The sequence below is a fragment of the Microbacterium sp. NPDC089987 genome (genome assembly GCF_044748505.1).
In the GTDB taxonomy this organism is placed as follows: domain Bacteria; phylum Actinomycetota; class Actinomycetes; order Actinomycetales; family Microbacteriaceae; genus Microbacterium.
The window spans coordinates 112,951-169,173 of sequence record NZ_JBIVGE010000001.1 but is presented as its reverse complement, the minus strand read 5'-3'; the positions used below and the strand labels follow the sequence as shown (position 1 = coordinate 169,173).

52 protein-coding genes and 3 tRNA genes (1 of these 55 only partly in view) are annotated in these 56,223 nt (G+C 69.7%); 17 read left to right on the top strand and 38 right to left on the bottom strand.

The window, feature by feature from the left end:
- The first annotated feature begins 46 nt into the window (after positions 1 to 46).
- A complete protein-coding gene (locus ACIPV2_RS00845; protein WP_400837194.1) occupies positions 47 to 376 on the top strand; it encodes a hypothetical protein in 330 nt (109 codons plus the stop codon).
- Here the strand turns inward: ACIPV2_RS00845 and ACIPV2_RS00840 are convergent.
- Positions 373 to 648: a hypothetical protein gene (locus ACIPV2_RS00840; protein ID WP_400837191.1), complete on the bottom strand. Its 276-nt coding sequence runs from the start codon at positions 646 to 648 to the stop codon at positions 373 to 375. The two genes, ACIPV2_RS00845 and ACIPV2_RS00840, sit on opposite strands and share 4 nt — an antisense overlap.
- Positions 649 to 702: 54 nt before the next feature.
- Positions 703 to 2,133: a M20/M25/M40 family metallo-hydrolase gene (locus ACIPV2_RS00835; RefSeq protein ID WP_400837188.1), complete on the bottom strand. Its 1,431-nt coding sequence runs from the start codon at positions 2,131 to 2,133 to the stop codon at positions 703 to 705.
- 187 nt (positions 2,134 to 2,320) lie between these two features.
- Here ACIPV2_RS00835 and ACIPV2_RS00830 point away from each other — a divergent pair, with 187 nt between their 5' ends.
- Both ACIPV2_RS00830 and ACIPV2_RS00825 read left to right on the top strand, forming a co-directional pair.
- A complete protein-coding gene (locus tag ACIPV2_RS00830; protein ID WP_400837185.1) occupies positions 2,321 to 3,202 on the top strand; it encodes a manganese catalase family protein in 882 nt (293 codons plus the stop codon).
- 15 nt (positions 3,203 to 3,217) lie between these two features.
- On the top strand, positions 3,218 to 4,348 hold the full coding sequence (locus tag ACIPV2_RS00825) for an FUSC family protein (RefSeq protein ID WP_400837183.1): 1,131 nt from the start codon (positions 3,218 to 3,220) through the stop codon (positions 4,346 to 4,348).
- Here the strand turns inward: ACIPV2_RS00825 and ACIPV2_RS00820 are convergent.
- The 4 genes from ACIPV2_RS00820 to folE are packed head-to-tail and all read right to left on the bottom strand — an operon-like array spanning position 4,333 to position 7,836.
- Positions 4,333 to 5,082 (bottom strand): dihydrofolate reductase family protein, encoded by a 750-nt coding sequence (locus ACIPV2_RS00820; RefSeq protein WP_400837180.1) that lies wholly within the window; start codon positions 5,080 to 5,082, stop codon positions 4,333 to 4,335. The two genes, ACIPV2_RS00825 and ACIPV2_RS00820, sit on opposite strands and share 16 nt — an antisense overlap.
- Before the next feature lie 16 nt (positions 5,083 to 5,098).
- A complete protein-coding gene (gene folP, locus ACIPV2_RS00815) occupies positions 5,099 to 5,977 on the bottom strand; it encodes a dihydropteroate synthase (RefSeq protein WP_400837178.1) in 879 nt (292 codons plus the stop codon).
- Between the two features lie 35 nt (positions 5,978 to 6,012).
- A complete protein-coding gene (locus ACIPV2_RS00810; protein WP_400837176.1) occupies positions 6,013 to 7,152 on the bottom strand; it encodes an NAD(P)/FAD-dependent oxidoreductase in 1,140 nt (379 codons plus the stop codon).
- 30 nt (positions 7,153 to 7,182) lie between these two features.
- Positions 7,183 to 7,836 (bottom strand): GTP cyclohydrolase I, encoded by a 654-nt coding sequence (folE, locus tag ACIPV2_RS00805; protein ID WP_400837174.1) that lies wholly within the window; start codon positions 7,834 to 7,836, stop codon positions 7,183 to 7,185.
- Between the two features lie 209 nt (positions 7,837 to 8,045).
- Here folE and ACIPV2_RS00800 point away from each other — a divergent pair, with 209 nt between their 5' ends.
- Genes ACIPV2_RS00800 through treZ form a run of 4 tightly spaced genes read left to right on the top strand, consistent with a single transcriptional unit; the run spans position 8,046 to position 14,749 of the window.
- Complete coding sequence (locus ACIPV2_RS00800) at positions 8,046 to 8,420, top strand: hypothetical protein (protein ID WP_400837172.1); 375 nt, start codon at positions 8,046 to 8,048, stop codon at positions 8,418 to 8,420.
- On the top strand, positions 8,417 to 10,621 hold the full coding sequence (gene glgX, locus ACIPV2_RS00795) for a glycogen debranching protein GlgX (RefSeq protein WP_400837169.1): 2,205 nt from the start codon (positions 8,417 to 8,419) through the stop codon (positions 10,619 to 10,621). The genes ACIPV2_RS00800 and glgX overlap by 4 nt, the downstream gene beginning before the upstream one ends.
- Before the next feature lies 1 nt (position 10,622).
- Positions 10,623 to 12,971, top strand: coding sequence for a malto-oligosyltrehalose synthase (treY, locus tag ACIPV2_RS00790; protein ID WP_400837166.1), 2,349 nt, complete (start codon positions 10,623 to 10,625; stop codon positions 12,969 to 12,971).
- Positions 12,971 to 14,749 (top strand): malto-oligosyltrehalose trehalohydrolase, encoded by a 1,779-nt coding sequence (gene treZ, locus ACIPV2_RS00785; protein ID WP_400837164.1) that lies wholly within the window; start codon positions 12,971 to 12,973, stop codon positions 14,747 to 14,749. Before treY ends, treZ begins: the two co-directional genes overlap by 1 nt.
- 29 nt (positions 14,750 to 14,778) lie before the next feature.
- Here the strand turns inward: treZ and ACIPV2_RS00780 are convergent, their stop codons facing one another.
- Positions 14,779 to 15,126 (bottom strand): antitoxin, encoded by a 348-nt coding sequence (locus tag ACIPV2_RS00780; RefSeq protein ID WP_400837161.1) that lies wholly within the window; start codon positions 15,124 to 15,126, stop codon positions 14,779 to 14,781.
- Positions 15,127 to 15,182: 56 nt separating this feature from the next.
- Entirely contained in the window at positions 15,183 to 15,647 is a 465-nt protein-coding gene (locus ACIPV2_RS00775; protein WP_400837158.1) for a helix-turn-helix domain-containing protein, read from the bottom strand.
- Positions 15,648 to 15,836: 189 nt separating this feature from the next.
- Between ACIPV2_RS00775 and ACIPV2_RS00770 the strand changes: the two genes are divergently transcribed.
- Genes ACIPV2_RS00770 through ACIPV2_RS00755 form a run of 4 tightly spaced genes read left to right on the top strand, consistent with a single transcriptional unit; the run spans position 15,837 to position 19,544 of the window.
- On the top strand, positions 15,837 to 16,775 hold the full coding sequence (locus tag ACIPV2_RS00770) for an ABC transporter ATP-binding protein (protein WP_400837155.1): 939 nt from the start codon (positions 15,837 to 15,839) through the stop codon (positions 16,773 to 16,775).
- Positions 16,772 to 17,617, top strand: coding sequence for an ABC transporter permease subunit (locus ACIPV2_RS00765; protein WP_400837152.1), 846 nt, complete (start codon positions 16,772 to 16,774; stop codon positions 17,615 to 17,617). The genes ACIPV2_RS00770 and ACIPV2_RS00765 overlap by 4 nt, the downstream gene beginning before the upstream one ends.
- Positions 17,560 to 18,882 (top strand): sensor histidine kinase, encoded by a 1,323-nt coding sequence (locus ACIPV2_RS00760; protein ID WP_400837150.1) that lies wholly within the window; start codon positions 17,560 to 17,562, stop codon positions 18,880 to 18,882. The genes ACIPV2_RS00765 and ACIPV2_RS00760 overlap by 58 nt, the downstream gene beginning before the upstream one ends.
- Positions 18,879 to 19,544: a response regulator gene (locus ACIPV2_RS00755; RefSeq protein WP_400837147.1), complete on the top strand. Its 666-nt coding sequence runs from the start codon at positions 18,879 to 18,881 to the stop codon at positions 19,542 to 19,544. Before ACIPV2_RS00760 ends, ACIPV2_RS00755 begins: the two co-directional genes overlap by 4 nt.
- Before the next feature lie 96 nt (positions 19,545 to 19,640).
- On the opposite strand, the gene ACIPV2_RS00750 is transcribed toward ACIPV2_RS00755, so the two are convergent.
- The 6 genes from ACIPV2_RS00750 to ACIPV2_RS00725 all read right to left on the bottom strand — a co-directional run bounded on the left by ACIPV2_RS00750 (position 19,641) and on the right by ACIPV2_RS00725 (position 25,574).
- Positions 19,641 to 20,759: a xylanase gene (locus ACIPV2_RS00750; RefSeq protein WP_400837144.1), complete on the bottom strand. Its 1,119-nt coding sequence runs from the start codon at positions 20,757 to 20,759 to the stop codon at positions 19,641 to 19,643.
- Between the two features lie 54 nt (positions 20,760 to 20,813).
- On the bottom strand, positions 20,814 to 21,473 hold the full coding sequence (locus tag ACIPV2_RS00745) for a response regulator (protein WP_400837141.1): 660 nt from the start codon (positions 21,471 to 21,473) through the stop codon (positions 20,814 to 20,816).
- Positions 21,470 to 22,708 carry a sensor histidine kinase gene (locus ACIPV2_RS00740; protein WP_400837138.1) on the bottom strand — a complete coding sequence of 413 codons (1,239 nt, stop codon included), beginning with the start codon at positions 22,706 to 22,708 and terminating at the stop codon, positions 21,470 to 21,472. Before ACIPV2_RS00740 ends, ACIPV2_RS00745 begins: the two co-directional genes overlap by 4 nt.
- 68 nt (positions 22,709 to 22,776) lie before the next feature.
- A complete protein-coding gene (locus ACIPV2_RS00735) occupies positions 22,777 to 23,997 on the bottom strand; it encodes a serine hydrolase domain-containing protein (protein ID WP_400837135.1) in 1,221 nt (406 codons plus the stop codon).
- 24 nt (positions 23,998 to 24,021) lie between these two features.
- The gene (locus ACIPV2_RS00730; protein ID WP_400837132.1) at positions 24,022 to 24,843 is read right to left on the bottom strand and encodes a hypothetical protein; all 822 of its coding nucleotides are present in this window, start codon (positions 24,841 to 24,843) and stop codon (positions 24,022 to 24,024) included.
- Positions 24,843 to 25,574 (bottom strand): ABC transporter ATP-binding protein, encoded by a 732-nt coding sequence (locus tag ACIPV2_RS00725; RefSeq protein WP_400837129.1) that lies wholly within the window; start codon positions 25,572 to 25,574, stop codon positions 24,843 to 24,845. The genes ACIPV2_RS00730 and ACIPV2_RS00725 overlap by 1 nt, the downstream gene beginning before the upstream one ends.
- A 283-nt stretch (positions 25,575 to 25,857) precedes the next feature.
- Between ACIPV2_RS00725 and ACIPV2_RS00720 the strand changes: the two genes are divergently transcribed.
- The 3 genes from ACIPV2_RS00720 to hrpB all read left to right on the top strand — a co-directional run bounded on the left by ACIPV2_RS00720 (position 25,858) and on the right by hrpB (position 30,688).
- On the top strand, positions 25,858 to 26,286 hold the full coding sequence (locus ACIPV2_RS00720) for a MarR family winged helix-turn-helix transcriptional regulator (RefSeq protein WP_400837126.1): 429 nt from the start codon (positions 25,858 to 25,860) through the stop codon (positions 26,284 to 26,286).
- 56 nt (positions 26,287 to 26,342) lie between these two features.
- Complete coding sequence (locus tag ACIPV2_RS00715; RefSeq protein WP_400837123.1) at positions 26,343 to 27,962, top strand: SPFH domain-containing protein; 1,620 nt, start codon at positions 26,343 to 26,345, stop codon at positions 27,960 to 27,962.
- 170 nt (positions 27,963 to 28,132) lie between these two features.
- Entirely contained in the window at positions 28,133 to 30,688 is a 2,556-nt protein-coding gene (gene hrpB, locus ACIPV2_RS00710; protein WP_400837120.1) for an ATP-dependent helicase HrpB, read from the top strand.
- A 9-nt stretch (positions 30,689 to 30,697) separates the two neighbouring features.
- Here hrpB and ACIPV2_RS00705 read toward each other — a convergent pair whose 3' ends face one another.
- The 15 genes from ACIPV2_RS00705 to serS all read right to left on the bottom strand — a co-directional run bounded on the left by ACIPV2_RS00705 (position 30,698) and on the right by serS (position 43,584).
- The gene (locus ACIPV2_RS00705) at positions 30,698 to 32,227 is read right to left on the bottom strand and encodes an L-serine ammonia-lyase, iron-sulfur-dependent, subunit alpha (protein ID WP_400837117.1); all 1,530 of its coding nucleotides are present in this window, start codon (positions 32,225 to 32,227) and stop codon (positions 30,698 to 30,700) included.
- A 113-nt stretch (positions 32,228 to 32,340) separates the two neighbouring features.
- Positions 32,341 to 32,413: transfer RNA gene (locus ACIPV2_RS00700), tRNA-Arg, on the bottom strand.
- Between the two features lie 72 nt (positions 32,414 to 32,485).
- Positions 32,486 to 33,118: an asparagine synthase gene (locus ACIPV2_RS00695; RefSeq protein ID WP_400837114.1), complete on the bottom strand. Its 633-nt coding sequence runs from the start codon at positions 33,116 to 33,118 to the stop codon at positions 32,486 to 32,488.
- A gap of 54 nt (positions 33,119 to 33,172) precedes the next feature.
- Positions 33,173 to 33,832, bottom strand: a complete 660-nt coding sequence (locus ACIPV2_RS00690) for a GntR family transcriptional regulator (RefSeq protein WP_400837111.1) — start codon at positions 33,830 to 33,832, stop codon at positions 33,173 to 33,175.
- A 69-nt stretch (positions 33,833 to 33,901) separates the two neighbouring features.
- Positions 33,902 to 34,036, bottom strand: a complete 135-nt coding sequence (locus ACIPV2_RS00685) for a methionine/alanine import family NSS transporter small subunit (protein WP_400837108.1) — start codon at positions 34,034 to 34,036, stop codon at positions 33,902 to 33,904.
- Positions 34,033 to 35,652 carry a sodium-dependent transporter gene (locus ACIPV2_RS00680; RefSeq protein WP_400837105.1) on the bottom strand — a complete coding sequence of 540 codons (1,620 nt, stop codon included), beginning with the start codon at positions 35,650 to 35,652 and terminating at the stop codon, positions 34,033 to 34,035. Before ACIPV2_RS00680 ends, ACIPV2_RS00685 begins: the two co-directional genes overlap by 4 nt.
- Positions 35,653 to 35,705: 53 nt before the next feature.
- A complete protein-coding gene (locus ACIPV2_RS00675; protein ID WP_400837102.1) occupies positions 35,706 to 35,936 on the bottom strand; it encodes a multidrug transporter in 231 nt (76 codons plus the stop codon).
- A gap of 91 nt (positions 35,937 to 36,027) precedes the next feature.
- A complete protein-coding gene (locus tag ACIPV2_RS00670; RefSeq protein ID WP_400837100.1) occupies positions 36,028 to 37,014 on the bottom strand; it encodes an aldo/keto reductase in 987 nt (328 codons plus the stop codon).
- A 10-nt stretch (positions 37,015 to 37,024) separates the two neighbouring features.
- On the bottom strand, positions 37,025 to 38,035 hold the full coding sequence (locus ACIPV2_RS00665) for an SDR family oxidoreductase (RefSeq protein ID WP_400837097.1): 1,011 nt from the start codon (positions 38,033 to 38,035) through the stop codon (positions 37,025 to 37,027).
- 146 nt (positions 38,036 to 38,181) lie between these two features.
- Positions 38,182 to 38,273: transfer RNA gene (locus ACIPV2_RS00660), tRNA-Ser, on the bottom strand.
- Positions 38,274 to 38,350: 77 nt separating this feature from the next.
- Positions 38,351 to 39,907, bottom strand: a complete 1,557-nt coding sequence (locus tag ACIPV2_RS00655) for an exo-alpha-sialidase (protein WP_400837094.1) — start codon at positions 39,905 to 39,907, stop codon at positions 38,351 to 38,353.
- Between the two features lie 57 nt (positions 39,908 to 39,964).
- A complete protein-coding gene (locus ACIPV2_RS00650) occupies positions 39,965 to 41,248 on the bottom strand; it encodes an LCP family protein (RefSeq protein ID WP_400837092.1) in 1,284 nt (427 codons plus the stop codon).
- A gap of 22 nt (positions 41,249 to 41,270) precedes the next feature.
- A tRNA-Ser gene (locus ACIPV2_RS00645) sits at positions 41,271 to 41,355 on the bottom strand.
- A 124-nt stretch (positions 41,356 to 41,479) separates the two neighbouring features.
- Complete coding sequence (locus ACIPV2_RS00640) at positions 41,480 to 42,274, bottom strand: HAD-IIB family hydrolase (RefSeq protein WP_400837089.1); 795 nt, start codon at positions 42,272 to 42,274, stop codon at positions 41,480 to 41,482.
- Entirely contained in the window at positions 42,271 to 43,584 is a 1,314-nt protein-coding gene (gene serS, locus ACIPV2_RS00635) for a serine--tRNA ligase (RefSeq protein WP_400837086.1), read from the bottom strand. The genes ACIPV2_RS00640 and serS overlap by 4 nt, the downstream gene beginning before the upstream one ends.
- Positions 43,585 to 43,657: 73 nt before the next feature.
- Between serS and ACIPV2_RS00630 the strand changes: the two genes are divergently transcribed.
- Entirely contained in the window at positions 43,658 to 44,656 is a 999-nt protein-coding gene (locus ACIPV2_RS00630) for a diacylglycerol/lipid kinase family protein (protein ID WP_400837083.1), read from the top strand.
- 15 nt (positions 44,657 to 44,671) lie between these two features.
- Here ACIPV2_RS00630 and ACIPV2_RS00625 read toward each other — a convergent pair whose 3' ends face one another.
- The 3 genes from ACIPV2_RS00625 to ACIPV2_RS00615 are packed head-to-tail and all read right to left on the bottom strand — an operon-like array spanning position 44,672 to position 47,122.
- Positions 44,672 to 45,382: a hypothetical protein gene (locus ACIPV2_RS00625; RefSeq protein WP_400837081.1), complete on the bottom strand. Its 711-nt coding sequence runs from the start codon at positions 45,380 to 45,382 to the stop codon at positions 44,672 to 44,674.
- Positions 45,383 to 45,440: 58 nt separating this feature from the next.
- Positions 45,441 to 46,904, bottom strand: a complete 1,464-nt coding sequence (cls, locus tag ACIPV2_RS00620; protein WP_400837078.1) for a cardiolipin synthase — start codon at positions 46,902 to 46,904, stop codon at positions 45,441 to 45,443.
- A gap of 44 nt (positions 46,905 to 46,948) precedes the next feature.
- Positions 46,949 to 47,122, bottom strand: a complete 174-nt coding sequence (locus ACIPV2_RS00615) for a hypothetical protein (protein WP_400837076.1) — start codon at positions 47,120 to 47,122, stop codon at positions 46,949 to 46,951.
- Positions 47,123 to 47,282: 160 nt separating this feature from the next.
- Between ACIPV2_RS00615 and ACIPV2_RS00610 the strand changes: the two genes are divergently transcribed.
- Positions 47,283 to 48,395 (top strand): DUF4192 family protein, encoded by a 1,113-nt coding sequence (locus ACIPV2_RS00610; protein ID WP_400837073.1) that lies wholly within the window; start codon positions 47,283 to 47,285, stop codon positions 48,393 to 48,395.
- An 11-nt stretch (positions 48,396 to 48,406) separates the two neighbouring features.
- Here the strand turns inward: ACIPV2_RS00610 and ACIPV2_RS00605 are convergent, their stop codons facing one another.
- Both ACIPV2_RS00605 and lysS read right to left on the bottom strand, forming a co-directional pair.
- Positions 48,407 to 49,594 carry a MarP family serine protease gene (locus tag ACIPV2_RS00605; RefSeq protein WP_400837070.1) on the bottom strand — a complete coding sequence of 396 codons (1,188 nt, stop codon included), beginning with the start codon at positions 49,592 to 49,594 and terminating at the stop codon, positions 48,407 to 48,409.
- Positions 49,595 to 49,607: 13 nt separating this feature from the next.
- A complete protein-coding gene (gene lysS / locus ACIPV2_RS00600; RefSeq protein ID WP_400837067.1) occupies positions 49,608 to 51,155 on the bottom strand; it encodes a lysine--tRNA ligase in 1,548 nt (515 codons plus the stop codon).
- Positions 51,156 to 51,244: 89 nt separating this feature from the next.
- On the opposite strand from lysS, the gene ACIPV2_RS00595 reads away from it, so the two are divergent.
- Positions 51,245 to 53,047 carry a DUF2207 family protein gene (locus tag ACIPV2_RS00595; RefSeq protein ID WP_400837065.1) on the top strand — a complete coding sequence of 601 codons (1,803 nt, stop codon included), beginning with the start codon at positions 51,245 to 51,247 and terminating at the stop codon, positions 53,045 to 53,047.
- 20 nt (positions 53,048 to 53,067) lie between these two features.
- Here ACIPV2_RS00595 and ACIPV2_RS00590 read toward each other — a convergent pair whose 3' ends face one another.
- The 4 genes in view from ACIPV2_RS00590 to ACIPV2_RS00575 are tightly spaced (each overlapping or abutting the next) and all read right to left on the bottom strand, a layout consistent with a single transcriptional unit that may run on beyond the window.
- The gene (locus ACIPV2_RS00590; protein ID WP_400837062.1) at positions 53,068 to 53,769 is read right to left on the bottom strand and encodes a DUF2520 domain-containing protein; all 702 of its coding nucleotides are present in this window, start codon (positions 53,767 to 53,769) and stop codon (positions 53,068 to 53,070) included.
- Positions 53,766 to 55,529 (bottom strand): PH domain-containing protein, encoded by a 1,764-nt coding sequence (locus ACIPV2_RS00585; RefSeq protein WP_400837059.1) that lies wholly within the window; start codon positions 55,527 to 55,529, stop codon positions 53,766 to 53,768. The genes ACIPV2_RS00590 and ACIPV2_RS00585 overlap by 4 nt, the downstream gene beginning before the upstream one ends.
- A complete protein-coding gene (locus tag ACIPV2_RS00580) occupies positions 55,526 to 56,119 on the bottom strand; it encodes a PH domain-containing protein (protein WP_400837057.1) in 594 nt (197 codons plus the stop codon). The genes ACIPV2_RS00585 and ACIPV2_RS00580 overlap by 4 nt, the downstream gene beginning before the upstream one ends.
- On the bottom strand, positions 56,088 to 56,223 hold the 3' end of the coding sequence (locus ACIPV2_RS00575; RefSeq protein ID WP_400837054.1) for a DUF3180 domain-containing protein. Its footprint extends 329 nt past the window's final position; the window shows 136 of its 465 coding nt (coding positions 330-465); its start codon lies beyond the right edge, outside the window — the gene reads right to left on this strand; it ends in the stop codon at positions 56,088 to 56,090. Before ACIPV2_RS00575 ends, ACIPV2_RS00580 begins: the two co-directional genes overlap by 32 nt.

Genomic DNA, 56,223 nt, shown 5'->3' with positions numbered 1-56,223 from the left:
ATCACGCAAGTGCGAAACGCCTCTCGTCGTAGCTATGGTTATGCGTATGGCGACTCTTCACTACGGGATCTCGGACGACCCGATCCATATCGATGATCGCGCGCTCGCTCACCTGAAGATCGTCGTGGCGACCAAGCTCCGTCGCAGCGAGTCCTTCACCCTCTCCTGGAAGCATCCCGAGGGCGAGCCCGGTGGGCGATCCACCCTCTGGATCCACCCCTCGATCCCGCTGCGATTCGTGTTCGAAGAATCGGAGCCGCCTCAGATCAATATGAAGTGGGTGGAGCAGCTCATGCACACCGCGAACTCCAGCGGCGGCATCATGCTGGTTGATGAGGTTCTGGCCACTCCTGAAATCGAAGCCAGCGCTTCCTAAAGCAGGTCCCAGTCTCCCGACGAGCTCAGCGAGAGCACGGATTGCTCGGCCTCGAATGCCACGTCCTCGTCAATGATCAGCACCCGGCTGCGCGGGGTGATGAGAGCTCTGACCAGCCGGTCGTCCGTCGTCGTGAATGTGACCAGCGAGCCACCCGTCGCTACTGCGGCCGTGAGCCGCTCACCGAGGTCGTCGATATCCTCCGACGGAGTGAGAATGAAGCTGGAGCCATCGATGCTCAGCCGAGTCCGCTGCACCATTCGATCACGCATACGCAGAACGGTACGACTCGCACGGGCCACGACCGAACGGGGTTGCGCCACCGATCACGATGGGGCACCCTCCGAGTTGCGTTCCAGTGGGGAGCCCTCTGCCTCCCGCTGTGTGGGAAGGACCTCCGCCAGCTCGCGCCACAGGTGCGCGATCGACGCGGCTCCCCGCTGCAGCATCTGCAGGTCGACGCTCTCGTCGCTGGAGTGCCAGTGGTCTTCGGGCAGCCCGGTGCCGAGGAAGAGGATCGGGGCGTCGAAGGTGCGGGTCAGCAGGTCGGCGGGCCCGCCGCCCGCATTGCCCATCCGCCCGCGCACCGCCATGTCGTACCCCTGCTCGAGCGCCCGCTCCAGCGCGTCGAGCAGAGGTCCCTGCGGCGTCTCATACGGCTCCTGACCCAGCGCCTCGTCAATGGTGAGCTCGTACTCGGCGTCGGCGGGCAGCACCGAGGCGAAGAAGCCGCGCAGCTGCTCGGCGACCGCGGGGATGCGCTGGTCAGCGGCCGTGCGGATGCTCAGACTCGCTGTCGCATCGCGCGGGATGACCGAGCGCGGCAGGCCCAGCGGATCACCGGCCAGCAGCGACATCACCTCGATCGTGGGTCGAGCCCACAGTCGCTCCAGCACCGTGAAGTCGTCTTCACCGCTGATCGTGCGCGTCTCGGTGCGGGTGACCCACTCCTCTTCGTCGAAGGGCAGCGCGTCGAACTCCGCGCGGCGCTCGTCGGTCAGCTCTGCCACATCGTCGTAGAACCCCGGCACCGCGACGCGACCGTGCTCGTCGTGCAGGGCCGCGAGCGCCTGGGCGAGGGTGGCGGCCGGATTGAGCGTGGCACCCGCGACGACACCGCTGTGCACGTCGCGGTCGGGCCCGCGCACGGTCAGCGTGGCGTTGACCGTGCCGCGCATCGAGGTCACCGGCGCCGGGGCATCTGCGCGCCACTGCACGGTGTCCGAGAACACGATCACGTCGCAGGCGAGCCGCTCGGCGTGCCGCTCCAGCAGTGCCGCGAGGTTCGGAGAGCCGATCTCCTCCTCGCCCTCGATGAGCAGCTTGACGTTGATCGGCGCCCCTCCGTCGAGGTCGCGCAGGGCGCGCAGCGCCCACACGTGCGCGAGCGCCTGCCCCTTCGCATCCGACGCTCCTCTGCCGTACAGCCGACCGTCGCGCCGCACCGGGGTGAATGGCTCGGTCTCCGCCCACTCCTCCGGCTTCACTATCCGCACATCGTGATGACTGTAGACCAGCGCGGTCGGCGCGCTGGGATCGGTCACGAACTCGCCGAGCACCGCCCACGAGTCACCCGATTCGAGCACGGAAGCCTCGAGCCCGGCGGCACGCATCTCACCGGCGAGCCAGTGCGCCGAGCGCCGCAGGTCGCCGCGGTGCTCGGTGTCGCCGGCGATCGACGGGATCGCCACCCACTCGGCCAGCCTCTCCGCCAGCTCGTCGAGATGCCGGTGCAGGTGATCGCGGATGGGGTCCATGTCGGCAGTCTGGCCCGGGCTCACGGGGCGGAAAGGGGGCTTGACCCGGCGGCGCCGTCGCCATACGTTCCGCTCCTGATCCGACGGGGATTGTCGCAGGGGCCACGGCATAGCGAAACCCCCTCCTCGGATCCCGTATCGAGGCGTTAGGTGGGCCGTTCCACCCCACGAGACAAAGGACGACGCGATGTTCTTCCATAAGCAGGAGCTGCAGTTCTCAGCGACCCCCGAGGCCCCCGATGCCGTGTACGCCAGAAAGCTGCAGGAGGTCCTCGGCGGCCAGTACGGCGAGATCACGGTGGCGATGCAGTACCAGTTCCAGGCCTGGAACATGCACATCCCCGGCAAGTACCGCGACCTGGTGTACGGCATCGGCGCCGAGGAGATGGGCCACGTCGAGATGCTCGCCGTGATGATCGCGCAGCTGCTCGAGAAGTCGCCGCTCGGGATCACCGAAGATGCCGTGCAGGATGACCCGACGGTTGCCGCGATCATCGGCGGCACCGACGTGCAGCACGCCATCGTCTCCGGCGCCGGCGCTCGTCCGGTCGACAGCAACGGCAATCCGTGGTCGGGCGCGTACGTCACTGCGAGCGGCAACCTGCTCGCCGACTTCACCTCGAACGCCAACGCGGAGATGCAGGGCCGCCTGCAGGTCGCCCGGCTCTACCACATGACCGATGACCACGGTGTGCGGGACATGCTCGCGTTCCTGCTCGCCCGCGACACGATGCACCAGAACCAGTGGGAGGCCGCCGTCGCAGAGCTCAAGGCCGAGGGCGCGGAAGAGCTGCCGGTGCCGAGCAACTTCCCGCAGTCGAAGGAGCACACCGAGGTGTCGTACCAGTACCTGAACTTCAGCGACGGACCCGCCGCTGCCGAAGGCACCTGGGCGTCCGGCCCTGCCCCCGACGGCAAGGGGGAGTTCAGCTACCACGAAGGTCCGACCACCAGCGCGCCGATGCCCCCGCACACGCGTCCGGATGCCAGGCTGTACGGCACGACGGACATGCCCAACATCATCGAGAAGGTCGCCGGCGCAGCACAGGATGCGACCCACATGGAGTGATCGAGAAGAGTGCGAATGAGAAGACCGATCCGCCTGCGCACAGCGGGCATCGGAACGGCGGCGCGCGGCGCGGTCAGTCGCGCCCGCCTGCTCTTCGCCGCGAAGACCGCGCTCGCCGTGGGAATCGCGTGGAGCATCGCCCCGCACATGCCCGGCAGCGCCGACCAGTACCCGTACTACGCCCCGTTCGGCGCCCTGATCAGCATGTACCCGACGCTCATGTCGTCGGCGAAGACCGGTCTGCAGACGCTGCTCGGCCTCGGAGCGGGAATCGGCCTGGCGACGCTGGTGCTGATGACCGTCGGCCCGAGTCTGTGGTCGATCGCCGCGGTGGTCGGTGTCGGCGTGATCGTCTCGGGAACGGGCTGGTTCGGCGCGGGCCGTGAGTACATCCCGATGGCGGCGCTGTTCGTGCTGATCATCGGCGGGGCGGATGCCGAGGACTACTCCTTCGGATACGTCACCCAGACGGCCGTCGGCGTGGTCGTCGGACTCCTGGTGAACGCCATCATCCCACCGGCACCCCTGGTGTCCGAAGCCGCTGCCCGGATCGACGCCTTCCAGCAGCGGCTGGCCGCCCACCTCGACGACATCGCCGCCGCGTTGATCGAGACCTGGCCGCCGGAGCGGGCGGGGTGGATGCAGGATGCCGGGGCGCTCGCGGAGACGAGCCGATCGCTGCGCGATGCGGTCGCCGAGGCTGACGAGAGTCGTCGCGGAAATCCACGAGCCTGGCGCGGCCGGGCGGATACGAGCAGAGAACACGCCCGTCTCGAGATGCTGGTCGAGGTCGCGCATCAGATCCGGGACGTCTCGGGGTGCCTGAGCGACACGATCAACGACCGCCCGTCGGCGTTCCCCCTCGATCCGGAGCTCGTCGATCCCCTCGCGGCCGCCTGCCAGGCGGTCGCCGATCTGCTCGCCGGCGCCGCGGAAGACGCCGGCGACCTGCATGCCCGTGCAACCGAGGCTGTCGAGGCGCTCCTGCGCGCCGTGCACACCCGGTCGCTCGAGACGGATGCGATCGCAGGCCCCGGCGTGCTGAGCGCGATGCACCTGCAGCGGATCCTGCTCATGCTCGCGCCGGAGGCGGACGCTGAGTCGGAGGGTCGCCAGCCGGATGCCGGCTCTCAGCCGAGCAGGTAGTGCAGCAGCAGCTCGTCTCCGGCGCGCAGCACCGTCTCCAACCGCGCGGCCGTCGGGAGCCGCCCCTGCGTCTCCCCGCGGCAGATGCGCCCGGCGTCCCCTGCTTCCAGGGTCGGCGCGAGCGTGAGGTGCAGGGCGTCGACGACCCCCGCCGCCAGCAGCGCCCCGAACACGTGCGGCCCGCCCTCGGCGTGGATGCGCCGCAGGCCGCGCGCTGTCAGGTCGTCGCGGATGCGCCGGGGGTCAGCATCCGTCTCGCCGACCGTCACCACATCGGCCACCGGCTGCAGCGCCTCCCGACGCGCGTCGGGAGCGGACGAGACGGTGTAGACGATGGGCCGCACGGGTGCGTCGACGAACAGCGACGAGTCGGGGTCGACCGACAGACCGCGGCTGATCATCGCGAGGGCGGGATGCGCGGGCATCCCCGCCGCCTCACGCCAGGCGACCGAGGCGTCGTCGACTCGCAGCCCGTCGTACTCCTCGTCGCGCAGGGTGCCGGCGCCGACCAGCACGACGTCGGCCGCACGGCGCAGCAGTGCGAACAGGCGGCGGTCGGCGGCGTCGCCGAGACCACCGGACGCGCCGTCGCGCGTGGCCGCGCCGTCGAGGCTCGAGATGAAGTTCACCCGCATCCAGGTGCCCTCGTCGGGAAAGCGCGTGGCGTCGAGCAGCGCGTCGTCGTCAAGAGCCGCTGCCGGGCTGGGCCAGATGCGATCGATGGGAGTCGGCATGCTCGGAATGCCCTTCTCAGACGTTGCGGGTCGAATGGGTGTTGTGCTCGAGGCGGGCCGGGGCACGCCAGCCGAGAACGGCCTCGATCATACGGACCGCGTCGACGGCCTCCGCCACGTCGTGCATCCGGACGATCCGCGCGCCGGCGAGGATGCACGCGGTCATCGCCGCGAGCGAGCCGGCCAGCCGCTCCCCCTGTGGTCGGTCGATCGCCTCGCCGATGAAGTCCTTGTTCGACACGGCGACCAGCAGCGGCACCCCGAGCGAGGCGATCTCGTCGAGTCGCCTGGTGAGCTCGAGGGAGTGCAGTGTGTTCTTGTCGAGGTCGTGGCCTGGATCGATGATCACGCGCTCCCGGGCGATGCCGGCGGCCTCGGCCCGCCTCAGTCGCTCGAGGAGGAACGCGCGCACCTCGGCCACCACGTCGCCGTAGGCAGCCGCCGGCTTCTCGACCCGCGGCGGGCCGATGCTGTGCGTGATGATGACGTGCGCCTCGCCGGCCGCCACGACGTCTGCCATGCGCTCGTCGCCGAGACCGCTGGTGTCGTTGATCACCGCGGCGCCGGCTGCGATCGCCTGCTCGGCGACATCGGCGCGGTTCGTGTCGACGGAGATGATCAGCTCGGGTCGTTCGGCGGCGAGCGCTTCGACGACCGGCACCACGCGGTCGATCTCCTCGCGGATGCTGACCGCGGGGCCTCGTCCGAACGGCACGCCCCCGATGTCGACCCAGTCGGCACCGAGGTCGGCGGCGCGCAGCGCACTCGCGACCGCCCGCTCGAGGGTGAACGTCGCTCCCCGGTCATGGAACGAGTCGGGTGTGCGGTTGATGACGGCCATGACCGCGACCTGCCGGGCGAAGTCGAACTCCCGGATGCCGATGCGACGGCGCATCGCGGGCTCGGCTCGAGCATCCGACCCTGACCCCCTCACCGCTTCGCGCCCACGCTGTCGCGCACGACGTCGGAGGCGTCCCAGTCGTTCGCGTGCATCGCCGCGAGCACCGTGCCGCCCTTCACCCAGTAGGCGCGGAAGGCGCCGCCGTTCGCGACGTCGGTGTCACCCTCGATGTCGACCCGGTCGTACCCCTCGGGCCCGACGCTGCCGAAGTACTCCATGCCGAGATCGTATTGATCGGTGAAGAAGTACGGCAGGTGCGTGTACGGCTCACCGCCGCCGATCAGGTTGTGCGCGGCAACCTTGGCCTGCTCGATCGCCGTATCCCAGTGCTCGACGCGGACGCGGCGCCCCAGCACCGGATGCTGGTGATTGGCGACATCGCCGACGGCGAAGATGTCGGGGTCGGAGGTGCGCAGCTGCTCGTCGACGAGCACGCCGCGGTCGACGGCGAGTCCGGCCTGCTCCGCGAGCTGTGTCGACGGGATGGCGCCGATGCCGACGACCACCACGTCAGCGGCGGCGAGCGCGGCCTCGTCGACGGCGGTGCCGAGCCGCAGATCGACGCCGTGCGCGCGATGCAGGTCGGCGAACAGTCGTGCGACCTCGGGGCCGAGCACGGCGACCAGGGGCAGATCCGCCCTCTCGTAGACGGTCACCTCGGCATCCTTCTGGCGAGCGGCGGATGCCACTTCGAGACCGATCCACCCGCCTCCCACGATCACCGCCTTCGCGCCGGGCCGCAGGGCCGACCGCAGGCGCCTGTTGTCTTCGACGGTGCGCAGGTAGATCGGATCGGCGACCCGGTCGGCCAGATCGAAGCGGCGTGCGGTGGCTCCGGTGGCGAGCAGCAGCCGATCGTACCCGTGCTCCGTGCTCTCGCCCCCGCCCGTCGGCTCGGCGCGCAGGGTGTGCGCAGCCGGATCGATCGAGGTGACCGTGACTCCGCGTTCGAGACGCACCCGGTTGGCCGTGTACCAGGCCTCGTCGTGCACGATGGCGGAATCGATGTCCTTCTTCCCGAGCAGCACGTCCTTCGACAGCGGCGGACGCTCGTAGGGCAGGTGGTCTTCGCTCGAGTAGATCACGACGTCGTCGTCGTAACCGCGCTCCCGCAGCTCTGCGGCTGCCGTGGCGGCGGCCAGGCCGCCCCCGACGATGGCGATGCTCATGGTCATCCTTCCCTTCGACATGGATTGTTCTCAGCGACTGCGGTCGGCGGTCAGGGCGAAGAACTCGGCCCGCGAGCGGGCGTCGTCGCGCAGCGTGCCGCGCAGCGCCGACGTGGTGGTCGTCGAGCCGACCGCGCGAGCGCCGCGCAGCGTCATGCAGGTGTGCGTGGCTTCCACCACGACACCGATGCCATGCGGCCGCAGCCGCGCGGCGAGAGCATCGGCGATCTGCACGGTGAGGCGCTCCTGCGTCTGCGGGCGTCGTGCATAGTGATCGACCATGCGCGGGATCTTCGACAGCCCGACCACGCTCTCACCGGGAAGGTACGCCACGTGAGCGATGCCCGTGAACGGCAGCAGGTGGTGCTCGCACACGGAGCGCACCGGGATGTCGCGGATGAGCACGAGCTCGTCGTAGCCCTCGGCGTTGGCGAACGTCGTGAAGTCGAACGGCTGGGGCGAGAGCAGCTCGGCGTACGCCTCCGCGAGGCGGCGCGGTGTGCGGGCGAGGTCGGGGTTGCCGACCGCATCCGGGTCGATTCCCAGCGCCGTGAGGAGCAGATGCGCTGCCCGCTCGGCCGCCGCCAGATCCACCGGCTTCGGAGCGGCCTCTATCCGCACGCGCTGAGGCGCGCGCGGGGCGGGCGCGAGGTCGCCGTGATCGTGGATCGCTGTCATCGTCATGTCGACCTCCCGTGCTGCTCCTTCCATGAGACACCCGAGCGATTCTAAAAGCAAGCATCACTTCTTTTAGAATGCCGCGACTCCATCTGTTACCCCGAACTCCGCCATGTGACAACCCCGTAGCCCCGCAGGTGTCACCCCCGTAGGTTCTCCTCAACAGCAATGACCTCGAGGCGCTTAGCCGGAAGGCAGTCGAGACAGGAGTCCTCATGTCTGCCGCAACCAGATCCACCGGACGGGCGATCGCCCGGTCGGCCGAGCCGACCGCACCGCCACAGGCCGCCGACCCCACGGTGATCGCCGAGCCGGCCATCGCGAGCGAGCCGTCGCCCCAGCCCACGCCCGCCGAGCCCGCCTACGAGCTCGTCGACATCGATCGCTACGAGGTGTTCGAGGACGGCCCCGTCGGCTACGTCGAGGTGATCCCGCCGCTGTTCATCTGCTATTCGGGCCACCCCTACCCGAAGGCGATCGAAGTGGCGCAGGTCTTCGACTTCGAGCAGGCGGTGCGCCGCGTGCGCGAGGCGGCACCGCACTCGCACGGCTCGCACGGCTTGCACGAGAACGGTCGTACCGCCGCATGAGCGTCGACGTGTGGCCCGGATCAGCCCATCCCCTCGGCGCGACCTTCGACGGTCAGGGCACGAACTTCGCACTGTTCAGCGAGCACGCAGAGCGGGTCGAGCTGTGCCTGTTCGACGACCACGGTGAGGAGACCCGCGTCGATCTCGTCGAGGTCGACGCCTACGTCTGGCATGGGTACCTGCCGTCGGTGCAGCCGGGACAGCTGTACGGCTACCGGGTGCACGGGCCGTACGACCCCCCGAACGGAAAGCGCTTCAACCCCAGCAAGCTGCTGCTCGACCCGTATGCGAAGGCCGTCGCGGGACAGGTCGACTGGGGGCAGGCGCCGTTCTCCTACGACTTCGGCGACCCGGACTCGCACAATGAGGACGACTCGGCCGCCAGCACGCCGAAGAGCGTCGTGATCAACCCGTTCTTCGAATGGGGCGGCGACCGGCTGCCGAAGACGCCCTATGCGCAGACGGTCATCTACGAATCGCACGTGAAGGGCCTCAGCATCCGGCATCCGGATGTGCCCGAAGAGCTGCGCGGCACCTATGCCGGCGTCGCCCACCCGGCGATCGTCGACCACCTCACACGGCTGGGCGTGACCGCGATCGAGCTCATGCCCGTGCACCAGTTCGTGAACGACAGCACCCTGCAGGACAAGGGCCTGTCGAACTACTGGGGCTACAACACCCTGTCGTTCTTCGCACCGCAGAACACGTACTCGTCGAGCGGCGAGCACGGCCAGCAGGTGCAGGAGTTCAAGGCGATGGTGCGTGCGCTGCACGCCGCCGGCATCGAGGTGATCCTCGACGTGGTCTACAACCACACCGCAGAGGGCAACCACCTCGGCCCCACCCTCTCGATGCGCGGCATCGACAACGAGGCGTACTACCGCCTCGAGGAGGACCGCCGGTACTACACCGACTACACCGGCACGGGCAACAGCCTCAACGTCGGCAACCCGCACGCGCTGCAGATGATCATGGACTCGCTGCGGTACTGGGTCACCGAGATGCACGTCGACGGGTTCCGGTTCGACCTCGCCTCCACCCTCGCCCGGGAGTTCTACGACGTCGACCGGCTGGCGACGTTCTTCGAGCTCGTGCAGCAGGATCCGGTGGTCTCGCAGGTCAAGCTCATCGCCGAGCCGTGGGACATCGGGCCCGGCGGCTACCAGGTGGGCAACTTTCCGCCGCAGTGGTCGGAGTGGAACGGCAAGTACCGCGACACGGTCCGCGACTTCTGGCGCGGCGAGCCGCAGGCGCTCGGCGAGTTCGCCTCGCGCCTCACCGGGTCGGCCGATCTCTACGAGCACTCGGGGCGCCGCCCCGTGGCGTCCGTCAACTTCATCACCGCCCACGACGGCTTCACGCTGCGCGATCTGGTGAGCTACGCCGAGAAGCACAACGAGGCCAACGGCGAGGACAACAACGACGGCGAATCGCACAACCGCTCCGACAACCTGGGTGTCGAGGGGCACACCGACGACCCCGACGTGAACCGCCGCCGGGCCATGCGGCAGCGCAACATGCTGGCGACGCTGCTGCTGTCGCAGGGTGTGCCGATGATCTCGCACGGTGACGAGCTGGGCCGCACTCAGGACGGCAACAACAACGGCTACGCGCAGGACAACGAGATCACGTGGATCGACTGGGAGGCGGCGGATCTGCCGCTCGTCGAGTTCACGGCGGCGCTCACGAGGCTGCGCGCCCTGCATCCGACGTTCCGGCGCAGCCGGTTCTTCGACGGCAAGCCGGTGCGCGTCGAGGAGGGCTCGCCGGTGCCCGACATCGAGTGGCTCCGCCCGGACGGGCGCACGATGCAGCCCGAGGACTGGGAGTCGGGCTTCGGGCTGTCGATCGGCATGTTCCTCAACGGCCGCGGCATCCGCGAGAAGGACCGCCAGGGTCGCCCGGTGGACGACGTGAACTTCCTGGTGTACTTCAACAGCGGCGACGAGTCCGTCGACGTCGTGCTTCCGGATGCCAGGCACGGCGCGACCTGGGAGGCCGTGGTCGACACGGCCGGCGAGCTCACCCACGCCGACCCGCTGCCGGCCGCGGCGGGCGTGCAGCTCGGCGCCGGATCCATGCTCGTGCTTCGTGAGGTCGACGGCGCGGACGAGCCGACCGACGACTCCGTCGAGGCCTCGCTGCGGATGCAGGTCGAGAACGCCGCGACCCGCGCGCCCGCGCCGAAACCCGAGGTGTGAGATGACCAGCCGCCCCGATTCCACGTACCGTCTGCAGATCACCTCGCGCTTCACGCTCGAGGAGGCTGCGAAGGTGACCGGCTACCTGCGCCGGCTCGGTGCGGACTGGGCCTATCTCTCTCCGCTTCTGGCGGCGACGCAGGGCTCGGATCATGGCTATGACGTCGTCGACCACTCGCGCATCGACGAGTCCCGGGGCGGGGCGGCAGGTCTCACCACCTTCTCGGCCGCGGCGCGTGCCGAGGGCCTCGGCATCCTGGTCGACATCGTGCCGAACCACGTCGGGGTGGCCTCGCCGCGGCAGAATCCCTGGTGGTGGGACGTGCTCCGCCTCGGACGCGCTTCGGCCCACGCCATCGCGTTCGACGTCGACTGGGAGCGCGGGCGCGAGAAGGTGCGCCTGGCCATCCTCGGCGGCACTCCGGGCGAGGTGATCGAGCGCGGCGAGATCGTGGTCGACCCGACCCCGGCACCGGATGCCCCCGACGGCACGCTGTCGTATTTCGAGTACGTCCTCCCCCTGGCGCCCGGCACGGGGCGGCTGAGCGACGACCTCACCGCTCTGCTCGGTGCGCAGCACTACGAGCTGCGCCACTGGGAAGACCAGAACGACCAGCTGAACTACCGGCGCTTCTTCGCCGTCTCCGAGCTCGCGGCTCTGCGCGTGGAGCTTCCCGACGTCTTCGCGCAGTCGCACGAGGAGATCGTGCGCTGGATCCGCGAAGGTCTCGCCGACGGCATCCGGGTCGACCACCCGGACGGCCTCGACGACCCGGAGGAGTATCTCGAGCGACTCGCCGACGCCACCGGCGGCGCATACACGCTGATCGAGAAGATCCTCGAGTACGGCGAGGAGCTGCCGCCGTGGTGGCGCACCGACGGCACCACCGGGTACGACGCGCTCGGCGAGATCGACCGGGTGCTGATCGATCCGGCAGGAGTCGACGAGCTCACTGCGCTCGATGCTCGGCTGCGAGACCAGAGCGGCCTTCCCGAGGCGCAGGACTGGCACGATCTCATCCACGACACCAAGCGCGCGATGGCCGACGGGCTGCTGCAGTCGGAGGTGCGCCGGCTGGTGCACGACCTGCCGTTCGGCATCGTCGGCGCGGCGGATACCCTGGCCGAGCTGCTCGCCTGCTTCCCCGTCTACCGCTCCTACCTGCCGGCAGGGTGCGAGCATCTGCGCCATGCGGTCGAGGACGCGAGCCGTCGGCGACCGGATCTGGCATCCGCGATCGACGACCTCGCGCCGCTGCTCGCCGATCCGGCTCTGCCCGTGGCACGGCGGTTCCAGCAGACGTCGGGGGCGATCATGGCGAAGGGCGTGGAGGACACCGCCTTCTACCGGTACACCCGCCTCGGCACCCTGACCGAGGTCGGCGGCGACCCGTCGGTCGCGTCGCTGAGCGTGCCGCAGTTCCACACCGCGCAGCAGCGTCGCCTCGCCGCCTGGCCGTGCTCGATGACGACCCTGTCGACGCACGACACCAAGCGATCCGAAGATGTGCGCGCCCGCCTTGCGGTGCTCGCCGAGGTGCCCGAGCGCTGGTCCGAGGTGCTCGACGAGCTGCGCGGGATCGCGTCGACCGGCCACGGCCCGCTCGACAGCATGCTGTGGCAGGCCGCCGTCGGCGCCTGGCCGATCTCGTCGGAGCGGCTGCTCGCGTACGCGCAGAAGGCCGCCCGCGAGGCGTCCGAATCGACCGCGTGGCAGCATCCGGATGCCGAGTTCGAGAAGGGTCTCCAGGCGATCGCCGAGGCGGCGGACGGTGCCGCGAAGCCGGTTCTGGAGCGCTTCGTGGCGGAGATCATCGGGTACGGGCGGTCGAACTCCCTGTCGGCGAAGGTGCTGCAGCTCACCGGCCCCGGTGTGCCGGACGTGTACCAGGGCACCGAGCTGTGGGATCTGTCGCTCGTCGACCCCGACAACCGCCGGCCGGTGGACTTCGCCGAGCGCGAGCGCATGCTGTCCGAGCTCGACGCTGCCGTCGCGGAGGGCAGCCTGCCCTCGATCGATGACTCAGGAGCGGCGAAGCTGCTGGTGACCTCGCGGGCGCTGCGGCTGCGCCGCGATCACCCCGAGCTGTTCACCGCGTACCGACCCGAGACCGTCGCCGGGCCCGCTGCGTCCCACGCCGTCGCGGTGGACCGCGGCGGTCTGACCGTGGTGGCCACGCGTCTGCCGGTCGGGCTGGAGAGACGCGGCGGCTGGGACGAGACGACCCTGATGCGGTCGGAGATGCCCTCGATCGATGTGCTCACCGGGCGGCGGTTCGCCGGAGGCCCCGTGCGCTTGGCCGAACTGCTCGAGCACTACCCCGTCGCTCTGCTCCGGGAGGTGCGGTGATGGAGGCCAATACGGTGACGAAGGGCGGTGCGGTGATGGACGTATGGGCGCCGCGCGCGTCGCGGATGCGACTGCGGCGGGTTGGCGATGACGGCTCGACGCTCGACGAGCGGGAGATGACGGCGGGTCCCGGCGGCTGGTGGCAGGCCGACGCCGAGCTCGCCGACGGCGAGCGCTACGGCTTCGTGATCGGCGATGGCGATGAGCTGCGGCCGGATCCCCGTTCTCGCAGGCAGCCCGACGGGGTGCATGCCGCGTCGGCGGCGTTCGACGAGGCGGCATTCGCCTGGACCGACGCCGCATGGACGGGACGACAGTTGGCGGGCGGGCTCATCTACGAGCTGCATATCGGCACCTTCACTGCGGCCGGCACCTTCGATTCGGCGATCGAGAAGCTGCCGCACCTCGTCGACCTCGGCGTCACGCACGTCGAGCTGCTGCCGGTGAACGCGTTCAACGGGCAGTGGAACTGGGGGTACGACGGCGTGCTCTGGTACGCCGTGCACGAGGGCTACGGCGGTCCGCGCGGCTATCAGCGCTTCGTCGACGCCGCGCACGCGCACGGCCTCGGCGTGATCCAGGACGTCGTGTACAACCACCTCGGACCGAGCGGCAACTACCTGCCCGAGTTCGGACCCTACCTGCGCGACGGCAGCCGCAACACGTGGGGCGACTCGGTCGATCTCGATCAGACGCCCGTGCGCGAGTACATCATCGAGAACGCCCTGATGTGGCTCCGCGACCGGCACGTCGACGGCTTGCGGTTGGATGCCGTGCATGCCCTGCACGACGACAGCCGCATCCACATCCTGAAGGAGCTCGCCGAGCGCGTCGACGCCCTCTCGGCGCACGAGGGCAGGCCGCTGACCCTGATCGCCGAATCGGACCTCAACGATCCGACTCTGATCCTTCCGCGCGAGGCCGGCGGATACGGACTCACCGCGCAGTGGTCCGACGACTGGCACCATGCGGTGCACGTCGCCCTCACCGGGGAGACCTCAGGATACTACGCGGACTTCGCCGCGCCGGATGCCATCGAGAAGGTCACCGACGGCGGCTTCTTCCACGACGGCACGTTCTCGTCGTTCCGCGACCACGTGCACGGATCCCCCATCCCGCACGAGGTGCCCGCCTGGCGGCTGGTCACCTTCGCGCAGGACCACGACCAGATCGGCAACCGAGCGACGGGCGACCGGCTCAGCGAGACACTCTCCGATGACAGGCTCGCGGTCGCGGCGGTGCTCACGCTGACGGCGCCCGGCACGCCCATGCTCTTCATGGGCGAGGAGTGGGGCGCGTCCACGCCGTGGCAGTTCTTCACCTCGCATCCCGAACCGGAGCTCGGGCGCGCCACGGCCGAGGGACGCATCGCCGAGTTCGCCCGGATGGGGTGGGATGCCGCCGTCGTGCCCGATCCGCAGGACCCCGAGACCTTCCAGCGCTCCAAGCTCGACTGGGACGAGCTCGCATCGCCGGCCCACGCGCAGCTGCTCGACCTGTACCGCCGTCTCGCGGCGCTGCGGCGCGAGTGTCCGGCGCTGACGGAACCGGGCATCCGGGAGCCCTCGGTCGACCTCGTCGTGCCGAGCGATGAGCCGCAGCACCGCGCGTTCCGCATCGATCGGGGCGGCCTGAGCATCCTGATCAACCTGACCTCCGCCGACGTCGCATTCGACGTCGCCGGGGAGGTCCTGCTCGCCACCCGCGAGACCGCGTCGACCGCAGGGCGCACGACGCTGCTCGCGGAGTCGGCGGCGATCATCCGGCGCATGGACTGACCTATCCGACGAGCTTGCCGACGCCCCGGTCAGATGGCGTTCACGTGGCGCAGTTTCGCGATGAACTGCGGAACCTGGACGGTGACCGTGCGCCAGAAGATCTCGTCGTCCATCGCGATGTATCCAGCGTGACCGGCGACGTTCCGAGTGTGCGAGATCCCTTGCCTCTCGATCGCGGTCGCCGCTGACAGGAAGCGTGCGAACCGCTTCTCGTTCTCGAAGAGTGCCGCGAGTCTGATGATCGCCATCGATGCGCGATCGTAGCTTTCCGATCCCTCGAAGAAGCTGCCGCGCCCAGCGGCGACAACCGCGCGCACGCGCAGTTCCACCTTGTCGAGTTCTGCAGTGAACGCGTCGAGATCGCTACCGACTCTCACATCGTCGGGCTGGGCGCGTTCAGCCCGGGGGCGGAAGCTCGCTGAGCCGTCTGTGTTCACAGCGGAACCGCCGTCGCGCGGATGTGCGCCATCTCCGGCCGGTCTCCGCGGTCGACGATGACGTCGGCATCGAAACCGGTGAGGTCGCGAACGGCAGCCACGAACGCTCCCAGTTCGAAACCTGCAGCTGTGGCGTCGAGATCGACGAGAAGATCGATGTCCGAGCCGCGATGGTCGGCACCGCGCGAAACCGAACCGAAGACTCGGATACCGCGAACTCCGAGCTGGTCGCCGATCCGCCGAATCTCCTCACGCTTCAGGGCGAGCGGGACAGAAGGACGGTAGTCCGCTGCGTCGAGCAGCCGATCGAGCATCTCGTTGGAGACGCTACGACGTCCGGATTCCGCCGCGGCGATGTTCGACTGCTGGACGCCGGAGGCCTGGGCGAGCGCGCGCTGGCTCATCCCCGCGTCCTCGCGGGCGAGCCGGATCAGTGTCCCAGCCTTCGCGGTATCGATCATGTCTTCATGATATCGCGGATGATATCTGCTCAGGATGCCTGTTCTCCGACGGCCCCGTCCGCGACTGAGCGAATCGAGCGGGACAGCAGTCAGTACCCAGGTACCGGTCGCTCCGGAAAGCTGCACTCGCGTCCGATGTGGCGCACCCAGCCCCGTTCGTACTGTCGATGACATGCGAAAGGGAAACCAGTGATCTCCGCCGAGGCGCTCGTCAAGCGCTACGGCTCCAGAACCGCCATCGACAGCATCGACTTCACGGTCGAACCGGGCCAGGTGACCGGATTCCTCGGCCCGAACGGCGCGGGCAAGTCCACCACCATGCGCATGATCGTCGGCCTCGATCGGCCCACGTCCGGGTCGGTGCGGGTGAACGGGCGGTCGTACCGCGAGCACGCGGCGCCGCTGCACGAGGTGGGCGTGCTGCTCGACGCGAAGGCCGCCAATCGCGGCCGCACCGCGTACCAGCACCTGCGCGCCATCGCGGCGACGCACGGCATCGGCACCTCCCGGGTGCGGCAGGTGCTCGAGCTGGCGGGCCTCGAGCCGGTCGCCGGCAAGCGGGTGGGCGGGTTCTCGCTCGGCATGGGGCAGCGGCTCGGCATCGCCGCGGCGCTGCTGGGCGACCCGGGCACCGTCATCCTCGACGAGCCGGTCAACGGCCTCGATCCGGAGGGCGTGCGATGGGTGCGCACGCTGATGCGCACCCTCGCCGCCGAAGGCAGGACGGTGCTGCTGTCGTCGCACCTGATGAGCGAGATGTCGCAGACGGCTGACCGGCTGATCGTCATCGGACGCGGCCGGATCCTCGCCGACGGCACCGTCGGCGACGTCGTCACCCAGGTGACCCGTCAGGTCGTCAGGGTTCGCACCCAGGATGGTCCGCGGCTCCTGGCGGCGATCGCCGATGCTCACGTCTCCGTCTCGTCCGCCGGTGACGACGCGTACGAGATCACCGGGATGAGCGCCGAGCTCATCGCGGCCGCAGCCTCGACGGCAGGCATCGTGCTGTACGAGGTCGTGACGTCGTCGGGTTCTCTGGAGGACGCCTATCTCGCCCTCACCGCCGGCGACGTCGAATACCGCTCGACCCTCACCTCGACCGCCCACGACGCAGGAGCAGCCCGATGACCACCATCGACCACAAGCGCGCGACCTTCATTCCCGGCCCTACGAGGCTCACCTTCCGCGGCATCCTCCGCTCGGAGTCCATCAAGCTCATCAGCCTGCGTTCCAACCGGGCGATGCTCGTCTCGATCGTGCTGCTCAGCCTGGCCGTCAGCCTCGCGCTTGCGGTGACGATGGCCGACGCGGGGGTTCCTGACCTGCCGTCCGTCGGGTTCATGCTCGATGAGATCACTCTCGGCACCGTGCTGTTCGGCCAGCTGGTCGCCGTCGTGCTGGGCGTGATGGCGATCAGCGGCGAGTACGCGAGCGGCTCGATCCAGCCGACCATGATCGCCGTGCCCACGCGCACACCGGTGCTGCTGGCCAAGGCGTGCGTGGTGTTCGTGGCTGCCACAGCCACCGGACTCGTCGGCGCGTTCGGCTCGTGGGCAGTGACCCTGCCGTTCTTCGATGCCCTGGGACTGGCGGTCGGATTGACGGCACCCGGCGTCCTGCCGGCGCTCGTCGGCGCCGCGGTCTATCTGGGCCTCTCGGCTATCCTCGGGTTGGGCATCGGCGCGCTGCTGCGAGCTGTCGCACCCAGTGTGGCCGGGGCGGTCGTCCTGACGCTGCTGATGCCGGTGGTGCTCTCTGCGCTGCCCGCCTCGCAGACGGTGCGCAACATGCAGCTGCTGACCATGTCGAAGGCGGGAGACGCCATGAGCAACGCCCCCGAGAATCAAGGAGCGCTCGTGAACCTCGTCGACGGATACATCAGCTGGGGTGCGGGCTGGATGATCGCCGCAGCATGGGCGCTCGTGTTCCTGGTGCTCGGGATCCTGCGCCTGCGCAAGGGGGACGTCTGAACACCGCACCGGTCGGTCTGCGCGGCGCCTCGCCGGAGGCGCCGCGTCCGGCGCGCCGGTTCTCGATCACGGATGCCGTGCTGCTGGGCCTGTACCTCAGCGCAGCCATCACGATGGCCGCGCTCTCGCTGGAGCCGCCCTTCGTCACGCCGCTGTGGGCGCTGGTCGCGCTCGGGGTGGGCGGGTCCCTCGTGCTGGTGATGCGGCACCGGCATCCCGCCGCCGCCTTCGCCGGCGCGATGGCCCTCGCCGTGGCATCGACTGCGTTCGGGTCGGGCGCCGAGGGGATGCTGGCGGTGGGCGCGATGTATCTGGTCGGGCTGCGGGCACGGCCGGCCACGGCCTGGGCAGCGCTGGGCGTGGCGCTGCTGCTGGCGGCGGCGGGTGCGAGCGCCCTCGCTCTGCGCGGCACGCGGCTGCCGCCCATGCTGGGCTCCGCGCCCCCGCTCGACCCGCGTGACACCCTGCTGGACTGGTTGAACTTCTTCAGCCTGGTCGCCGCGCTGCTCGTGATCACGACGCTGCTGGGCATCAACGCCGGCCACCGTCGGCGCCAGCTCGGCGAGCTCCGGCATCGCGCCGAGCAGCTCGCGCGAGAACGCGACCAGCAGGCCGAGACGGCTCGCGCGCAGGAGCGCGAGCGCATCGCCCGTGAGATGCACGACGTGATCGCGCACAGCCTGACCGTGATGATCGCCGTGTCAGACGGCGCGCGCCTCGCCGCCGACGAGAAGCCGCAGCAGGCGAAGGAGGCGATGGGCCGGGTTGCCGAGACCGGACGCAGAACTCTCGGCGAGGTGCGACGACTGCTCGCGACCGTGCGCGCGGATGACGCCGAGCCCCCAGTGCCGCACGCTCCGCAACCCGACGCCGCTCGGCTGCCCTCGCTCGTGCAGGAGTTCGCTGCTGCCGGCCTGCCGGTGCGGCTCACCGTCACGGGCCGCGCGCCTGCCGACCCCGCGCTGGGGCTGACCGTGTACCGGATCGTGCAGGAATCGCTCACCAACTCCCTTCGACACGGCAGGGAGATCCGCTCCGTGGAGGTCGACGTGGCGTGGGAGGACGGTGAGGCGAGAATCGTCGTGCAGGACTTCTCGGCCGCGGCGCAGCTGCTGCCTGCCGGCGAGCGCTCGCCGGGCCGCGGCCTGGTGGGCATGCAGGAGCGCGTCGCCCTGTACGACGGCGACATCGAGACAGGCCCGCATGCCGGAGGGTGGCGGGTGTCCGCTCGCCTTCGCTGGCACGAACGGGGAGAGGGAGAATGACGAACGACATCCGGGTGCTTCTCGTCGACGACCAGGAGCTTGTGCGCTACGGCTTCCGGCTCATGCTCGATGCGACGCCCGGCATCGTGGTCGTCGGCGAGGCCGACGACGGCGAACGGGCGATCGGGGCGGCGGAGCGACTGCATCCGGATGTGATCCTGATGGATGTCCGGATGCCCGGCACCGACGGCATCGAGGCGACCAGGCGGATCCTCGCCCGCCGACCTCGCACGCGCATCCTCGTGCTCACCACCTACGACCTCGACGAGTACGCCTTCGCGGCGCTGCGCGCAGGTGCGGCGGGCTTCCTGCTCAAGGACACTCGCCCTGAGCAGCTCATCGCGGCGATCCACGCGGTGCATGCCGGCGACGCGGTCGTCTCACCGCGGATCACCGCGCATCTGATCGCGACCGCAGCACCGCACCTCGGTGGTCGGCAGACGGACGACGTCGAGAGCACCCTCGCCGATCTCACCGCCCGAGAGCGCGAGATCTTCATGCTGATCGGCCAGGGACGGACGAACGGCGAGATCGCCGCAGTCCTGCATCTGAGCGATTCGACGGTGAAGGCCCACGTCGGCCGCGTGCTGTCGAAGCTCGAGCTGCGCAACCGGGTGGATGCCGTGATCCGCGCCTACGAGCTGGGCGTGGTCGGGCGCTGAGCGACGTCGGACCTCCGTGACATGAGGTCCTGCCGGGGCGTGAGAAGCCGCGTCAGCCGATGTCCTTCTGGAGCTTCGCGACCGTATCTGCGTAGTTCATGCGGATGACGGGAAGCTGGAGCTTGTTCGTCCCCGCACGTATCCGTGCTCGATGGTGCGCGCCATCACGTAGCCGGCCTGTGTGACACCCTGTTCCGCGGTCGGGTTGTGGTGACCATATGGGTAGGCCACTACCTCTTTGCTGCCGAGAATGCGCGCTGATTCCTCCAGGTCGGCGGCGACCTCATCGGCAGAGAGGTTGACCATCCGGCCCTTGCCGTCGTCTCCGGCTCGGTGCATGTCGCTCGTGTGCGAGCGCTGCAGGACGAACGGTGACGGCGTGGCGTCCTGGCGGGCAGATGTGATCACGAATGACGTCGTGAGGAGCTGCCGCTCGGTCACGATCGGCACAGCCAGCTCGAGCCAGGTCGGATCCGCGTCGTCGTCGGTGATGATGAGCGAATGCCGAGGCAGGAACAGCCTGCCGTCGATGAAGGCATCCAGCTCATCCCACGTGGGCAGGTAGAACTCCTGCGCTGCCACGTAGTCCATCTGCGCCCTGAAGTCCTCGACGTACACGAAGTTGCCGCGCAGCCATCCGGACTCGCCTTCGGGCTTGGTGGTGAACTGGTGGTACATCAGGATCGGAACCTTCGCGGCGGTCGCAAGATTCTGCTCGGGCGTGGTCCACGCTGCATAGAGCGTGCTCTCGTGGTCGACGCAGGCGGCCAGCTGCGACCCGTTCACACGGTCCGTCTGCACCTGAGCCTGCGCTGTCTCGGGCGTCGGATACCAGCCGGCGAACACCGCGCCCGCACGCTCAGGGATGGGCAGCCCGGAGTACAGCGCCCCTTCCGTCTGCAGCATCAGTGTCAGCTCGACGCCCTCGCTGAAGAACGTCACCGCGCAGGCGGTGGCAGGGTCGGGGGCGTCCTTCAGAAGCTGCTGAGCGGGGGTCAGCGGAGTCGGAGTCGGAGTAGGCGTGGGTGCGATGGTCGTCTGGATCGCTTCAGGCAGGTCCTGTGCACCGCCCGCGAGAGCGCGCGCGGAGGCGATGGCGATGACGGCGATGAGCGCGGCCGCGAGAATCGCGATCAGGCCGATCAGGAAGGGCCGACGACGGGCGGCCTTCGACGGGACACGGGGTCCGCGCCCGCTCGATGATTCTGCGCTCACGAAGCCTGAGTGTATCGACGGAATCAGCCAACCCTGGGACTTCGCGATCCCTCGTCAGCCCGCGTCGACGACGCCGGTCCTGATGCCCCACAGCACCGCCTGCAGGCGGTCACGGGCTGCGGTCTTCTGCAGGATGCCGGCGAGGTGGTACTTCACCGTCGTTGGCTCCACATAGAGGCGGTCGGCGATCTCGGCGTTCGACAGCCCCTCGGCGAGAAGCTTGAGCACGTCGAGCTCCCGCTCTGTGAGCGGAACCCCGGCGACCCCGGCTGGTGCACTGCTCGCGCGTCGACGCTCACCGAACTCGCGCAGGATGCGGCGGGTCAGTCGGTGATCGAGGGTTCCGTCTCCGGCGGCTACGGAACGGACGGCGGCGAGCAGGGTGTGCTCATCGGCGCCTTTGAGAAGGAAGCCGGCGGCGCCGGCCTCGAGCGCGGCGAAGACGTCGGCGTCGACGTCGAACGTGGTGAGGATGAGCACGTCGGTGTGCAGAGTCGTGTCTGCGACGATCTCACGAGTGGCCGAGATGCCGTCCATGCGCGGCATCCGGATGTCCATGCACACCACATCGGGGCGGAGGTCGCGAACGAGTCGCACGGCGTCGGCGCCGTCGACCGCCTCTCCGACCACCTCGATGTCGGGCTCGGCTCCGAGGATGACGGCGAGACCGGCACGGACGACGGCCTGGTCGTCGGCGATGACGACGCGGATCACGCGGCGCTCCGTCCGTCGAAGGGGATGCGCAGATGATTGGTCCACCCGCCGGAGTCATCCGGTCCTGCCGACAGCTGCGCGTCGATCAGCTGAGCGCGCTCGGCCATGCCGGAGAGGCCATAACCGGCGGCAGGTCTCTCGGCCGTCGTTCGCGTGCCACCTTCGGCGGACGGCTCGTTTCGGACGGTGATGTCCACGGCCTCCGCTCCGAACCGCACGGTCACAGCGCAGACCGCACCGGGCGCGTGCCTGGCGGCGTTGGCGAGGGACTCCTGCACCATCCGGTGCGCGGTGGTCTCGGCGAGCGCGCCCAGCGGATGCGCGTGGCCGGACGAGGCGAGTTCGACGCGCTGGCCCCGTTCCCGCGCGTCGTCGACAAGAGCTGCGATCCCTGCGATAGTGGGCACCGGGCTCGGAGCACCGGATAGCCCGTCATCATCGTCGCTGCGCAGCAGCCCGACCGCCCGCCTGAGGTCGGCGAGGGCGATGCGGGCGTCGTTCTGAACCGTCTGCATCATCTCCCGCGCGCGGTCGATGTCGCTGCGGGTGAGCGCCGTGGCCGCCTGAGCGCTGACGATGATCCCCGAGAGGTGGTGTCCGGCGATGTCGTGGAGCTCTCGCGCAAGTGCCTCACGCTCGGCACGCACCTCGCGCTCGGCGCGCTCGCGCCGCTCGTGTTCAGCCATTCGCGCCTGCTCCTGCAGGGCACCGGCGAGGCGCTCGCGGCCGCGGAAGTACTCCGCGGCGGCTGCGGGAGCCGCGAACTGCAAGGCGACGCGTGCGATGACGGTGATGATCAGGACGAGCAGCGATTCGCGCGACCCGAAGAGCAGCGCGCCGGCACCGACGAAGGTGGTCACCAGCGCACCGGCGGCGAGCGCCACCAGCGACGCCTTTCGAGGGCTGCGCCGAGCCAAGCCGTAAGCGGCCAGGATCACTCCGAGCGACCCGACCCCCAGCTCCCCCGCCGAGGTCGCCAGGATCACCGCGTCGAGAAGCACCGTTCCCGCGAACACGGCGACCGGCGCGCGCAGGCGGAAGAAGAGGAGCACGGCCTGCAGTGCCACCAGGCCGGCGTGCACGTACGGCGGAACATCACCGGGCACGGCGGCAGGAAGCTCGGCGATCCACAGGTCCGCGCCGAGGTAGCCGATCGCGGCCGCGAGGACGAGCACCGGCGGGATCGCCCGGCGCACGGGCTTGCCATGCAGGAGGGGGTGCGCCGCAGGGGACATGACTTCAGTCAACCACGCCGGAGCTCGCCTCTTTCGGGAGGCGAGCTCCGACGCGGATCGGGGTCTGCTCACCGGTCGCACAGCGTCTCGTCCAGTGCCTCGACGACGATCCGATACTGCTCGAGCAGCACGTCTTCGTCGTCCGGAGAGACCACTGCCCAGGGCAGCGCGGTGACCGCGATCGTCGCAGCCGTGCCGTCCGGCGCGACCGCGTTGCGCGTCTGCGTGCCGGGGATGTCGCCGCCATGCCCCCACGCGAACCCACCGCAGCTGAGTGGGTAGCGCTGCAGACCGAGGCCGTACTCCGCCTCGGGCCACAGCTCGTCGCCGGCGGGGACGGTGGTCTGCATCGTCTCGAGCGCCTCATCGCTCAAGAGCTCGCCGTTCAGCAGCGCCAGCATGAAGGTGTTGAGCTCGGCCGGGGTCGACACCATGGCTCCGGCTGACCAGGCGAAGGACGGGTCCAGGGCGGAGATGTCGCGCAGCTTCCCGGGAACGTCGGCGTGATAGCCGACCGGATGCGCTCCGCGGAGATCGCGCTCGCCGGGGGAAGGGAAGTACGTGTGCTCGAGGCCCAGCGGTCGCACGATGCGCTCATCGATCTGCTCGGCGAGCGCACGATCCGTGACCGCTTCGATCAGCAACCCGAGAACGACGTAGTTCGTGTTGCTGTACTCCCACTTCTCCCCCGGGGCGAAAACGGCCGGACGAGCGAGGGCGATGTCGAGCATCTCCCGGGGAGAGACGTACTTCTCCTGCGCACCGAAGGCGTCGGCCGCGATCTGGTCGGCGTACTCGGGCAGACCTGTGGTCTGCTGCAGCAGCTGGTGCACGGTGGTGACAGAACCGTCGATACCCGCTCCCTCGATCAGGCCGGGGAGGTATGCGTCGATCGGGGCCTGCAGGTCGACGAGACCCTCGTCGACGAGCTGCAGCACGATCGTCGAGACGAACATCTTCGTGTTGCTGGCGATCCGCACCTCTGCGTCGAGCGGAGGCGCTTCGCCGGTCGAGATGTCGCCTGCGCCGGCGACGGCGCTCTGCACCTCTCCGTCAGGTGAGGTGACGGATGCCAGTACGCCGGGGTAACCGGCATCCACCAGCGACTGCAGCCTGGTCTCGAGAGCAGTTGCGGAGGTCGGGTCCGCAGAGGCCGGCGGGCGATCGACGCCACGGAAGAGGGCTCCGGCGATGATCGCTCCGCCGACGAGCACGGCGGCGGCCAGGATCGCGATGACGGTTCTGGCCCTGGTGCGAATGGCCGGGTTGCGGGGTGTGGTGTCATTCATGATGCGTCCTTTCCGGTCGGAGGGTCAGAGGTCGCGCCGCGTGAGGGCGACGGATGCCGCGACGAGAGCCGCTGCGAAGAGAGCGGCGAAGGCGACCAGCGCCGCACCGGGGTTCATATCAGCCGATCCGCCATGGATGACGTTCTGCGCGAGGGCGACGGGGAGGAACTGCATCCAGACAGGAGCGCCGCCGGTGATCAACGAGGTCGTCGCGGCGAGGAGGGGCTCGGCGAAGAGGACCGACAGTGCGGTGATGACGCCGGCGAGCTGCGTCCGTACGAGGATGCCGAGAGCGAGGCCGACCAGGGCGAGGCCGGCGACCGCGACGACACCGCGACCCAGCGTGGCGACCGCATCGCCGATGTGTGCAGTGAAAGGGGTCCCGGACGTCGCGAGCGCCACGAGCAGGGCGGCGAGGCTGACGATCGCCATGACGGCGCCGATGACCAGGCCGGCCAGTCCCACAGCGGCGGCCTTGCCGACGACGATCCGGCTGCGTCGCGGTGAGGCGAGAGCTGCGCCGACCATGCCGCCGTATCGGTCGTCGCTCGTGCCGGCGAGAGTGCCGAGCAGCACGACGGCGAGCACCGCGATGCCGATCGAGCCGCCGCCCATCGAGGCGCCGAGTGGGTTGAGTGCGTCGAGCTGGGCCGCAGCGGATGTCAGGTCGAGCATCGGCAGGTCGGGTCCGAGCTCCGCGGCACCGGGGCCGATGTCACCGCGGGCCAACGCGGGGAGCACGGTGACGAAGGCGAGCTGCGTGATGATGAGGCCGACGACCGCGACGAGAGCGCTGACCTTCGTGGCGGTGGTCGTGATCAGTCCGAGGAGTTCTGCGCGGAACATCAGCGCACCCCCGCGGTTCCGGTGACCTGGAGGTAGTAGCCCTCGAGGTCGCCACTCGCGGCGGCGACCGCCTCGGCGAGCGTGATGTCGGCGACGACCCGCCCCTCGGCGATGACGACGATGTCGTCGGCGATGTCCTGCACATCGGAGAGCTGGTGCGACGACAGCAGCACCGTGCCGCCGGCATCCGCGAATGCCCGCAGGCGGTCTCGCAGCCAGCGCATGCCGGCCGGGTCGAGGCCGTTGGAGGGCTCGTCGAGCACGAGAAGCTTCGGCTCGCCGAGGAGCGCCGCGGCGATCGCGATGCGCTGCTTCATGCCGAGGGAGTAGCCGCCGGACCGGCGGTCCGCGGCGGCGGTCATGCCCACTTCGGCGAGGACGATCTCGACTCGTTCGGGCGGGATGCCGGCGCGGCCGGCCGCGATGCGGAGATGCTGCCGTCCCGTGCGGGCGGGGTGCAGGCCGCCGGCGTCGAGCACGGCGCCGACCAGCGTGGCGGGTCGCTCGAGGTCGCGGTAGGCGCGCCCGAAGACCAGCGCCTCGCCCCGGTCCGCTGCGACGAGCCCGAGGAGCAGCCGGATCGTGGTCGTCTTGCCGGCGCCGTTGGGCCCGAGCAGGCCGACGACCCTGCCGGATCCGACGGTGAAGCCGACCCCGTCGACGCGAGGGTGGTCGTGGAAGGACTTGTGCAGTCCGCGCGCCCGAAGCGGCGGGGAGGTGGAGATGTTCATGTCTCCAGCCTCATCAGGGCGGCCCTCCCGCGCCCCGGCCGGCCGCACGGGATCCCCCTGTCCGAAAGAACAGTCCGGAGAGGAATCGAATCTTCGTGATCAAACCGTTGCATTCGTTACCGCGCCGTTATATGCTCATCACACGGTGAATGTTAGCTGTGGCATCCACCGCATGTGATTGCAGGACTCTCTTTGGTGCAAGGGACAAGGGCCGGTCGGAAGCCTCTCCGACCGGCCCTTACTGCTGCCGCCGGTCGTCGGTGCGCGACAGTACGCTGAGTGCATGACCGACCGCGAGCTCGCCCTGCAGGCGTGGGAGAGCCTGTTTCGCGCGCAGCACCAGCTGCTCGCGGAGATGGCCGTCGACTTCGAGGGGTCCGCCCTCGCGCAGGTCGAGTACGACGTGCTGCTCACCGTCGTCCGCGCACCGGAGATGACCTCGCGACTGCGCGACATCACCGCCAGGTCGCTGATCAGCCAGCCCAGCGTCTCGAGGCTCATCGACCGCATGGTCACGCGCGGTCTCATCAGTAAGGCGGTCGATCCCGAGGACGGTCGCGGAGCGGTGATCACGGCGACGGATGCCGGAGCCAAGGCCTTCCGCCAGCTGGCGACGGTGCACGGGCGCACCATCGCCGAGAAGATGTCTCCCCTCGACGACGCCGAGCTTGCGACGCTGCTGCGACTCACGCAGAAGCTGCGAGGAGTGTGACGGCCGAGACTCTGGCAGGGTGTACCTGAAACCTACAAGGGGGAAGGAAGGTCACCATGGAGATCGCCGGAGCAATCGGCATCCTGGTCATCATCGGAATCGCGGTCGTCGCCGCGATCGTCATCGCACTGATCCTGCTGCTGTTCGCTCGCAGCTGGATCAAGGTGGCCCGAGCCGACGAGGCGCTCGTCATCTCGGGTCGCAAGCAGAAGGTGCAGCGGGCGGTCATCAACGCCGACGGCAGCACCAGCTCGGAGATGGCCGAGTCGCCGGTCACGGTGATCGTCAACGGAAAGTCGCTGGTCAACCCGATCACGCAGCGCCACGAGATCATCTCGCTGCGCTCGCGTCAGGTGCTGCTGAACGCCGAGGCTCAGTCGCTGGACAGCGTGACCTTGAATGTCGACGGCGTCGCGATCGTCAAGATCGGCTCCGACCCGCTCTACGTGCGCCGCGCCGCCGAGCGCTTCGCCTCGCAGGACAAGGCGATCGAGCAGTTCACCACCGAGCAGCTCGAGGGCGCGCTGCGCGGCATCGTCGCCACCCTGTCGGTCGTCGAGCTGATGCGTGAGCGCAAGAAGTTCTCCGACCAGATCGCCGCCGACGTCTCCAGCGAACTCGCCGATCAGGGACTCATCCTCGACTCGTTCCAGATCAAGGGCATCACCGACAAGGTCGGCTACATCCAGTCGCTGGGCGCGCCCGAGATCCAGGCGAAGCGCCAGGCCGCCGAGATCTCGCAGACCAACGCCGACCGTGCGATCAACCAGAAGAACATCGCGAACAACGAGGCGAACCTGATCGAGCAGACCGCACTCGACACCAACACGGCCAACGCCAACGCCGGCATCGGCCGCGCGCGCGCCGAGGCCGAGCAGGCCGAGTACCTGGCCCGCGCACAGGCCGAGCAGGCCGTCCTGCAGCAGCAGGCCGAGAACAAGCAGGCCCAGCTGGACGCCGACGTGAAGCGCGTTGCCGACGCGCAGCGGTACGAAGCCGAGACCCGCGCGCAGGCCGAGCTCTTCACCCGTGAGAAGGCCGCCGAGGCTGCCGCGATCGAGCAGATCAAGCAGGCCGAGGCCCGCACCCGCATCGCCGAGCAGCAGGCTCAGGCCGACAGGGCTCGCGCGGCCGGTGAGGCCGCCGCGGCCGAGGCCAAGGCCAACGGTGACGCCAACGCGCTGCGCGCCCAGGCGGACGCGGAAGCTGCGGCCCGGCGCCTGCGCGCCAACGCCGAGGCAGAGGCGATCCGCGCTGAAGGAGAGGCGCGTGCCGCCGCCGTCGAGGCCGAGGCCAAGGCCATCGCCTCCAACCAGGAGGCATTCCTGTCGCAGCGCGTGCTCGAGGTGCTGCCGTCGATCATGGCCGAGTTCGCCAAGGGCTACTCCGCCATCGGCAACGTGTCGATCATCGGCGGCAACGGCGAGGACGGCGCGTCCAGCGTCATCGGCAGCGACAACGCCAAGGCGATGCGCTCAGTGTTCGACAGCGTGAGCGCCGCGACCGGTCTCGACCTCGCCGCGATCATCCAGGGCCAGGCCGTCGGTCGCGGTTTCGGTGCGGGTGTCGCGCAGGCGACGGATGCCTCGCCTTCGGCATCCTCGTCCGCCGGCACGACGACGGCCATCGTCGAGCGCACCCTCGACGACCGGGCCGAGCCCGACGCCGGCGCGTAACCCACCACTCTCGAAGAGCCGTCTCGCCCAGAGGCGGCTCTTCGCGTCTCCCCGCCGCATACAGCCGGCGTCCGAGGTCACTTTCGTACGGTTTCCGCGCCGCAGGCGTGCACAATCGACCCCGCACAGGCGTGTCGGCTCGCTGTCTGTCAGCGGGGCAGACTGGAACCGTGACCTCCCGCCCGTTCGATCTCGCCCGCATCGGCTCCGGACTGTCATTCGCAGCGGCCTTCGAAGATGTCGAACGCGCGCTTGACACGAGCACCGCGCTGGTCATCAGCGCACCGCCGGGCACGGGCAAGACGACGCTCGTGCCACCCCTGCTGGCATCCCGCCCCCGCGGACGCGTGATCGTCACGCAGCCGCGACGGGTCACCGCGCGCGCTGCCGCCCGCCGCCTCGCCGAGCTCGACGGCTCACCGCTCGGCGGTCGCGTCGGCTTCACGGTCCGCGGCGAGCGCAGGACCAGCCCTGAGACGCGCGTCGAGTTCGTCACGGCGGGAGTCCTCCTGCGCCGAATGCTCGATGACCCGGGCCTCGACGGCATCGACGCCGTCATCATCGACGAGGTGCACGAGCGAGCACTCGAGACCGATCTGCTGATCGGGCTGCTCGGCGAGGTGCGCGAGCTGCGTGACGACCTCACGCTGGTCGCGATGTCCGCCACACTCGACGCCGAGCGGATCGCCTCCGTGATCAGCACGGACAGGGCACCGGCGCCGATCGTCGACCACCGCGTCCCCGCGCATCCGCTCACCCAGCGATGGGCTCCGAGCTCCGCGCCACGGCTCGACGAGCGCGGCGTCACCCGGTCGTTCCTCGATCATGTGGCAGGCACAGCGGCATCCGCCGCCCGCGATCTCGTCCGCGAAGTGCCGGATGCCGACGCTCTCGTCTTCGCGCCCGGAGCGCGCGAGGTCGCCGAGATCGCACGCCTCATCTCCGACCTGGCGCCCGACTTCGACGTGCGCGAGCTGCACGGGCAGCTGCCGTCGTCCGTCCAGGACGCGGTCATCCGCGGCCGCGACGCCGACAACCGGCCGCGCATCGTCGTCACCACTTCACTCGCCGAGTCATCATTGACCGTGCCGGGCGTGCGGCTCGTCGTCGACAGCTGCCTGGCCCGGCAGCCGCAGCGCGATGCCGCTCGCGGCATGACCGGGCTGGTGACGACAGCGGCGTCGCGTTCGTCGTGCGTGCAGCGCGCCGGACGCGCGACGCGACAGGGGCCGGGCACGGTCGTGCGGTGCGTGGATGAGCGCACGTACGCCGCCGCCCCGGCTCGCCCTGCCCCCGAGATCGCGACGGCCGACCTCGCCGATGCCGCCCTGCTGCTCGCGTGCTGGGGCGCACCGGGCGGCGCGGGCATGAGGTTCATCGACCCGCTGCCGGCGGACAGCCTGAGCGACGCGACGGAGGTGCTGCGTGCCCTCGGTGCGATCGACGACGAGGGACGCGCGACCGCCGAGGGACGCGCGCTCGCACGCATCCCGACGGATCCGCGCCTCGCCCGGGCGCTGCGCGACGGATCGGCACTCGTGGGCGCACGGGCGGCTGCCGAGGTCGTCGCGCTCGTCGGCGACGACATCCGCCTCGGCGATGCCGACATCGCCTCGGCTCTCTCGGCACTGCGGCACGGCCGAGGTCCCGACGCGCAGCGGTGGGCCCGCGAGGTCGACCGCCTCGTGCGCCTCGTGCCGTCGGGTCGCTCCCCGGTCGGAGCAGGGCACGGGGTCGGTCTCGTCGTCGCGCTCGCTTTCCCCGGACGGATCGCCAAGCGGGTCGAGCGCTCGTCTCACGGAGCGACGTTCCTGCTGGCATCCGGAACACGAGCGGGGATCAGCGGCCCGCTCGCCGACGCCGAGTGGCTCGCCGTCGCGGATGTCGCACGAGCATCCGGCCGCATCGCCGCCGGCTCAGGCGCGGTGATCCGCGCCGCCGCGGCCCTCACCGAGCGGCAGGTCGAGCGCGCCGCCGACCATCTCATCACCGACCGCGTCGAGGCGCAGCTGATCGACGGCCGGATCAGCGCCCGTCGCGAGCGGCGGGTCGGGGCGATCGTCCGCTCGTCCGTGCCGGTTCGAGCGTCTGCTGCTGAGGGTCGGGATGCCGTGCAGCGCGCGCTCCGCGCCGACGGCCTCGAGGTGTTCACCTGGTCGGGCCTGGCCGATGAGCTGCGCCGACGGATGGCGCTGCTGCACCGCGAACTCCGCGAGCCCTGGCCCGACGTCTTCGACGATGCCTTGCTGGCGCGCCTTGCGGACTGGCTCGATCCCGAGGTCACGGCCCTCGCCAGCGGCACCCCCGCGAATCGCATCGACCTCGCCGGCCCGCTGCGCCGGCTGCTCCCGTGGCCGGCCGCCGCCGAGTTCGATGCTCTCGCGCCCTCGCTGCTCGAAGTGCCCAGCGGCTCGCGCATCCGGATCGCGTACCCCCCACTCGATGAACCCGAGGGGCAGCCCGTCGTCGCCGTCAAGCTGCAGGAGTGCTTCGGCTGGGCCGAGACCCCGCGGCTCGTCGGCGGACGCGTGCCGGTGCTGTTCCACCTGCTGTCGCCCGCCGGGCGGCCGCTCGCGGTGACCGGCGACCTCGCCTCGTTCTGGTCAGGACCCTACGCGCAGGTGCGAGCGGAGATGCGGGGTCGCTATCCCAAGCATCCGTGGCCCGAGGATCCTTGGGTTGCCACCGCCACCCGCCACACCAGCCGGCGCGCGGCTCGCGAGTGAGCCGCCGAGTCAGCACTCGATGACGTTCACCGCGAGGCCGCCCTCGCTGGTCTCCTTGTACTTCGTCGACATGTCGAGACCGGTCTGGCGCATGGTCTCGACCACGGCATCCAGCGAGACGTAGTGGTGACCGTCGCCGCGCAGCGCGAGACGCGCGGCTGTGACGGCCGTCGATGCGGCGATCGCGTTGCGCTCGATGCACGGGATCTGCACGAGCCCGCCGATCGGATCGCAGGTGAGACCCAGGTGGTGCTCCATGGCGATCTCGGCGGCGTTCTCGATCTGCCGCACGGTGCCGCCCATCACCGCGGTGAGGCCGCCTGCCGCCATCGCACAGGCCGACCCGACCTCGGCCTGGCAGCCGCCTTCGGCGCCCGAGATCGACGCGTTCGCCTTGAACAGCGAGCCGAGTGCGGTGGCGGTGAGCAGGAACCGGCGGATGCCGCGGCGCCGGTTCGCGTCGGCCACGGCGGCGTCGTCACCGTCCGGGGAGGCCGGGCCCTTCGACAGGCTCAGGGACCCAGAGGAGGCCGACGAGTTGTCAGACGAGCGGAAGCCGAGCAGGGCGCTGCCGACGAGCTCACCGTGCGGAGTGACCGCGTTGCCGACGCCCAGACCGGAGTCGGCGAGGAAGCGCCACCAGTACATGGCGACAGCGGGCAGGATGCCGGCCGCACCATTCGTGGGTGCAGTGACGACGCGCCCACCGGCCGCGTTCTCCTCGTTCACGGCGAGAGCGAAGGCGCCCAGCCATTCGCCGGGCAGGGCGGCATGCCCGTCGGCTTCCGCAGCCTCGAGCTGCTGGCGGATGTCGCCCGCGCGGCGCTTCACCTTCAGGATGCCCGGCAGCGTGCCCTCCGAATGCAGCCCCGCGTCGACGCACGACGCCATGGCATCCCAGATCGCGTCGAGGCCGGCCGCGACCTGTTCTTCGGTGCGCACCGCCATCTCGTTCGCGCGAGCGATCTCGGCGATCGACATGCCCGTCTCGTCGCACAGCGCGAGAAGCTCTTCGGCTGTGTCGTAGGGGTACGGCTGCGGGGCCACGGTGACCCGTGCGTCTTCGCCGTCGCGGCGGATGAACCCTCCGCCGACCGAGTAGTACGTCTGCTCGAGCACCGCAGCTCCCTCGGCGTCGAGCGCGTGCAGGGTCATCGCGTTGGGGTGACCGGGCAGGCGAGTGCGCGGGACGAAGGCGATGTCGTCCTTCACGAACGGAATGCGGTGCTCCCCCGCCAGCAGCAGGTCGCGCTCCTCGGGCCAGCGGCTCCAGAGCTCGCGCACGTCAGCGGGCTCGCAGGTCTCGGGGTGCAGCCCCTGCAGGCCGGCGACCACGGCATCCGGGGTGCCGTGGCCGAGCCCGGTCGCTCCCAGTGAGCCGAACAGCTCGCACCGAACGCGGGCGACGCCGCGGAGCAGCCCCTCGGCGCGCAGCCGATCGGCGAAGTCGACGCCGGCGCGCATCGGCCCCACGGTATGCGAGCTCGACGGCCCCACACCGATGGAGAACAGATCGAAAGCCGAGACGTACGCAGTCACCTCTCCAGCCTACGTCCGAGGCCGGCCTTCCGGGCCGCTGGGAGACCCCCAGAGGAAAGGCGAAACCCCCGCCGCTCTCGCGACGGGGGTTTCACTACTGTCTCAACACAGTGTGCGCCCCGAGGGACTCGAACCCCCAACCTTCTGATCCGTAGTCAGATGCTCTATCCATTGAGCTAGGGGCGCAGGGCCCGCTCAGCGGGCCGAAGAACAGCCTACAACACGTTGCGCCGAGAAGCGAATCGGGTCAGACCCGGCTCACGCCCGGCGTGTCCAGAGGGTGCGCTTGCCGTCGCGCTCCCCCCGCGAAGGGTCCTTCTCCGCCGCCTTCTCGGCCGCTTTCTCGCGTTTGCGGCGGGCACGCTGCTCCGACGACAGTGCCTGCAGATCGACGAGCTTGAGCGCCTGCATCCGCGCCTCTCGCATCTGCTCGTACTCGGGATCCTGATCCGCCCGCATCCCCTCGACGCGCAGTCGGCGGTCGAGGTTGCTGCGCACATCGGCCCATGCGGCCGCTCTCGCCTCTTCGACGAGCGCGCGCAGCGCCTCGGGGTCTTCGGTCATCTCGCGCAGATGGGTGGCGACCCCGAGCGACTGCTTGGCGCGACGGCGCAGATTGCGCACGTCGCGATCACGGTAGTCGTGGGTGCCGTGCGGGTCGGAGTGCCTGCCGCGCGCCCGCTTGCGAAGTGCAGTGAGGTGCTCAGCGGCCTGTTCGGACTCGTCGGCCATCGCCCGCAGCGCGACCCGGGCCTCGTCCATGTAGTGGTCGATCTCGAAGGTGCCTCCCTGCGCGATCGTCCCGACCAGGATCTGGTTCTTCACGGTCAGCCGAACGGCCGCCGTGGCGATCGCTACGCCCTCGGCGACGGCATCAGCTGTTCGTCCCACGAGTACCTCCCGAATCGAGCGTACCGGCACCCCACCGACAGCGGTGGGGCGGATTCACGCGGGCGGAGTGGATGCCCCGAAAAGCCGCTCGTGAGCTGCCGCCCTTCCCTCGGCCAGATGCTCCGGGATCAGCCGCCGCAGCGCCTCGACATCGCGCGCGCGGATCGCGTCGAGGATCTCGCGGTGCGTGGATGCCATGTCGGCGAGACCGTCGTGCTGCCCGAACAGCCATCGCAGCCGGGTGACGAGAGAGCTCGCCAGTTCGACGAGCATGGCGTTCTGAGACAGCCGCACGACGGCCATGTGGAACGCCGTCGACGCCTGCCGTGCCCCTTCGACGTCGCCCAGCGCCGCCGCAGCCGCCTCCTGAGTGACCAGCGACTCGAGCAGCGCGATCCCGACCTCGTCGATGCGCTGCGCCGCCAGCACGAACGAGAGCGTCTCGAGAGCCTCGCGCACTTCGGCGAAACCCTGCAGATCGTGCGGCGAGAACTCTCGGACCGTCGCCCAGCTGCGTGGCCGCGCCACGACTATCCCGTCGGCGACCAGGGCCTTGATCGCCTCGCGCACCGGCAGGCGCGACACCTCGAGCTCGGCGGCGATGTCGCGCTCGACCAGCCGTGACCCGGGAGGGCGCCGGCCCGACATGATGTCCTCGCGGAGCGCATCGGCGACGCGCTCCGACTCGAGGCCCGACATTCCACCTACCGGCATGATCGGATTCAACCACCACCGGGCCGTTTCGGCCAGTGTTCCGGCATTCCGGACGGTGCGGTCGATGTGTCAGAGCTCGACGGGCGGCCCGGGCTCGTCTTCAGCGACCTCGGGGTGACGCACCAGGTTCACGACGGCGAGAGCGAGCCCTCCCCACACAGTGACCATCGCGACGATCATCATGACGACAGCGGTGGAGGTCACGGTCGTGCTCCCTTCCGGCGGGCGTCCGCCACGGCGATGCTTCCGGTCTCGGCATCCGGTTCGTAGTTCTCCACGACGAGGAACTCGTCGTACTCGGGATCGTCCTTCGCATGCGAGCGATGGCTCCACGGCAGCAGCGACAGGAGGATCGCGAACACGATGAGCGCGATCACCATCCCCCAGCCGAAGATCGCCAGGAACCAGAGCGGATAGCCCTCGTACGGCGTGGTGATCTTCGTGATGATCTCGCTGATGAACAGGTAGCCGAGAACGATCGGGGCGAGCGCGCCCACCAGCAGCATCCAGACCCAGCCGAGCCCGAAGCTGGAGCGCTTGTTCAGGTGCTCGCGCAGCACCGGCAGCTTGCGCAGGATCCAGGCGACGAGGATGACTGCGACGAGGGCCACTGCCATGATGCCGAAGGCGTTGACGAACGCGTCGGTCGCGTCGAGCACCTGCAGAGCGGTGGTGGTCGAGAAGAACGCGATCGAGATCAGCGCGACGGGGATCGCCACCGTGAGCGTGGTGCGCACGCGACCCCAGCCGAGCTTGTCCTGCAGGGCGGCGACGACCACTTCGAGCACGGAGATGAGGGAGGTGATGCCGGCGAACACCAGGGCGCCGAAGAAGAGGACTCCGAAGATCGAGCCGCCCGTGGCCTGCGAGACGATCGTGGGGAAGGCGATGAATGCCAGGCCGATGCCCGAGGATGCGACGCCCGAGACGTCGGTGTTCTGGGCCTGCGCCATGAAGCCCAGGGCGGCGAACACTCCGATTCCGGCGAGGATCTCGAAGCCGGAGTTCGCGAAGCCCACGACGAGGCCCGAGCCGGTGAGGTCTGTCTTGCGCTTCAGGTACGACGAGTACGTGACCATGATGCCGAAGGCCACCGACAGCGAGAAGAAGATGTGGCCGTATGCGGAGGCCCACACGCCCGGGTCGGCGAGCGCCTCCCAGTTCGGAGTGAAGAAGGCGTTCAGGCCGTCCATGGCCCCGGGCAGGAACAGAGCCTGCACGACGAGCGTGGCGAACATGAGCGTCAGCAGCGGCATGAGGATCATGTTGGCGGCGCCGATGCCTCGCTTGACGCCCAGCGCCATGATGATGATCACGACGAGCCACACGCCGATCAGCGGGATGCCGACCTGGGGCACGAACTCGAGCGAGACGCCCTTCTCAATGTCGCCCATCTGGAGGAAGTCGGAGAAGAAGTAGTCCTGCTCGTTGCCCTTGCCCCAGGTGATCTGCGCCGAGAACCAGGTGTACATGGCCGCCCACGCGATGATGACGGCATAGTAGGTGGCGATCACGACGCAGATCAGCACCTGCCACCAGCCCAGCGGCTCGGCCGCACGGCTCATGCGCCGGAACGCGAGTGGCGCAGAGCCGCGGAAGCGGTGCCCGATCGCGTAGTCGAAGAAGAGCAGCGGGATACCCGCGGTCAGCAGCGCGCACAGGTAGGGGATGAGGAACGCGCCACCGCCGCCCTCGTATGCGACGTACGGGAACCGCCAGATGTTGCCGAGTCCGACCGCAGAGCCGATCGCCGACATGATGAAGACGTTGCGCGAGCCGAAGGCCTCGCGCTTCTTGGTCTGCGTCGTTGCATTCGCCATGCTCCGAGGCTACCGGAGAGGTGCGGCGGAGCCGGCTGGCCTCGCCGCCGAGCTCAGTCGGAGCGAGGTGCGTCTCTCGGGTCGTCGGCACCGTCCACGCCCGGCCCGGGGCCAGGGCGCACGGCTGCGGTGTCGGCGACGTCGATGCGCACATTGCCGTCGTGCTCGGTCACCTCGATGCGCGGTGCCGCATCGGCCTCAGTGGAGTGCTCCGCCCGAAGGAACTGGTCGCGCAGCTTCTGCTCGTGGGTCATGCCGTCGATGGCGTCATCGTTCTCGCTCATGCCACGACCATCTCCCGCGCGGGCGGCGCGGGCGAGACCCTGGCCGCCGACCAGCGGAGGTGGTAGAAACCCTGCGCCGGGATCCCGCTGTTCACCAGCGCGGGTGGACGTCCGCGCGGAACCGGCGGTCGTAGAGATCCCGCACAGCTGCGGTGAAGGCCTCGCCGAGCTCGGGGACCGACCCCGCGGCCGCATTCGCTTGCGCCTGCGCGGTGCTGCGCGCACCGGGGATCACGGACGAGACGCCCGGAAGCTGAGAGACCCACGCGAGAGCCGCCGTCGCCGGGGCGAGCTCCGCGCTCGCGGCGAGCGCGGAGAACTCCTGCGCCGCCTCCACGCCCTGGTCGTAGTCGACGCCCGAGAACGTCTCACCCTGGTCGAAGGCCTCGCCGTGCCGGTTGAAGCTGCGGTGGTCGTTCGCGGCGAACTCCGTGTCGTGGGAGTAGCGGCCCGAGAGAAGTCCGCTCGCGAGCGGCACGCGTGCGATGATGCCGACGCCGGCCTCGATGGCTGCGGCAAGGACCTCGTCGAGCGGCTTCAGACGGAAGGCGTTGAGGATGATCTGCACCGTCGCAACGCTCGGGCGCGCGATGGCGGCGAGCGCCTCGGCAGTGGTCTCGACGCTCACTCCGTAGGCGGCGATGGCCTGCTCGGCCACCAGGGTGTCGAGCGCGTCGAAGACGGCGTCGGCGGAGTAGACCGCGGTCGGCGGGCAGTGCAGCTGCACGAGATCGAGCGTGTCGACGCCGAGGTTCCGGCGGCTGCGGTCGGTCCAGTCGCGGAAGTTCTCGAGCACGTAGTTCGCCGGGATCTGCTCGACTCGGCGGCCCATCTTGGTGGCGACGGTCAGCGGGGCATCCGGGTTGTCCCGCCGCCACGCGCCGATCAGCGACTCGCTGCGCCCGTCGCCGTAGACGTCGGCGGTGTCGAAGAACGTGACGCCGGCTTCGGCGCTCGCATCGAGCACGGCCCTGGCATCCGCTTCGCTCACCTCACCCCAGTCCGCGCCGAGCTGCCACGTGCCGAGACCGATGACGGAGACGTCGCGACCAGTGCGACCCAGAGTGCGATGCTGCATGACACCGAGCTTAGGGCGTGTCCCCATGATCGACGCCGCCGCGGCGGGAGGACAGGAGTTCGGTGAAGAGCGCGTCCAGAGCAGGGTCGACACGCTGCAGCTCGGGATGCGCGTCATGCCAGTCGATGATCTCGCGCGCGGTGTGGTGGAGGGCGGCGGTCGGGTTGAAGTCCGGTACGAGCCGGCGGATCTTGGTGTTGTCGAAGACGACGGAGTGCGCCATGTCACCGGTGAGCTGGCCCGCCCGCTCCGGAGCGAGCCGCTCGATCTCGGCGCTCGGCGCATATCGCAGGCGGGCTTCCGCTCCGGCGGCCCGCCCGAGGATCGAGTAGATCTCGTTCCAGGTGTAGACGAAATCGCTCGTGATCTGGAAGGTGTCCCCGTAGGCGAGCGGATTGCCGAGGAGCCCGACGAATCCGACCGCGAAGTCGCTCGCGTGGGTGAGGGTCCACAGCGATGTGCCGTCGCCGTGGACGACGATCTCCTCGCCGCGGCGGATCCGATCGATCGCGGTCCACCCGCCGAACGCCGGGATCGTCCACTTGTCATAGGTGTGCGAGGGGCGCAGCACCGTCACCGGGAAGTCACGGCCGCGATACGCCCTGGTCAGCAGCTCCTCGCACGCGATCTTGTCGCGCGAGTACTGCCAGTGCGGATTGCGCAGCGGGGTCGACTCCGTGATCGGCAGGTGCGCCACCGGCTTCTGATAGGCGGATGCCGAGCTGATGAAGACGTACTGCCCGGTGCGCCCCTCGAAGCGGTCGATGTCACGCTGCACCTGATCAGGAGTGAAGGCGATCATGTCGGCGACCACGTCGAACTCGCGACCGCGAAGCGCAGCGTCGACCGCGGCGGCATCGGAGATGTCGGCCGTGAGCACTTCGACGCCTTCCGCCGGGGCTCGGTGCGACTGCCCGCGGTTCAGCAGCGTCACCTCCATGCCGCGCCGGGCGGCGAGTTCGCTCGCCGCCGAGGAGATGATTCCCGTTCCGCCGATGAACAGCACCTTCAACGCAGTCATGCGGTGCACTCTACCGAGGAGCGAGGCCGGGGCGGCGAAGAAGAAGCGCGTGCAGCGGAGACGGAGGGATCTGATCCGTCGCGGCCCCTCCACCCACCACAGCGAAAAATCCGGCTCCCGAGACTTCGTCCCGAGATCCGGATTCTTGGCGGAGACGGAGGGATTTGAACCCTCGGTCCCCTTGCGAGGACTCCACCTTAGCAGGGTGGTGCACTAGGCCTGACTATGCGACGTCTCCAGGCATCCAGTGTCCACCGGATGCGCCTTGCAATCATAACGGGTTCTACGAGTCCCCCACGAATCGAGTCCGTACGGTCAGATCGGGCGGCCCGTCGCGCAGTCGAATCGCAGCTCACGCGCCAGCCCGAGCGCGGAAACCGTGAACCGCGCCGTGACCGTGCCCACGGCGATGTCGGCATCCGCGACGGTGAGTGCCGGGTAGGGCGCCGAGAACAGCAGCCTTCCGCCGGCGGGAATGTCCTGCGGCGCGGTGCTCCCACCCGGATGCTCCAGCACGACGTTCCGTGCCCCCGCATCCGCGGGCACGCGCACCCGCACGTGGAACGCGAGGATGTCCCCTGCGCGTAGCCCCGGCCGCGGAGGCCCGTAGTTGCGCAGCTGCGCCTCACGGGTGCCGAGGATCATGCCACCTGCCGCCCCGTACGCCTGGCCGACCTCCTTCCACGCACTCACGCCGACGCCTCCTGCATCGACGGGGTAGACGTGATGCTCGCCGACGTGCACCCACTCGTCGGGCAGTCCAGGTGTGATCGAGCGCAGGATCACTTCGAGGGTGGGGGCGGACGGCGCCGTGATGCGGGCCGCCTCGGGGTCGATGGGGCCGACATCCTGGATCTGCGACACGCTCACGGCAGTGAAGACGAGCTCGGAGTACCCTTCCCGCTCGTACAGCACGCCGATGCGGCCGCCGGGCAGCACGGCCGCGTTCGAGTACCCCGAGCTGCCCTCGCAGATCCCGTGCTGATGCGGCCAGGTAGCCCCACCGTCGAACGACAGGCTCACCGCCGTGTTGCGGCGCATGTCCGGGTCGAGGTTGGAGGTGACGAGCAGTGCTCCCGGTGCCGACGGGGTAGCTGTCAGGGCGAGCAGTGATCCGTTGTCGCTGGGGTCGGGCAGCCCCGCGATCTGCTCGACCGCGCTCCACGTCGCACCGCCGTCTGTGGAGCGCGATGCCAGTCGGTGCGGCGTGCCGCGCGAGTGCAGCAGCAGCGATCCATCGGGCAGCGCCGCGATCGACGACTCGTTCGTGCCGCCGCCGACGGCGGCTCCCAGCATCCAGGTCTCGCCGTGATCATCGCTGAATGCGGCGGCCGCCGTGATCTCCCCGTCGTCCAGCAGCACCATGGGCTGCACGAGACGGCCGGCGTACTCGCCCTCGTCGAGGCGCACACCGGTGCCGGATGCGGCGAAGATGCCGGTGATGCCGGGCCGCTTGAGCTGAGTGGTGAGGCGCCGGTGCTCCCAGGTGAGGCCGTCGTCGTCTGACACCGATATGTCGACGTGCTGCACCTCATCGACGGGCTCGGTGCCCTCGACGGCTTCGAAGAAGCCGGCCCGCGTGCCGGCCGCGTGGAACATGAATATCCGCTCCGTCGCGGTGTCCACGAGCAGCGACGGGTCGCCGAAACCCTGAAGTCCGGTGCCGGTGCGCACGACCGTCTGCGGCCCCCACGTCGCACCGCCGTCCACGCTGCGCCGCAGCAGCAGGTCTATCGGACTGGGCAGGTCGTCGAGGTTCGGCCGGCCGTCGTAGGCGGCGAGCAGAGTTCCGCGGGTGGTCACGGCGAGCGCGGGGATGCGGTACTGCGCGTAGCCGCCCTCGCCGCGGCGAGCGATCGGGAGGGTGGTCACCAGACGATGCTACCGACTGGCGCCGTCAGCCGACCCGTGCCGCGGGGCAGTCACGAATCAGCGGCGGACGTTTCCGTTGGAGCAGGTCTGCACCGCGGCCGAGTTGCCCTTGATCGAGCTGGGCAGCTGCGCCACATCGTCGGGCACCGGGGCAGCGGTCTCCGTCGTGCCCGCATCGGGTGCGTCGGTGGCAGGTGTCTCGGGCGTCGCGGGCGTCTCGGGCTGCTGCACGACCACACCGTCGTCGGCCGTGTTCTGGTGCGTGATCTGCAGCTGCTTGTTGGCGGCGATCGCCTCCCACAGCGCGGTGGCCGCCTGCTTGTCGGGCACGACCTTGTTGGGGTCGCTGGGGTCTGCTGCGGTCGGGTACTGCACGAAGACGATGTCCTCGAAAGGCACGCTCTTGACGGCCAGTGCGATCTGCACGATCTTCATCGGGTCGGCCAGCGAGGTCGAGGCCTCGAGGTTGTTGAGCCCGGTGTCGGCCAGGCGCAGCATCGTGGGCACGTTGCCGAGCACCTCGCCGCTGATCATCTTGCGCGCGAGGCTCGACATGTACTGCTGCTGGTTGCCGATGCGGCCCAGGTCCGACCCGTCGCCGACGCCGTGGCGGGTGCGCAGGAACTGCAGCGCCTGCATGCCCTGGATCGTGTGCGTGCCCGCCGGCATGTCGAGACCGGTGTACTTGTCCTTGATGGGGTTCGCGAGGCACACGTCGACGCCGCCGATGGCATCCGTGATCTCGATCACACCACCGAAGGTGACCTTCGCCGCGAACTCGATGTCTTCGCCCGTGAGCTTCGAGATGGTCTGCGCGACGCAGTTCAATCCGCCGCCATCGCCGCCGTGCTCGTACGCGACGTTCAGCGGCTGCTTGCTCATGGCGGAGTTCGTGCGCCCTTCTGCGTCGGTGCAGGCGGGGATGGGCAGCATCAGGTCTCGTGGGAAGCTCACGGCCGTGACGCGGCGCGGCTCAGCCGACACGTGCACGAGCAGGTTCACGTCGTTGAGCGTTCCGCCGGCGTCCTTGCCGGTGCAGCGTTCGCCGAACAGGTATGCGTACTTCTCCTCGCAGGTGTCGACGCCGGCGAGGAGGATGTCGAAGCCACCCGGATACGCGCCGATGTCCGGCGGAAGCTCCTTGGTGTCCTCGAGCTCGACCGCGTTGGCGGCCACGGTCGTGGTGAAGCTGTTGAGCACGTACCCGGCGACGCCCACGCCGCTCACGAGCACCACGGCGAGCACGACGCCGACGATCTTGAGCAGCTGTCCCACGGCACTGGGCGAACGCAGCTGACCATGGCGCGCCACGGGCTGGCGCCGTTTGACGGACGTGCTCACTCGGTGGCCTTTCAACAGGAAGCGGAGGGTGTGGGATTCGAACCCACGGGACATTGCTGCCCACTGGTTTTCAAGACCAGGTCCATCGGCCGCTCGGACAACCCTCCCGACGCCGGTTTGCACCGGTCGGTCAGTCGTCGAGTCTATCGGTTTCGGGGAAGCCGATCAGGACGACTCATTCTCACGCGTCCGCCTGGGGATCTTCTGGGCGGAGGCCAGAGAAGGGTGCGGTCAGAGAAGGGTGCGCAGAGCGGATGCCAGACCGCCGTCCTCCACGGCCTGGGTGAGCTCGCCGGCGGCATCCTGCACTTCGTCGACCGCCTGCCCCATGGCCACCGCCCGCCCGCCGCCGGCGAGTGCCCAGGCGAACATGCCCAGATCGTTGCGACCGTCGCCCGCCACGAGCACGTTCTCGCGCGGCACGGCGAGCTGCACCCGCACGCGCTCCAGTGCGGTCCCCTTGTCGACGCCCTTCGGGGCGATGTCGAGCCATGCCGTCCAGCCGACCGCGTACGAGACCTCGTTCAGGCCGACCTCGGCGACGATGCGCTGGAAGTCGGCCTCGTCGTGCTCGGGTGAGACGACGACGATGCGGGAGACCGGCTGCTGCATGAGCTCATCGAACTCGACCTGACGGCCGGCATCGATGGTCCAGTCGTCGAGCACCTCGGTGTAGAGCCGCTCACCGGAGCCGAGCTCGACCATGTACCGCGCCTCGGGAAGGGTCTCGCGCAGCAGCGTGAGCACGGGAGCGGGGTCGAAGACCTCGACGCGCCAGCGCTCCCACTCCTCACCTGCGCGACGCATCACGACCGCACCGTTCGAGCAGACCACATACTCGGCGGTCAGGCCCAGCTCGTCGACATATCGCTTGGTGCCGCCCCAGCTGCGTCCGGTCGCGATCATGACCTCGTAGCCGGCGTTGCGCACCTCGGCGACAGCCTCCGCGACACCGGGACTGAGAGTCTCATCCTGCAGCAGGATGGTGCCGTCGACGTCGAGCCCGACCAGGCCCCGCGAGCTCACTCGGTACCCTGCGTGACGGTCGGTTCGGACCAGCCGAGGGGGCGCAGCACGTCGATGCCGCCGAGATAGGGCCGAAGCACCTCCGGCACGGTGACCGAGCCGTCGGCTTGCTGGTGCGTCTCGAGGATCGCGACGATCCAGCGGGTGGTGGCCAGGGTGCCGTTCAGGGTCGCCACCGCCCGCGTCTTCGCAGCAGCCGCGTCATCGGAAGCCGGGCGGTACCGGATGTCGAGGCGGCGCGCCTGGTACGTCGTGCAGTTCGACGTCGAGGTGAGCTCGCGGAACGTGCCCTGCGTGGGCACCCACGCCTCGATGTCGAACTTGCGGGCGGCGCTCGAACCGAGGTCGCCGGCAGCCACGTCGATCACGCGGTACGCGAGACCGAGAGCGGTGAGCATCTCCTCCTGCAGCGCGACGAGGCGTTCGTGCTCGGCCTCGGCGTCTTCGGGAGTCGTGTAGACGAACATCTCGAGCTTGTTGAACTGGTGCACCCGGATGATCCCGCGGGTGTCCTTGCCATATGAGCCGGCCTCGCTGCGATAGCAGGTCGACCAGCCGGCGTACCGGTGAGCGCCCTCGCCGAGGTCGAGGATCTCGTCCTTGTGGTAGCCCGCGAGCGGAACCTCGCTGGTGCCGACGAGGAACAGGTCCTCCTTGTCGAGGTGGTAGACCTCGTCGGCGTGCTCGCCGAGGAATCCGGTGCCCTGCATGATCTCCGGCCGGACGAGGGTCGGCACGATCATCGGGGTGAAGCCGTTCGCGAGCGCCTTGTCGAGCGCGAGGTTCATCAGCGCGATCTCGAGGCGGGCGCCGATGCCCTTGAGGAAGTAGAAGCGCGAGCCCGACACCTTCACGCCGCGCTCCATGTCGATGGCGCCGAGCATCTCGCCGAGCTCGAGGTGATCGCGAGGCTCGAAGTCGTAGGCGGGCACGTCGCCGACGCGGCGCAGCTCGACGAAGTCCTCCTCGCCGCCGGCGGGCACGCCGTCGATGATGACGTTCTCGATGCGCTCGAGCGCTGTGGCGGCGGCATCCGCAGCTTCATTCGCCGCCTGCTGGGCAGCCTTGACGCGATCGGCGAGCTCCTTGGCCTGCGCGACCAGCGCGGCCTTCTCGTCCTTGGGCGCCTTGGCGACCGTCTTGCCGAAGGCGTTCTGCTCGGCACGCAGCGTCTCGAACGCATTCAGCGCATCCCGGCGCGATCGGTCGGCCTCGATCGCCGCGTCGACGGTTTCGGGCGCGTTTCCGCGCGCGATCTGTGAGCGTCGGACGAGCTCCGGCTCGTCGCGGAGGAGGGCGAGATCGATCATGGGCCAAGTCTATCGACGGCGTCGGTCGAGCCTGGGCGGCGATGGCATAGGGCGCAGGTCGTAGAGTGGCGGCATGTCGGCATCCGGGAGCGCTCACCCGCACGCGGCTCTCGTCCTCAACCCGGTGAAGGTCGATGTCGAGCGGCTGCGCTCCGGCCTCGTCTCGCTCTCCCGGGCGCACGGGTGGGTGCCCCCGCGCGTCTACGAGACGACCATCGAGGATCCGGGTCAGGGCATCACTCGCGCCGCGATCGAGTCGGGCGCGGCCGCCGTCCTCGCTGCGGGCGGCGACGGCACGATCCGGGCGGTCGCCGAGAGCATGGCCGGCACGGGCATCCCGTTCGCCGTCCTTCCGGGCGGTACCGGCAACCTCTTCGCGCGCAACCTCGGCCTGCCGCTGGTCGACACCGAGAGGGTGATGCAGGCCGTCTTCACGGGGTTCACGTACCCGGTCGACATGGGATGGGCGCGACTGAACCGACCCGACGGCACCATCACCGAGCACGGCTTCGTCGTGCTCGCGGGCATGGGGCTGGACGCCGACATGATCGCCAACACGCGACCCGACCTGAAGCGCTCGGTCGGCTGGGTGGCGTACCTCGACGGCGCAGCCCGCTCCCTGCCGGGCGCGAAGCCGTTCCGCGTCGTCTATCAGATCGACGACGGACGACTGCACTCCGCGAAGGTGCACAGCATGCTGTTCGCGAACTGCGGCGCCCTGCCGGCGGGTATCGCGCTGCTTCCGGATGCCTCACTCGACGACGGCGCGATGGACATCGCCCTCATCCAGGCGACCGGCCCGCTGGGCTGGCTCGGCATCTGGCGCAAGGTGTGGTGGGACAACTCGGTGCTGCGACGCACGCGCGCCGGGCGGCGTGTACTCGAACGCCGTGGCAGGGATGCGTCGATCCGCTACCTGCGTGGAGCGGCGGCCGAAGCGGCGATGATCGGACCGACCTCGATCGAGCTCGATGGTGACGAGCTGGGCGTCGCGGTGCGGATGGTGTGTCGTGTGCAGCGCGGCGGTCTCACGATCGTGCTGCCCGAGGGGCACGACACGTCCGGCTTTTGAGCGCGGCGGTAGCGGTCAGCCGACGGCGACCTTCCCGTCGAGCCCGCCGCCGACCAGCGTCAGCTCATACGGCCCAGCTGCATGTCCACCGGGAACGGCGAGGGGCGTCAGGCGGGGAGCCATGTCCATCGTGCAGGGGCGATCGATGTCCTGAAGGGTGACGGTCGCACCGCCGTCCGTCGCCTGGACGTCGTTCACGATCGGCGGGCACGAGCTCGACCCCCAGGTCAGCAGCACGATGCCGTCGTCATCGAACCAGCTCGCCGACGGTCGGTACTCGGTCTGCCCCTGCGGGGCCTCGGCGAGCGCCTCGAGGTCGGACGTGTCGGTGCGCTGTCCGTGCACGATCTCGACCTCGACGTCCGCGGTGACATCGACGCCCTCCGGCACGGGCACCATGAGCGCCCGCGGTGCGAGGTCGTCGGTGCATGCCTTCTCGCTGCTCGCGGCGAGGGTCACGCTGATGCTCTGCCCGTCCCCCTCGACATCTCCCAACGTGGGGACGCAGGACGACGAGCCCCAGGTCAGCACGGCGATCGCTCGACCGCCATCGAGCCACGCCACCTCCACCTCGCTCACTCCATCGGCGATCGGCGGGGTCGAGAGCCCGCTCGGCGTGCGGGAGCTCGTCGGCGCGTCCGAGCCGGGGGCGCTCGCGCACGCCGTGGCGAGCAGGGCGACGCCGGCGAGCGTCGCGACGGCGGAGGATGCGCGAAGGAGTCTCATGTCTTGATGGTGTCACGGCAGCGACGATCGTCCCAATGCGAGCGGCGCCCGCCGGCGCTCACTGCAGCGCGGAGGTCAGACGCGCGAGGTTGTCGAGCACTGTCGAGCGAAGCGGCTGCTGCATCCACTCCTCCAGCGTCAGCTCCCGGCTGAGCGCGCGGTAGTCGTCCTCGACGACGCGCATCTCGTCGACGAACTCCTCACCGCGCACGAGCATCGACACCTCCATGTTCAGACCGAACGAGCGCATGTCCATGTTGCTCGAGCCGATCACGGCGACCTGATCGTCGATGGTCAGGCTCTTGGTGTGCAGAATGTACGGCTTCGGGTACATCCAGATGCGGACGCCGGCGCGCAGCAGCGCCTCGTAGTAGCTGCGCTGCGCGTGGTAGACCATCGCCTGATCGCCCTGCTCGGAGACGAACAGCTCGACCTGCACTCCACGGTCCACGGCCGAGGTGACGGCCGCGAGAAGCGCCTCATCAGGCACGAAGTAGGGGCTGACGATCATGACCCGGTCCTGCGCGGCGTACAGCAGGCCGAGGAACAGACGCAGGTTGTTCTCGACCTCGAAGCCCGGGCCAGACGGCACGATCTGGCAGTCCAGATCACCGCGTCCGGTCTCGATGCGCGTGATGTCGATGCCCTCCGGCACGCTGTCGGTCTCGGCGTAGAAATCGCTGAGGAACACGGCGTTGAGGCTCGCGACGACCGGCCCGTCGACGCGCACCATCAGGTCGACCCAGTGCAGCCCCAGACGGATGTTCTTGGGCAGGTTGTACGACGAGTCCGTGATGTTCTGCGAACCGAGGAAGCCGACGGTGCCGTCGATCACGAGCAGCTTGCGGTGGTTGCGCAGGTCCGGTCGCTGGATGCGGCCGCGCAGCGGCTGCACGGGCAGCATGAGATGCCAGTCGGCCCCCATCCTCTCGAGCCGTCGGATGGTCTCGCGATACTTCGGCTTCCAGCGGTTCGCCCAGTAGTCCAGCAGCACCCGCACCGGCACGCCGCGGGCCGCGGTCTCTTCCATGGCGCGGAAGAAGTTGTCGGTCGAGGAGTCCGACTGCAGGATGTAGAACTCGACGTGCACATAGTCCTGCGCGCCGCGGATGGCTTCCGCCATCGTGTCGAGTGACGTCTGATAGTCGCTGATCAGGTGCGCGCTGTTGTCGCCCGAGAGGGGCAGCGCGCCCATCGACTGGCTCATGGTGACCAGCGGCGGGAACCACTCCGGCGGATCCGGACGCAGCGTGCCGAGACGCAGATTGCTTGCCGTCTCGGCGATGTAGTGGTTGATCCGCTCCTGCTTGCGCCTGCGCAGACGGGGCAGTCTCGGGTTCCCTATCAGGAGGAAGAGCAGGATGCCGAGGACGGGGATGAAGAAGATCGCCAGCAGCCACGCCATCGCCGCGGTGGGGCGGCGGTTGCGAGGGACGACGATGACCGCGAAGACACGCACGCTGAGGTCGATGACGACATAGCCGAGCACCGCCCACCAGGGCCAGGTGTTCACGTCGAGCACAGAGCCTCCCCTGCCGATAGCCTCGGCTCAGCGTAGCCGGTGCCTCAGACGCGCGGCGGCAGACCGCGAGCAGCGCGCTCTTCGGCCTCGATCTGGGCGTGCACCTTGCGCTCCGTGCGATCGAAACGCAGGATGCCGCGGAGCACGATCACGAAGACGACGCTCACGGCGACGGTCGGCAGAAGTGACCACGCCGCAGCAACCCAGAAGCTCTCCACGCTCCCATCGTACCGCTCGCGTCTGTGAGGCGGCCGCCTCTCCCCATGTGCGGCATTCTCCCTGCACCGCTCGCTCCTCGTGCCCGTCTGTGCACCGCCGCAGGGGAAGGCGGGCGAGGCGCCGCTCGCGCGGTGGGCGGCGTCGCGCACACTCCCCTTCATGACCACGATCATCCACGCCACAGACCCCGCCGAGTTCCTCGGGCTCGTGCCGGCGCTCGCCGGCTTCACGCCGAGGCAGAGCATCGTCATGCTGCCCTTTCACGGCACACGCACGCAGGGGGCGATGCGCATCGACCTGCCCGCCTCCGACATCGACCCCGACCGCTTCGCCGACGTGGCGCTGCGCGCGCTGCTGCAGGTGCCCGACACCGACGCGGTCGCCGTCGTCGTCTACACGGACGACGCGCCGGCGCGGGTGCCCGACGGCCTGCTGCTGCCGCACCTGTCCATCGCGGAGGCGCTCGTCGACGTGTGCAGCCACGCCGGGCTGCGGGTGGTCGAAGCGCTGTGCGTCACCCCGCACGGCTGGGGCGACTACCTCGACGACACCCCGCTGGTCCGTCCGCTCGCGGACATCCCCTCCGCTCCCGCGGTGCCGGGCATCGGCGACGTCAGCGGCGATCAGCTCGCCGGCGCCGAGCTGCCGCGCAGCGACCTCGTCGAGCGCGAGAGCGTGGGTCGGGCCCTGCGCGACCTCGGAGAGGCGATCGAGCACCAGACCCACGGCAGGGGGATCGGCGCTGAGAACCCCATCGCGATCGCGGCCGCCGAGGTGATGCTCGACGACCTGCCGCATTTCGTCGAGCACCTCCTCGACGCCCCGCTCGACGACGATCCCTTCGCGTGCGCAGCGCTGCTGTGGTGCCTGAGCCGCCCGCCGCTGCGGGACGCGATCCTCGTGCAGTGGGCCACCGACCTCGAATTCGGATATCGCGCGTTCGACGCTCAGCTCGCCTTCTCGAGCGATCGCACGACGGTGCCGGATGCCATCGGCGAGGTGTTCATGGGCCGTGGCCCGCGACCGGATCTCGACCGGCTCGGATGCGCGCTGCAGGTCGTTCGCTCCGCCGCCGCGCGTGCGCCACGGCACGCCAAAGCCGGCGCGCTCACCGCCGCGGCATGGCTGGCCTGGGCGATGGGTCGCTCGTCGCACGCCGGAACCTACGTCGACGAGGCGCTGCGTCTGGAGCCCGGCCACAGCATGGCCTCACTCATCTCGAGCATCCTCGCAGCCGCGATGCTGCCGCAGTGGTCGCTGCGCAGGCCGTGACCGCCCTTCGGTCAGGGGATGCAGGCACCGACCGGCACGGGCGCCGCGGCGGCACCGAGCTGCTCGACGACGGGCAGCAGCTCGTCGTTCGTCATCGCATATCCGACGTTCGGCACAGCGGCATCCTTCGCGAACACCATGCCCGCCACCTGCCCGCCGGCAGTGAGAAGCGGGCCGCCCGAGTTGCCCGGTTCGACCTGGGCCCGCAGTGCGTAGACGCTGCGCGGCGTCGTGCTCTCGCCGTAGATGTCGCGCACGGGGGCGCTCGACGACGAGACGACTCCAGCGGTCGTCACGCGGAACGGGCCGCCGAACGGGTACCCCATGACGGCGCCGCTCTCGCCCGGAGCGAGCGCCTCGGCCAGGCCCAGCGGCTCAGCCTGCACATCGGCGGCGATCACGGCGATGTCGTCGATCGGATCGAAGTACACCACCGTGGCATCGCGCGCCGGTTCGCCCGGCACCTCCACGATCGGGGCGCGGACGCCCGCCACGACGTGCGCGTTCGTGATGATGCGGTCCTCGGCGATGACGAACCCGGTTCCCGTCGAGATCACCCCGCAGCCGTCCGCCGAACCAGACACCTTGACGACCGAGCCGGCCGCGCGCTCGAGCTCGGGAGTGGCGAGCTCGATCGGCGTCGCCTCGGGAGCCGCGTCCAGCTGCCCGGGCTGCAGCAGCCCTTCGAGCGTGGGAAGCACCGTCTCACCGAACGCGAACGCGTTGAGCCGAGCGGCCGCCTCGGCGAGGGGCGGTGGGATGTACCGCTCGACCGTGCGCAGCACGCTCGACGAGGCGACGGTCGCCGACAGCACGGGAACACCCGCAGAGGCGATCGCCGAGCCGACCATCGTGATCGCGAGCGCTGCAGCGACCAGGGCGGTGAGCCCGCCCAGCATCCGCTCCACGAGGCGGAGCTTCAACCGGTCCGCACCGCGACGCACGACGCGGCCGATCGCCGAGCCGACGGCGGCGCCCACGGCGAGCAGCGCCACGGCCGTGATCACGAGCAGCAGCCCCTTCGGCCCGCTCTCGGGCACGGCGCGCGCCACGAGCGGCAGCACCCAGGGTGCGGCGAGCGCGCCGAGCACCAGACCGCACACCGAGCCGAGCACGGCGAACAGGCCCGCTCCGAGCCCCGTCGCGACCGACGCGATCAGCAGCACGGCGATCAACAGGTCGACGACGTTCGGCGTCATGCGCGGGCTCCGCTCACTTCACGAGCGGAAAGAGGATCGTCTCGCGGATGCCGAGGCCGGTGATGGCCATCAGCAGACGATCGATGCCCATGCCCATGCCGCCGGACGGCGGCATGCCGTGCTCGAGGGCACGCAGGAACTCCTCATCCACGCGCATCGCCTCGAGGTCGCCGCCCGCGGCGAGCTTCGCCTGCTCGATGAAGCGCTCACGCTGGATGACCGGGTCGACCAGCTCGGAGTACCCGGTGGCGAGCTCGAAGCCGCGCACGTACAGATCCCACTTCTCGACCACGCCGGCGATGGAGCGGTGCTCGCGCACGAGAGGCGAGGTGTCGACGGGGAAGTCCATCACGAAGGTGGGGCGCACGAGATCGACCTTGACGAAGTGCTCCCAGAGCTCTTCGATCAGCTTGCCGTGCGTGGGGTGCGGGGGGATGTCGACGCCGTTCGCCTCGGCGAACGCGATGAGATCGGCCAGGTCGTCCTGCGGGGTGAACTCGCGCCCCGCGGCGGCCGACAGCGAGCCGTACATCGAGATGCGATCCCACTCGCCGCCCAGGTCGTACTCGGTGCCGTCGGCCCAGGTGACCGTGGTGGAGCCGGCGACGGCGACCGCGGCGTTCTGGATGAGCTCCTGGGTGAGGTCGGCGATGCCGTTGTAGTCGCTGTACGCCTGGTACGCCTCGAGCATCGCGAACTCGGGGCTGTGCGTCGAGTCGGCGCCCTCGTTGCGGAAGTTGCGGTTGATCTCGTACACCCGCTCGATGCCGCCGACGACCGCGCGCTTGAGGTACAGCTCGGGGGCGATGCGCAGGTACAGCTCGGTGTCGAACGCGTTCGAGTGGGTGATGAACGGACGCGCCGAGGCGCCGCCGTGCTGCACCTGCAGCATGGGGGTCTCGACCTCGAGGAACTCGTGCGAGGTGAAGGTCGCGCGCAGGCTGGCGTTGACTGCGGCGCGGGCGCGCACGGTGATGCGGGCCTGATCGCGAACGATGAGATCGAGGAAGCGGCTGCGCACGCGGCCTTCCTCGCTGAGCTCGGAGTACGCATTCGGCAGCGGCAGGATCGCCTTCGACGCGATCTGCCAGTCATCGGCCATGATCGACAGCTCCCCGCGCCGGCTGGAGATGACCTCGCCGCGCACGAAGACGTGGTCGCCGAGGTCGACGAGCGCCTTCCAGTCGGCCAGCGACTCCTCCCCCACGTTCGCCAGCGACACCATGGCCTGGATGCGCGAGCCGTCACCGGCCTGCAGCGTCGCGAAGCAGAGCTTGCCGGTGTTGCGACTGAACACCACGCGGCCGGCGACACCGGCGATGACCCCGGTCGCCGTGTCGGGCTCGAGCTCACCGTATTCGGCGCGCAGCGATGGGATGCTGTGCGTGACCGGCACGGACACCGGGAACGCGCCGCCACCGGCATCCATCCGCTTCTCGATCAGCCGCTCGCGCTTCGCGAGGCGAACCGCCTTCTGCTCGAACGCTTCGGCAAGCTCAGCGCGGCGGACGTCGTCTTCGAGCTCGGCGGATGCGGGGGTCGGCGCGGGCGCGTCAGTCATGGGTGGGGCTCCTTGGAAAGTCCCCTCGAGTCTACCGGCGCGCGCCGCGCGGCCCCGAGCTGCGTCGGCTCCCGAGGTAGCCTCTCGGCATGCGTGCTCAGCGAATCTCCGCCCTGCTCGACGCGCCGAGGGCCGCCGTCGCCCTCGCGCTCGCCGTCGGGCTGCTCGTCGCGCTGCTGCCCGTCGCCCCGGCCGCCGCCGACGTGGACGACTTCTCGTACTCGTCCTGGTCGGCGGAGTACGACGTCTCGCTCGACGCCGAGGGAAGAGCGACCGCGCAGGTGACCGAGACGCTGGTCGCCGAGTTCCCTCAGCACGATCAGAACAAGGGCATCATCCGCGGCTACCCGCAGCGGTACCTGGGCGCGGGGCTCGACATCGACATCGTCTCGGTGACGGATGCCGAGGGGCGCGACGTGCCCTTCGAGGTCGAGACCGAGGACGACATGGTGCTCGTGCTGACCGGCACCGACGACTACGTGCACGGCTCGATGACATACGTGATCCGCTCGACCATGCGCGACTTCATGGTGCACGGCACGGAGTCGGGCAACGACGAGTTCTACTGGAACCTGCTGCCGTTGAACAGCACGCAGGCGATCGAGCGCTTCGATGCGGAGATCCGCTTGGCCCCCGCACTCGCTGCCGCAGCCGTCGGCGACACCGCCTGCTACGCGGGCCATCAGGGCGAGCGACGCGCCTGCGAGATCGAGAAGTCAGCCGACGGCTCGACCTTCCGGGTGCGCTCCGGTGCCCGCGAGGCGGGCGACGGGGTCACGGTGGCCATCGGATTCGCGAAGGGGACGGTGACCCAGCCGGCCGCACGCCAACCCGATCCTGTGGCGGACTTCGCGCCGGTCGTCGCCGGCGGGGTGACACTGGTCACGGCCGCTGGCGTCTGGGTCGCGATCGCCCGCATGCGGCGTCGACGCCGCACCGCGACGGGCATCGTCATCGCCCAGTTCGATGTGCCCGCTGCCCTGCCTCCGCTTGTGGCCGCTCCGCTCATCGCGGGTGCTCCGAACCCCGCTCCGGCGCAGATGGTGCACCTGGCGGTGCAGGGCGCGCTGCGCCTCGAGGACGAGGGCGAGGCCGAGGGCCGTCCGGCGCTGCGGCTGCTCGACAGAACGCGTTCCGGGCATCCGCTCGATACTGCGATGCTGAATGCCCTGTTCACCGGCGACACGACCCTGCGGCGCATCCCCCGCACAAGTACGAAGTTCGCCAAGCGCATGCGGAAGCTGGTCGAGAAGGGCGCCGCCGAGGCGAGGAGCCGAGGCTGGGTCACCTCGGAGCGCAGCCGCGCGGCGACGGCCCTCGGCTGGTCATCGCTCGGGATGCTGGCGGCGACCCTCGCTCTGCTCATCTGGACTGCCACGAAGGACCGCGACCTGCTGCCGCTGTCGATCATCGCCTTCGTCCTCACCGCCGTCGGCGTCGGCGTCTCTGCGATCGGGGCGTTCAGCCGGCATACGGTGCTCACTGCAGAGGGCGCCGAGCGGGCCGAGTACCTGCTCGGAGTGCGGGAGTTCATCCGCGTCGCCGAGACCGATCGGCTGCGCATGCTGCAGTCGGTCGCAGGCGCGGAACGGCGCGCCGACGGCTCGATCGACGTCATCCACCTGTACGAGAAGCTGCTGCCCTACGCGATGCTCTTCCGTGAGGAGCGCAGCTGGACGAGCGTGCTCGAGACCACGTACGCCGACAGCGGGCGGAGCCCCGACTGGGTCAGCACGTACGTCGGCGTCTCTCTTGCATCGCGGCTGTCGAGCTACTCGAGCTCGATGAGCACCGCGGCCACCTACACGCCCGCGTCGAGTTCGTCGGGCGGGTCGACCGGTGGCGGATTCTCGGGTGGCGGCGGGGGCGGCGGGTTCTCGGGCGGCCGCTGACGCGTTCCGCCCGACACCGGTCAGTGCTCGCCGGGTGGGCTGAGCGGATCGGATGCCGCGCGCAGCGCCTGCTCGACGGTCGAGCCGACCAGGGCTGACAGGTACCCGCCGGGGTTGTCGATCCCGACCCCACGGAGCAGACCCGTCGCCTGCTGCACGATCGAGCGGGAGAACCCAGATGCCGTGGCGATCGCCTCGGCGTACATCGGCCGGTCCTTCTCGGCGATGACGACCGGTTCGCAGCCCATCTCCACCGCAAGCGCCTGCGCGATCGGCAGGACGGCCGCCGGTGCGGTGACGGCGGCGAATGCCGCCTGCAGCTGGCGCAGGTCGATCGTGGTGCCCGTGAACGAGATGGCCGGATGCACGGCGAGCGGTATCGCCCCGCGCTCGGCGGCCGGGCGCAGCACCTCGGTGCCGTACGCGGGGTCGGTGTGCAGCACCAGCTGGCCCATCTGCCAGCCGCCGAGCTCGGCCAGGCCGCTGACGAATCCGGGCAGCTCGTCATGGGGCACGGCCACGATGACCAGCTCGCTGCGGCGGGTCACCTCCAGAGCGTCCAGCACGGGCACGCCCGGGAGCACCGCAGCCGCGCGGTCGTCGTCGGAGCCCGAGGTGATGCCGGTGATCGCGTGACCGGCGCCGGCGAGCGCAGCGCCGATGATCGGTCCGACGCGGCCGGCGCCGATGATCCCGATACCCAGTCGTCCGTCGCGCGTCATGGCCGCGCCCATCCAGGCGGCTGCGCCGCGTCGCCGTCGACCTGCACGGCCTCGAACTGCGCCGCCTCGTCGCCCGGCCGTGCGGGTCCGGCATCGGCCGACAGCGCGACGGACGGCTGCTCCGCCCAGCGGTGCGAGCGGTCGCTCGATGCGGCGAGTGCGGCTGCCCGACTGACGCCCTCGACCAGCGCGATCGCGTCATCGCGCTCGACACCCGACATCGTGCCTGTGACGGGACCGGCGACCGAATGGATCTGGCCGTGCGATACCCGCTGTAGCCGGTCGATCGGCCCCTGCGAGATCGACACGCTCTGCAGTCGCGCGAGGGGGAACACCGCGAGACGCCGCCACAGGAATCCGCGGCGCACCAGCACGGCCTGCTCGGTGAGGCGGTATCCGTGCCGCTTCCACGACAGAGGTCGGCGCCACGCGGCCCGCGCCGGTATCGTCCGGAACGGGTCGTCGGCGACGGGACCGATCACGCCGTTCTCCCACATCGCCGCGATCTCGGCGGGGCTGATGCCGGGCAGCACGAGCGCGAGCACCCGCTCGACATCGGCGCGGCGGCCGACGGGAAGCACGATGTTGAACTGCTGCGCGTTGCCGGAGCTCTGCTGGACGGCGCTCTTTCCCGTCATCCGGTTGATCTTCACCATCCACCAGCCGAAGGGCCGCCACAGCAGCGACTGCGACACCTCGACCGCGAAGATGCGGCCGGGAGGCAGCGTCTCGGTGATCGTCGTGAGCAGCCCGAATGTGATCCGCACCCCGTCGGGCGTGGGCGCGATCGAGTAGCGCAGCGATTTCGAGATCTGAGCCCAGGTGATGCCGACCACGGCGATGGCGAGCGGGATGCCGATGCCGAGGCTGAGCGCGATGGTCGCGAGCGCGATGTCGGCAGGCTTCTCGCCGTCTGCGGTCATGCCGAGGAACATGGCCACGACGGAGAAGACGTAGATGGCGCCGAAGAAGAGCACCCACAGCACGGCCGAGATGAGCTGCGAGCCGATCAACCGGCCGGTGGGGATCTTGACGACGCTCTCTGGCGCGACGTCTGCCAGATCGACGCCCTCGATCAGTCCGGACACCCCCGCATTCATCGATCCGATGATCGCCTCACGGGCCGTCTGCGCGGACGTGGCTCCGGATGCCACGAGGCGGGCGCTGCGGGCGCCGGCGGCCAGTCGCAGGATGTCGGCGCGCACCTCTTCCGCCTTCGCCGTCGAGAGGTACTCGAGGGGCACGTTCGCGTCATTGCCGGCGCCGACGACCTCGAGCTTGGCGAGTCCGATCAGGCGCGCGGGGAAGGGACGGGTGAGGTTCACCCCCTGGACGCGGTCGAGCGGGGCGCGTCGGTGCGAGCGGAAGAGCAGCCCCTTGCGCACCTCGACGTGATCGCCGGTGATGCGGAACTGCTGGAAGCGCCAGAGGAACCAGAAGACGGCGATGAGCAGCACCACCAGCCCGAGCACGGCGAGCAGTGCGAGAAGCACCAGGTCGTTCTCGAGAACCCAGTCGACGGGGTCGCCGCCGTTCGGGCTGAAGCCGGAGTCGGGCGCGAAGAGCCGGACGACCCAGTCGATCATCTTGTCGCGCATGTTCGTGATGACGATGCCCGCCACGACCAGCAGCGCGAGGCCGCCCTTGAACAGGGGCGTGAGCGGATGCATCCGGTGCCACTCGCCGTCGGCGAGTGACGACGAGCCGCCCTGCGGCAGCGCGTCGGCCGGCGCAGCGGCGGGACGCTCGGGGGTGCTCACAGTCCGGTCCGTCTGGTCTCAGCCACCTCGATGAGCGTGTCGCGCAGCGCCTCGGCGGCGGCCTGCGTGAGCCCGGGGATCTGCACCCCCGTGGCGGCCGCTGCGGTGACCATCTTCAGCTGCGAGAGCCCGAAGACGCGGTCGAGCGGACCCTGCGTGATGTCGACCAGCTGCATGCGCCCGTACGGCACCGCCACCATCCGCTGCCACAGGATGCCCCGGCGGAAGACGATGTCGTCGGCGCGCAGCATGTACCCGAGTGCCCTGGCCTGCCGAGGCAGGATCGCGAGAGTGACCACGTCGATCGCGACGAGAGCCCCGGCGGGGATCCAGACCCACGTCATCTCGAGCACGGTGGCCGCGACGGCAGCCGCGATCGCGACGAGCAGGATGAGGATCGCGTTCTGCACGAACTGCGATGTCACGTAGCGCGGTGAGATCTGGTGCCACGCCCCGTCGAGGGCGAGGGCGCCGCTGCCACGCGGGGTGCGGATGCTCGAGTATGTTCCCTCGTCGAGCACGTCGGCCGCCGCAGGAGCCGGGGTGAACACGTTCGGTTCACGAGGCGGGTTCGTCTGGCTGTCGCTCATCAGGATCCTTCGGCAGAGTGCAGAACTGTTCCGCGATGAGGGCCACCCCGACCAGCAGCGCTGCGCAGATGATGAGGGCGATCATCGCCACCACCGACCCTACC

Excerpts from the sequence above, each read along its gene's own strand:
- ACIPV2_RS00800 (WP_400837172.1), top strand. The coding sequence starts at position 8,046 with ATGTCTGCCGCAACCAGATCCACCGGACGGGCGATCGCCCGGTCGGCC.
- ACIPV2_RS00810 (WP_400837176.1), bottom strand. The coding sequence starts at position 7,152 with ATGAGCATCGCCATCGTCGGGGGCGGCCTGGCCGCCGCCACGGCAGCC.
- treZ (WP_400837164.1), top strand. The coding sequence starts at position 12,971 with ATGGAGGCCAATACGGTGACGAAGGGCGGTGCGGTGATGGACGTATGG.
- ACIPV2_RS00730 (WP_400837132.1), bottom strand. The coding sequence starts at position 24,843 with ATGTTCCGCGCAGAACTCCTCGGACTGATCACGACCACCGCCACGAAG.
- ACIPV2_RS00690 (WP_400837111.1), bottom strand. The coding sequence starts at position 33,832 with ATGCCGGTAGGTGGAATGTCGGGCCTCGAGTCGGAGCGCGTCGCCGAT.
- ACIPV2_RS00830 (WP_400837185.1), top strand. The coding sequence starts at position 2,321 with ATGTTCTTCCATAAGCAGGAGCTGCAGTTCTCAGCGACCCCCGAGGCC.
- ACIPV2_RS00825 (WP_400837183.1), top strand. The coding sequence starts at position 3,218 with ATGAGAAGACCGATCCGCCTGCGCACAGCGGGCATCGGAACGGCGGCG.
- treY (WP_400837166.1), top strand. The coding sequence starts at position 10,623 with ATGACCAGCCGCCCCGATTCCACGTACCGTCTGCAGATCACCTCGCGC.
- ACIPV2_RS00775 (WP_400837158.1), bottom strand. The coding sequence starts at position 15,647 with ATGATCGATACCGCGAAGGCTGGGACACTGATCCGGCTCGCCCGCGAG.
- ACIPV2_RS00735 (WP_400837135.1), bottom strand. The coding sequence starts at position 23,997 with ATGAATGACACCACACCCCGCAACCCGGCCATTCGCACCAGGGCCAGA.
- ACIPV2_RS00835 (WP_400837188.1), bottom strand. The coding sequence starts at position 2,133 with ATGGACCCCATCCGCGATCACCTGCACCGGCATCTCGACGAGCTGGCG.
- ACIPV2_RS00725 (WP_400837129.1), bottom strand. The coding sequence starts at position 25,574 with ATGAACATCTCCACCTCCCCGCCGCTTCGGGCGCGCGGACTGCACAAG.
- ACIPV2_RS00610 (WP_400837073.1), top strand. The coding sequence starts at position 47,283 with ATGACCACGATCATCCACGCCACAGACCCCGCCGAGTTCCTCGGGCTC.
- ACIPV2_RS00675 (WP_400837102.1), bottom strand. The coding sequence starts at position 35,936 with ATGAGCGAGAACGATGACGCCATCGACGGCATGACCCACGAGCAGAAG.
- glgX (WP_400837169.1), top strand. The coding sequence starts at position 8,417 with ATGAGCGTCGACGTGTGGCCCGGATCAGCCCATCCCCTCGGCGCGACC.
- serS (WP_400837086.1), bottom strand. The coding sequence starts at position 43,584 with ATGATCGATCTCGCCCTCCTCCGCGACGAGCCGGAGCTCGTCCGACGC.
- ACIPV2_RS00820 (WP_400837180.1), bottom strand. The coding sequence starts at position 5,082 with ATGCCGACTCCCATCGATCGCATCTGGCCCAGCCCGGCAGCGGCTCTT.
- ACIPV2_RS00720 (WP_400837126.1), top strand. The coding sequence starts at position 25,858 with ATGACCGACCGCGAGCTCGCCCTGCAGGCGTGGGAGAGCCTGTTTCGC.
- ACIPV2_RS00755 (WP_400837147.1), top strand. The coding sequence starts at position 18,879 with ATGACGAACGACATCCGGGTGCTTCTCGTCGACGACCAGGAGCTTGTG.
- ACIPV2_RS00670 (WP_400837100.1), bottom strand. The coding sequence starts at position 37,014 with ATGCAGCATCGCACTCTGGGTCGCACTGGTCGCGACGTCTCCGTCATC.
- ACIPV2_RS00715 (WP_400837123.1), top strand. The coding sequence starts at position 26,343 with ATGGAGATCGCCGGAGCAATCGGCATCCTGGTCATCATCGGAATCGCG.
- ACIPV2_RS00665 (WP_400837097.1), bottom strand. The coding sequence starts at position 38,035 with ATGACTGCGTTGAAGGTGCTGTTCATCGGCGGAACGGGAATCATCTCC.
- ACIPV2_RS00580 (WP_400837057.1), bottom strand. The coding sequence starts at position 56,119 with ATGAGCGACAGCCAGACGAACCCGCCTCGTGAACCGAACGTGTTCACC.
- folP (WP_400837178.1), bottom strand. The coding sequence starts at position 5,977 with ATGCGCCGTCGCATCGGCATCCGGGAGTTCGACTTCGCCCGGCAGGTC.
- lysS (WP_400837067.1), bottom strand. The coding sequence starts at position 51,155 with ATGACTGACGCGCCCGCGCCGACCCCCGCATCCGCCGAGCTCGAAGAC.
- ACIPV2_RS00840 (WP_400837191.1), bottom strand. The coding sequence starts at position 648 with ATGCGTGATCGAATGGTGCAGCGGACTCGGCTGAGCATCGATGGCTCC.
- ACIPV2_RS00740 (WP_400837138.1), bottom strand. The coding sequence starts at position 22,708 with ATGTCCCCTGCGGCGCACCCCCTCCTGCATGGCAAGCCCGTGCGCCGG.
- ACIPV2_RS00625 (WP_400837081.1), bottom strand. The coding sequence starts at position 45,382 with ATGAGACTCCTTCGCGCATCCTCCGCCGTCGCGACGCTCGCCGGCGTC.
- ACIPV2_RS00845 (WP_400837194.1), top strand. The coding sequence starts at position 47 with ATGGCGACTCTTCACTACGGGATCTCGGACGACCCGATCCATATCGAT.
- ACIPV2_RS00765 (WP_400837152.1), top strand. The coding sequence starts at position 16,772 with ATGACCACCATCGACCACAAGCGCGCGACCTTCATTCCCGGCCCTACG.
- ACIPV2_RS00630 (WP_400837083.1), top strand. The coding sequence starts at position 43,658 with ATGTCGGCATCCGGGAGCGCTCACCCGCACGCGGCTCTCGTCCTCAAC.
- ACIPV2_RS00605 (WP_400837070.1), bottom strand. The coding sequence starts at position 49,594 with ATGACGCCGAACGTCGTCGACCTGTTGATCGCCGTGCTGCTGATCGCG.
- ACIPV2_RS00680 (WP_400837105.1), bottom strand. The coding sequence starts at position 35,652 with ATGGCGAATGCAACGACGCAGACCAAGAAGCGCGAGGCCTTCGGCTCG.
- ACIPV2_RS00595 (WP_400837065.1), top strand. The coding sequence starts at position 51,245 with ATGCGTGCTCAGCGAATCTCCGCCCTGCTCGACGCGCCGAGGGCCGCC.
- ACIPV2_RS00760 (WP_400837150.1), top strand. The coding sequence starts at position 17,560 with ATGGGCGCTCGTGTTCCTGGTGCTCGGGATCCTGCGCCTGCGCAAGGG.
- folE (WP_400837174.1), bottom strand. The coding sequence starts at position 7,836 with ATGACGATGACAGCGATCCACGATCACGGCGACCTCGCGCCCGCCCCG.
- ACIPV2_RS00590 (WP_400837062.1), bottom strand. The coding sequence starts at position 53,769 with ATGACGCGCGACGGACGACTGGGTATCGGGATCATCGGCGCCGGCCGC.